General features: G+C 45.4%; 50 protein-coding genes and 1 pseudogene (1 of these 51 running past the window's edge). 8 read left to right on the forward strand and 43 right to left on the reverse strand.

Translation table 11 applies throughout. From position 1 onward, the window contains the following. Window positions 1-2,622 (forward strand): phosphodiester glycosidase family protein (locus tag BUA14_RS26160; RefSeq protein ID WP_143153518.1); only part of this gene is annotated, 2,622 nt, incomplete at its 5' end. A gap of 301 nt (window positions 2,623-2,923) precedes the next feature. Here the strand turns inward: BUA14_RS26160 and BUA14_RS26165 are convergent. The 7 genes from BUA14_RS26165 to BUA14_RS26195 form a co-directional block, all read right to left on the reverse strand. Then, complete coding sequence (locus tag BUA14_RS26165; protein WP_072775281.1) at window positions 2,924-3,205, reverse strand: ferredoxin family protein; 282 nt, start codon at window positions 3,203-3,205, stop codon at window positions 2,924-2,926. Next, entirely contained in the window at window positions 3,202-4,500 is a 1,299-nt protein-coding gene (locus tag BUA14_RS26170) for an FAD-dependent oxidoreductase (protein WP_072775282.1), read from the reverse strand. Before BUA14_RS26170 ends, BUA14_RS26165 begins: the two co-directional genes overlap by 4 nt. Window positions 4,501-4,564: 64 nt before the next feature. Next, a complete protein-coding gene (locus tag BUA14_RS26175) occupies window positions 4,565-5,500 on the reverse strand; it encodes an electron transfer flavoprotein subunit alpha/FixB family protein (protein ID WP_072775283.1) in 936 nt (311 codons plus the stop codon). 14 nt (window positions 5,501-5,514) lie between these two features. Then, entirely contained in the window at window positions 5,515-6,279 is a 765-nt protein-coding gene (locus tag BUA14_RS26180; protein ID WP_072775284.1) for an electron transfer flavoprotein, read from the reverse strand. Between the two features lie 99 nt (window positions 6,280-6,378). Beyond that, window positions 6,379-7,581 carry a CoA transferase gene (locus BUA14_RS26185; protein WP_072775285.1) on the reverse strand — a complete coding sequence of 401 codons (1,203 nt, stop codon included), beginning with the start codon at window positions 7,579-7,581 and terminating at the stop codon, window positions 6,379-6,381. A gap of 51 nt (window positions 7,582-7,632) precedes the next feature. Beyond that, window positions 7,633-8,772, reverse strand: a complete 1,140-nt coding sequence (locus tag BUA14_RS26190) for an acyl-CoA dehydrogenase (RefSeq protein ID WP_072775286.1) — start codon at window positions 8,770-8,772, stop codon at window positions 7,633-7,635. A gap of 691 nt (window positions 8,773-9,463) precedes the next feature. After that, a complete protein-coding gene (locus BUA14_RS26195; RefSeq protein WP_072775287.1) occupies window positions 9,464-11,089 on the reverse strand; it encodes an AMP-binding protein in 1,626 nt (541 codons plus the stop codon). 407 nt (window positions 11,090-11,496) lie between these two features. On the opposite strand from BUA14_RS26195, the gene BUA14_RS26200 reads away from it, so the two are divergent. Both BUA14_RS26200 and BUA14_RS26205 read left to right on the forward strand, forming a co-directional pair. Then, window positions 11,497-12,750, forward strand: a complete 1,254-nt coding sequence (locus BUA14_RS26200; RefSeq protein WP_072775288.1) for an MFS transporter — start codon at window positions 11,497-11,499, stop codon at window positions 12,748-12,750. Window positions 12,751-12,907: 157 nt separating this feature from the next. Then, window positions 12,908-14,908 carry a sigma-54 interaction domain-containing protein gene (locus BUA14_RS26205; protein ID WP_072775289.1) on the forward strand — a complete coding sequence of 667 codons (2,001 nt, stop codon included), beginning with the start codon at window positions 12,908-12,910 and terminating at the stop codon, window positions 14,906-14,908. 437 nt (window positions 14,909-15,345) lie between these two features. On the opposite strand, the pseudogene BUA14_RS28660 reads toward BUA14_RS26205, so the two are convergent. From BUA14_RS28660 to BUA14_RS26255, 10 genes and pseudogenes are all read right to left on the reverse strand, one after another. Further along, window positions 15,346-15,468 (reverse strand): annotated as a pseudogene (locus tag BUA14_RS28660) (methyltetrahydrofolate cobalamin methyltransferase); the annotation flags it as partial. Between the two features lie 445 nt (window positions 15,469-15,913). Then, complete coding sequence (locus tag BUA14_RS26215; protein WP_072775290.1) at window positions 15,914-16,882, reverse strand: MBL fold metallo-hydrolase; 969 nt, start codon at window positions 16,880-16,882, stop codon at window positions 15,914-15,916. Between the two features lie 106 nt (window positions 16,883-16,988). Continuing rightward, on the reverse strand, window positions 16,989-18,626 hold the full coding sequence (locus tag BUA14_RS26220) for a class I adenylate-forming enzyme family protein (protein ID WP_072775291.1): 1,638 nt from the start codon (window positions 18,624-18,626) through the stop codon (window positions 16,989-16,991). 253 nt (window positions 18,627-18,879) lie between these two features. Beyond that, window positions 18,880-19,371 (reverse strand): MFS transporter, encoded by a 492-nt coding sequence (locus BUA14_RS26225; protein ID WP_072775292.1) that lies wholly within the window; start codon window positions 19,369-19,371, stop codon window positions 18,880-18,882. A 140-nt stretch (window positions 19,372-19,511) separates the two neighbouring features. Further along, complete coding sequence (locus BUA14_RS26230; RefSeq protein WP_072775293.1) at window positions 19,512-19,793, reverse strand: ferredoxin family protein; 282 nt, start codon at window positions 19,791-19,793, stop codon at window positions 19,512-19,514. Further along, on the reverse strand, window positions 19,790-21,088 hold the full coding sequence (locus tag BUA14_RS26235; protein WP_072775294.1) for an FAD-dependent oxidoreductase: 1,299 nt from the start codon (window positions 21,086-21,088) through the stop codon (window positions 19,790-19,792). Before BUA14_RS26235 ends, BUA14_RS26230 begins: the two co-directional genes overlap by 4 nt. A 76-nt stretch (window positions 21,089-21,164) precedes the next feature. Continuing rightward, window positions 21,165-22,118 (reverse strand): electron transfer flavoprotein subunit alpha/FixB family protein, encoded by a 954-nt coding sequence (locus BUA14_RS26240; RefSeq protein ID WP_072775324.1) that lies wholly within the window; start codon window positions 22,116-22,118, stop codon window positions 21,165-21,167. Between the two features lie 16 nt (window positions 22,119-22,134). Then, window positions 22,135-22,905 (reverse strand): electron transfer flavoprotein, encoded by a 771-nt coding sequence (locus BUA14_RS26245; protein ID WP_072775295.1) that lies wholly within the window; start codon window positions 22,903-22,905, stop codon window positions 22,135-22,137. 172 nt (window positions 22,906-23,077) lie between these two features. Further along, window positions 23,078-24,283 carry a CoA transferase gene (locus BUA14_RS26250; protein WP_072775296.1) on the reverse strand — a complete coding sequence of 402 codons (1,206 nt, stop codon included), beginning with the start codon at window positions 24,281-24,283 and terminating at the stop codon, window positions 23,078-23,080. A 58-nt stretch (window positions 24,284-24,341) separates the two neighbouring features. Continuing rightward, entirely contained in the window at window positions 24,342-25,487 is a 1,146-nt protein-coding gene (locus BUA14_RS26255; protein ID WP_072775297.1) for an acyl-CoA dehydrogenase, read from the reverse strand. Between the two features lie 313 nt (window positions 25,488-25,800). Between BUA14_RS26255 and BUA14_RS26260 the strand changes: the two genes are divergently transcribed. Further along, window positions 25,801-27,747 (forward strand): sigma-54 interaction domain-containing protein, encoded by a 1,947-nt coding sequence (locus BUA14_RS26260; RefSeq protein WP_072775298.1) that lies wholly within the window; start codon window positions 25,801-25,803, stop codon window positions 27,745-27,747. Window positions 27,748-27,865: 118 nt separating this feature from the next. On the opposite strand, the gene BUA14_RS26265 is transcribed toward BUA14_RS26260, so the two are convergent. Together BUA14_RS26265 and nrdR are read right to left on the reverse strand one after the other, a co-directional pair. Next, a complete protein-coding gene (locus tag BUA14_RS26265; protein ID WP_072775299.1) occupies window positions 27,866-31,357 on the reverse strand; it encodes a TSCPD domain-containing protein in 3,492 nt (1,163 codons plus the stop codon). A gap of 304 nt (window positions 31,358-31,661) precedes the next feature. Then, on the reverse strand, window positions 31,662-32,126 hold the full coding sequence (gene nrdR, locus BUA14_RS26270) for a transcriptional regulator NrdR (RefSeq protein ID WP_018214483.1): 465 nt from the start codon (window positions 32,124-32,126) through the stop codon (window positions 31,662-31,664). A gap of 238 nt (window positions 32,127-32,364) precedes the next feature. Here nrdR and BUA14_RS28245 point away from each other — a divergent pair, with 238 nt between their 5' ends. Beyond that, window positions 32,365-32,508, forward strand: coding sequence for a hypothetical protein (locus BUA14_RS28245; RefSeq protein ID WP_018214484.1), 144 nt, complete (start codon window positions 32,365-32,367; stop codon window positions 32,506-32,508). A gap of 93 nt (window positions 32,509-32,601) precedes the next feature. Here BUA14_RS28245 and BUA14_RS26275 read toward each other — a convergent pair whose 3' ends face one another. The 17 genes from BUA14_RS26275 to BUA14_RS26355 form a co-directional block, all read right to left on the reverse strand. After that, entirely contained in the window at window positions 32,602-33,471 is an 870-nt protein-coding gene (locus tag BUA14_RS26275; protein ID WP_072775300.1) for a nitrilase family protein, read from the reverse strand. Between the two features lie 49 nt (window positions 33,472-33,520). Then, entirely contained in the window at window positions 33,521-34,486 is a 966-nt protein-coding gene (locus tag BUA14_RS26280) for a LysR family transcriptional regulator (protein WP_072775301.1), read from the reverse strand. A 202-nt stretch (window positions 34,487-34,688) separates the two neighbouring features. Then, window positions 34,689-36,158 carry a cobyrinic acid a,c-diamide synthase CobB gene (locus BUA14_RS26285; RefSeq protein ID WP_072775302.1) on the reverse strand — a complete coding sequence of 490 codons (1,470 nt, stop codon included), beginning with the start codon at window positions 36,156-36,158 and terminating at the stop codon, window positions 34,689-34,691. Between the two features lie 139 nt (window positions 36,159-36,297). Continuing rightward, a complete protein-coding gene (locus BUA14_RS26290) occupies window positions 36,298-36,615 on the reverse strand; it encodes a TusE/DsrC/DsvC family sulfur relay protein (protein WP_005810486.1) in 318 nt (105 codons plus the stop codon). 45 nt (window positions 36,616-36,660) lie between these two features. Continuing rightward, on the reverse strand, window positions 36,661-37,812 hold the full coding sequence (gene dsrP / locus BUA14_RS26295) for a sulfate reduction electron transfer complex DsrMKJOP subunit DsrP (RefSeq protein WP_026184229.1): 1,152 nt from the start codon (window positions 37,810-37,812) through the stop codon (window positions 36,661-36,663). Further along, entirely contained in the window at window positions 37,805-38,599 is a 795-nt protein-coding gene (dsrO, locus tag BUA14_RS26300) for a sulfate reduction electron transfer complex DsrMKJOP subunit DsrO (RefSeq protein WP_072775303.1), read from the reverse strand. The genes dsrP and dsrO overlap by 8 nt, the downstream gene beginning before the upstream one ends. Next, on the reverse strand, window positions 38,596-39,039 hold the full coding sequence (gene dsrJ / locus BUA14_RS26305) for a sulfate reduction electron transfer complex DsrMKJOP subunit DsrJ (RefSeq protein WP_005810493.1): 444 nt from the start codon (window positions 39,037-39,039) through the stop codon (window positions 38,596-38,598). Before dsrJ ends, dsrO begins: the two co-directional genes overlap by 4 nt. Next, window positions 39,032-40,660, reverse strand: a complete 1,629-nt coding sequence (dsrK, locus tag BUA14_RS26310) for a sulfate reduction electron transfer complex DsrMKJOP subunit DsrK (protein WP_072775304.1) — start codon at window positions 40,658-40,660, stop codon at window positions 39,032-39,034. The genes dsrJ and dsrK overlap by 8 nt, the downstream gene beginning before the upstream one ends. A 9-nt stretch (window positions 40,661-40,669) precedes the next feature. Continuing rightward, window positions 40,670-41,671, reverse strand: coding sequence for a sulfate reduction electron transfer complex DsrMKJOP subunit DsrM (gene dsrM, locus BUA14_RS26315; RefSeq protein WP_072775305.1), 1,002 nt, complete (start codon window positions 41,669-41,671; stop codon window positions 40,670-40,672). Then, window positions 41,668-42,258: an RsbRD N-terminal domain-containing protein gene (locus BUA14_RS26320; RefSeq protein ID WP_072775306.1), complete on the reverse strand. Its 591-nt coding sequence runs from the start codon at window positions 42,256-42,258 to the stop codon at window positions 41,668-41,670. Before BUA14_RS26320 ends, dsrM begins: the two co-directional genes overlap by 4 nt. Before the next feature lie 101 nt (window positions 42,259-42,359). Next, window positions 42,360-42,581: a hypothetical protein gene (locus BUA14_RS26325; RefSeq protein WP_072775307.1), complete on the reverse strand. Its 222-nt coding sequence runs from the start codon at window positions 42,579-42,581 to the stop codon at window positions 42,360-42,362. A 43-nt stretch (window positions 42,582-42,624) separates the two neighbouring features. Continuing rightward, the gene (gene dsrB, locus BUA14_RS26330; protein ID WP_072775308.1) at window positions 42,625-43,683 is read right to left on the reverse strand and encodes a dissimilatory-type sulfite reductase subunit beta; all 1,059 of its coding nucleotides are present in this window, start codon (window positions 43,681-43,683) and stop codon (window positions 42,625-42,627) included. Window positions 43,684-43,696: 13 nt separating this feature from the next. Continuing rightward, complete coding sequence (gene dsrA / locus BUA14_RS26335) at window positions 43,697-44,884, reverse strand: dissimilatory-type sulfite reductase subunit alpha (RefSeq protein ID WP_072775309.1); 1,188 nt, start codon at window positions 44,882-44,884, stop codon at window positions 43,697-43,699. A gap of 39 nt (window positions 44,885-44,923) precedes the next feature. Further along, a complete protein-coding gene (locus BUA14_RS26340) occupies window positions 44,924-45,112 on the reverse strand; it encodes a 4Fe-4S binding protein (protein ID WP_072775310.1) in 189 nt (62 codons plus the stop codon). Between the two features lie 137 nt (window positions 45,113-45,249). Beyond that, window positions 45,250-46,944 carry an FAD-dependent oxidoreductase gene (locus tag BUA14_RS26345; protein WP_072775311.1) on the reverse strand — a complete coding sequence of 565 codons (1,695 nt, stop codon included), beginning with the start codon at window positions 46,942-46,944 and terminating at the stop codon, window positions 45,250-45,252. Window positions 46,945-46,992: 48 nt separating this feature from the next. Beyond that, window positions 46,993-48,612, reverse strand: coding sequence for a (Fe-S)-binding protein (locus BUA14_RS26350; protein WP_072775312.1), 1,620 nt, complete (start codon window positions 48,610-48,612; stop codon window positions 46,993-46,995). Between the two features lie 33 nt (window positions 48,613-48,645). Continuing rightward, complete coding sequence (locus BUA14_RS26355; protein WP_072775313.1) at window positions 48,646-49,545, reverse strand: respiratory nitrate reductase subunit gamma; 900 nt, start codon at window positions 49,543-49,545, stop codon at window positions 48,646-48,648. Between the two features lie 826 nt (window positions 49,546-50,371). Between BUA14_RS26355 and BUA14_RS26360 the strand changes: the two genes are divergently transcribed. Together BUA14_RS26360 and BUA14_RS28250 are read left to right on the forward strand one after the other, a co-directional pair. Beyond that, window positions 50,372-51,841: a putative sulfate exporter family transporter gene (locus tag BUA14_RS26360; RefSeq protein WP_072775314.1), complete on the forward strand. Its 1,470-nt coding sequence runs from the start codon at window positions 50,372-50,374 to the stop codon at window positions 51,839-51,841. Between the two features lie 27 nt (window positions 51,842-51,868). Then, entirely contained in the window at window positions 51,869-52,024 is a 156-nt protein-coding gene (locus BUA14_RS28250) for a hypothetical protein (RefSeq protein WP_178371822.1), read from the forward strand. 115 nt (window positions 52,025-52,139) lie between these two features. On the opposite strand, the gene BUA14_RS26365 is transcribed toward BUA14_RS28250, so the two are convergent. From BUA14_RS26365 to BUA14_RS26375, 3 genes are all read right to left on the reverse strand, one after another. Then, a complete protein-coding gene (locus tag BUA14_RS26365) occupies window positions 52,140-52,589 on the reverse strand; it encodes a hypothetical protein (RefSeq protein ID WP_072775315.1) in 450 nt (149 codons plus the stop codon). A gap of 171 nt (window positions 52,590-52,760) precedes the next feature. Beyond that, entirely contained in the window at window positions 52,761-53,423 is a 663-nt protein-coding gene (locus tag BUA14_RS26370; RefSeq protein ID WP_072775316.1) for an HD-GYP domain-containing protein, read from the reverse strand. 207 nt (window positions 53,424-53,630) lie between these two features. Continuing rightward, entirely contained in the window at window positions 53,631-54,242 is a 612-nt protein-coding gene (locus BUA14_RS26375; protein ID WP_072775317.1) for a hypothetical protein, read from the reverse strand. Window positions 54,243-54,379: 137 nt separating this feature from the next. On the opposite strand from BUA14_RS26375, the gene BUA14_RS26380 reads away from it, so the two are divergent. Next, entirely contained in the window at window positions 54,380-54,832 is a 453-nt protein-coding gene (locus BUA14_RS26380; protein ID WP_072775318.1) for a helix-turn-helix transcriptional regulator, read from the forward strand. A gap of 95 nt (window positions 54,833-54,927) precedes the next feature. Here the strand turns inward: BUA14_RS26380 and BUA14_RS26385 are convergent, their stop codons facing one another. The 4 genes from BUA14_RS26385 to BUA14_RS26400 form a co-directional block, all read right to left on the reverse strand. Next, window positions 54,928-55,251, reverse strand: coding sequence for a thioredoxin family protein (locus tag BUA14_RS26385; protein WP_072775319.1), 324 nt, complete (start codon window positions 55,249-55,251; stop codon window positions 54,928-54,930). Between the two features lie 131 nt (window positions 55,252-55,382). Then, window positions 55,383-56,282: a GNAT family N-acetyltransferase gene (locus BUA14_RS26390; RefSeq protein WP_072775320.1), complete on the reverse strand. Its 900-nt coding sequence runs from the start codon at window positions 56,280-56,282 to the stop codon at window positions 55,383-55,385. Between the two features lie 32 nt (window positions 56,283-56,314). Beyond that, window positions 56,315-57,070 carry a peroxide stress protein YaaA gene (gene yaaA, locus BUA14_RS26395; RefSeq protein WP_072775321.1) on the reverse strand — a complete coding sequence of 252 codons (756 nt, stop codon included), beginning with the start codon at window positions 57,068-57,070 and terminating at the stop codon, window positions 56,315-56,317. A gap of 76 nt (window positions 57,071-57,146) precedes the next feature. Beyond that, window positions 57,147-57,671, reverse strand: the 3' portion of a protein-coding gene (locus BUA14_RS26400; RefSeq protein ID WP_072775322.1) for a sulfite exporter TauE/SafE family protein. It continues 252 nt past the right edge of the window; the window shows 525 of its 777 coding nt (coding positions 253-777); its start codon lies beyond the right edge, outside the window; the stop codon is at window positions 57,147-57,149.

Consider the following 57,671-nt stretch of genomic DNA (forward strand, 5'->3'; position numbering starts at 1 on the left):
GTTACGGACGGCGTAACCGTGGAGAACATATCCCGTTTTACCACAGGCGGCTGGTTGAATATTAATGTGCTGCGCGTGGATATGACTAACCCTTATGTGAAAATTGACACCCTAAGCAATGACTCGATCACCGACGACCTGGTCAGCATTTCCGCCCTGGCCGAAAAAGAGGGGGCCGTGGCTGCTGTCAACAGCAGTTTCTTTAATCCGCTCACCGCCGGCAAAGGCTATGCAGACGGTCCCACCGTCCGGGCCGGCGATCTTTTGTCCACCTCCGCCTGGTACAACCGGAGCAAAAATGAAATGGCTTCCCTTTCCGTTGATTATGCTAATCAGCTGCTTTTTCACTATTGGAAAAATGACCTTACCCTCATCGCCGGAAACGATACCGCCTTTGCCGTTACCCAGTACAACCAGCCGAGCAGGCAAGGCTACCAAGACCTTACGGTCCTGGATCGCAAGTGGGGACCTGTGGCCATCGGCGCCTCCGAAAACTGCCCCGATCTGGTTGAAATCGTCGTAAGCGGGAACAAAATCCTGGAGATCCGGGAAGGACAGCCTGCCGCCGAGATTCCCGAGGAAGGTTTCGTCGTCGTCTCCCGGGGCGAGCAGGCGGCTAAGCTTCTGGAACAGGCCGCCCCTGGAGAACAGCTCCAATTCCAAGTCACCTCCACGCCGGACTGGAACGACCTGAAGATGTCCACCACCGGAACCTCCCTTCTTATCCAGGACGGAGAAATCCCCGCCACTTTTTCTTACAGCACCCCCAGCTTTAATCAACGAAACCCCCGGACCATAGCCGGCAGTACCGAAGATGGGAGTGAACTCATCCTGGTTACAGTTGACGGAAGGCAGGATAACAGCATCGGCTTGACCCAGCAGGAATCCGCCGAGCTGATGCTGGAATTAGGGGCGTATCAAGCCATTATGTTTGACGGCGGCGCCTCCACCACCATGGCCGCCCGACAGCCCGGGGCCTTTTCCCCTGAGGTGGTCAACCTTCCTTCCGAAGGCATCCTGAGAAATGTGGCGTCAGGCATCGGGATTTTCTCCGCAGCCCCCGCCGGCCGGCTGGACCGCCTGATCATCGAGACCGAAGACACCAACATATTTGCCGATACTTCGAGAACTTTTTCCCTTAAGGGCATCGACCGCTATGCCAATCCAGTGAAGATCGACCCAAGGGAAGTTCAGTGGAATGTCAGCGGGATCGACGGCAGTTTTCAGGACAATATCCTCTATCCGGTTTCCCCGGGCACCGGAAAAGTAACCGCCACCCTCGGCGGTCTGAAGGAGGAGCTGGACATCCGGGTCTTAAACGCCCCAGTGCAGCTTACCCTCAATCCAGCCAGATTCGACCTTCCTTTGTACCAAAATAAAGCCATCCGGGTAAAAGGTCTCGACCCCCAAGGTTATGCCGCGGTCATCGAAGGCCGGGATGTTCAATGGAACGTTGACGGCGACATCGGTAGTTGCGAAGCCGGCGTGTTCACCCCCGTCACCACCGGTACCGGCACTATCCGGGCCGGCGTCGGCGACACCCATGCCTACAGTGCCGTTGCCGTTACTTTGGATGCCATAGAACTCCTGCATCCCTTCGAAAGCTCCGGCCGGTCGGAGGAGCCACGCTTCCAAACCGACCCGCAAACAAGCCAGGGTTATTTCGAGCTTAGCGCTGATCAATTCTACGCCGGGGAGTCTTCCGGACAGCTGGTGTATGATTTCTTATACGGTAACTCTGAGGACCAGATCTCTGTTCTCTTTGCCGAGCAGGGGCTCCCCCTTGATCCGGCCACTACCGGGTTATCCCTGTGGCTTTATAATATCAGCCCCAACTCGAACCGCATCAAGGGAGAAGTCATAGACTCCGCCGATGTGAAACACACCGTCGAATTTACTTCCGACCTCAATTGGACCGGCTGGAAAGAGAGCACAGCATCCTTATCCGGGATCGACTCTCCCGCTTATCTCACCAGGCTCTACATAGAAAACACCGATCCTGCCACCCCTTGGGGGAAGATCTATTTTGACGAATTGTCGGCACTGATCCAGAAGCGCCCGACCATCGATCCGAGCACCATCCCCGCAGATACCCTGCCCAAAGATGAAGCGAACCGGCAGGCTGCCTTCACCTCCGGTCCCGACAATTTCCTGTTTTCCTTGCTCACCGGGGGCAAAGCACCGGGTATTTACACCGCTCCCCTCACTCAAGCGGGAGCCGGGGATGCCCCAACACCTATACTGGCCGCCGGTTCAGGGTATCAATCCTCTAGTTATCAAAACAGCACTTTCCTCCAGCTGGATGTAAGCCAAGGCGGGCTGAGGAGAAGCGACCCGCAGCAATGGACCCGGCTGTTCACGACCCTGGATGACATCCAGAGCGCCAATGTCTTTCTCCTCATGTCCCTCAGCCCGGCCGATTTCATCAATGCCAAAGAAGCACAGCTGCTGAAAGATACGCTGGCCAATTACCGGGAAGCAACCGGCAAGAACATTTGGGTCCTTTTCCCTGGTCCTGTAGATCAAAGCGAGCTTGACCGCGGCGTACGCTATATCAGCACCGCCCAATCCCTGCAAACGACAGTGCTGGGAGAGGAGATTTCCTATGAATTCATGCCTTAGGTTTGGTCCGAAAATTTAACCTGGGGGGGTCAATAAGGCAGGACCATTGTTTTTACTGAAATAGAAGAGTAAAAGTCAAACGGCATGAATCCCAACTATTGGAGTTCATGCCGTTTGACCTACTATATTCATATACGTCCTTTTCCGGGCTTTTCTCTTCATGGGTATTGGTTATAAAGATTAAATATAATATTCTAGTGAGATAAATGGCCGGTATTTTAAGGATTAGACATTTAGTTTTAAACCGCAGCAGCCTCTTAAATCCGGCCATACATATTCAATAGATAACTGGTATTCCCGTTTATCCTTGCCTATAAATGATTCCGAACCCACCTCTGGGGTATTTCCAATCCAACGCGCCCTTTTTACACAAGGCCAAACAGGTACCACATTCCAAACAACCTGCCCACTCTACGATGATCGCTCCGTTTTGTTCGCTGTAAAGCCCCGCCGGACAAACCAGCAGGCAATATTTTTCATGGCAGTCTTTGCAAATGTCATAATTGATCAGGATATGCGGTTCCCCTTCATCAACCTGAAACTTGTTTAAAGCAAGTTTATCAACCAAACTCATCCTCGTCATAGTGCACGCACCCCTTTAATTCCGTCTTTGATCAATCCTATCATGGAGATACGCTCCTCCTTGATGGTATCCATAGCTGATTTCAATAGATGCTTTTTCGGGGTTAAGTCATGCGTATAAACTTTAGCCAAAAGAAGATTAGCCATTGAAGAATATTGTTTGAACAGACGCTCACTTTCCATAAACTCAGGCATCTTCGCATAAAGTTTTAAATCCTTCATAATAAAACTATCTTCTAATTTTTGCTGATAAACGCTTAAGGAGTTTGCGCTAAAATCATTCTTTTCTTTGGCCTCAAGCACAGCGTCTGCAGCCATCATCCCGGAACCGATCGCCAGATCCATTCCCCGAATAACTAAACCGCTGTTGATTGTAAATCCAGCAGCATCACCCACAATCAGCATTCCATCTGCATAGAGTTTGGACGGAACCATATGCAATCCGCCTTCACCCGTAAGATGAGCACCATACTCAACCATTTTCCCGCCTTTAACCAATGGAGCCACCAGCGGATGATCCAGGAGATCGTCCAAAGCATCAACCGGTTTGATTCCAGCTCTAGCCAGATCATCCAGACGCATGACAACGCCAAGGGAAAGGCTGTCCAGGTTAGTATAGAAAAAAGCACCGCCGGCGACTCCATAGGTGGCTTCCCCGAGTATGGCGAAGGCTGTTCCTTCATTGCTATTTAATCTGAATCGTTCCTCAATAACTTCCCGGGGCAATTCTATCAGCGCTTTAGCGCCGACCGCCAGGTGTTCCGGCCTGAGATCTCCGCGGAGCCCCGCCTCGCGGGAGATAAAAGAATTGATCCCGTCAGCGGCAATCACCACATCAGCCAGCATCTCTTCCTCCCCTGTGCTGATACCAATGATGCGGTTGCCTGCCTTCACGACTTTTTCCACTTTAATGCCTGTAACAATCATCGCTCCGGCTTCTTCCGCCTTCTCGGCCAGCCAGCGGTCAAATTTTGCCCGCAGGACCGCAAAGGCATTATAGGGAGGATTCCCCAGGGCTTTACCCTTATACTCCAGATTGAAATAATCGTCCTTGGTCATCATTGTCGTAATATAGTTGGTAATATAGCGCTCCACGGGGGCATCTTCCCAGAAGCCAGGAATGAGCTGATCAAGAATCCTGCTGTAAAGAACACCACCGCTTAAATTTTTACTGCCAGGATAATCGCCACGCTCAATTAAAACAACTTCCATCCCCGCTTCCGCCAGTTTGTATGCTGCTGCAAGTCCAGCAGGGCCGCCACCGATGATAATCACATCATACTTGTCTGCCGACATTTAAGACACCCCATTTTTGAATAGACTCCATTAATTGGCCATTATATTTATGGTAATTGGCATTTTACTTTTTCAATTTTTCAATCAGTGCTGGCACCACTTTATAAAGATCTGCTACGATACTGTAGTCGGATTGAGAGAAAACCGGAGCAGCTTTGTCTTTATTAATTGAGAATATTGTTTTCGATTGGTTGCAGCCAACCATATGCTGTATTTGACCGGATACCCCGATGGCAATATATAATTCCGGCTTAAACATGACACCTGACACCCCGATGTAGCGTTCTCTTGGAAGCCAATTCACACCTTCGGCGATGGGGCGTGTGCAGCCGACTTCGGCTCCAATCAGCCCTGCCAATTCCTCGATCATTTTAAGATCTTCCTGATTGGCTATGCCGCGCCCAACTGCAATAACACGTTTGGCAGCTGCCAAGTTGACAGATGTGCCACCTTTGGACCGTTTTTCCAGGCATTTTATTTTCGTTTTAGGCTCGATAAGGGATATTTGCTCAACTTTTCCCTGACGTGAACTGTTTTCCGGGACAGCATTAAACACACCCCCTCCGACAGTGACCAGAACTGTCGAAGAAACCGACTTTTCAGTGCGAACAGCGGCCCCGCCGTACACCAACCGTGTGCTTTGCACACCATCTTCTATCGCTAATTCCGTTGAATCAGTTAAAACCGCAGTACCTAAGCATGCTGCCAACCGACCGGCAATATGCTTGCATCTCTTTGATGTTCCAACCAAAATCAATTCAGGCTTTTTATCGGAAATAAGCTTGAAAATGGCTTCCGTATAATCTTCCATCATAACGGACTCGGTTTGATTCAACCAATATACCTGGTCTGCCCCCAGAGCAAGCGCATTCTCGGCAAAGGGCTTAGACCCAAAGACCAAAGCCGCTACTCTTTCCCCTAGCTGGTGTCCGCCAGCGCATAATTGCGCTATTGTTTCTTTTTTTTCTGCTAATACCCAGACATTTTTTACTACACTCATTTTTACCCCTCCAATTACAGTTCTTTGCGCAGATGTTCAAGGAAAATATTAATGTTATCCTCCGAATCACCTTCAACCATGATTTGTTTTCGATCTGCCTTCGGGGGAGCCAACGTACTGATGATCTGAGTCGGTTGTTCAGTACTTACGGCGATATCAGTCAAGGTCCATTGGGTTACAGGTTTTTTCCCGGCAGCCAGAATTTCCTTCATCGATGGAATACGGGGTTGATAGCTATCTGTCGTTACAGAAATAACCGCTGGAAGGGGAATCTCAAGAATCTCTACTTCTTCTTCCAGGGTACGTTCTACCGTAATTTTTCCGTCTCCCGGCGTAATTTTAGATATTCCGTTCATGGCGGGAACATTTAACAGCTCTCCAAGCTGTGAGCCGACCTGCTGTGCATAGAGGTCGGAGGAGCCTTCACCGCAAATGACCAAATCAAAGGCGCCTTTCTTGCTAATCGTCTTGGCCAGGGACTGCGCGGTTTGAAATGCATCGGCATCTGTTAATAAGTCATCGACAACTAGACAGGCCTCTTCTGGTCCGCGGGAAAGAATTGCTTTTTTAAATTTGGAATTGTCAAGCTGTTTGTTACCGACACTTACAGCTGTAACTTTCCCTCCTGCGGTTTCAACAAGCTGCACACCGGCTTCTACTGCCGGTAAATCATATTGTCCTAACTTCCACTCGACTTTATCAAATGAAAGCGTTCTGTCCGCTTTTATGGCAATATCCTGTTCTTCTGGTACAATTTTGTAACATACAATTACATCCAATTTTTTCACCTCATCAATTATTATTTTCAGAATGTGGGGAAACTGCAGCTTTTGCAGTTTCCCTCAATCCTAGGTCTTTTTTTGATTCACCCTTGCTTTTTAAGCTTTAGCAATGACTTTGTTTTCGTAAAGTACTTTTATCTGGTCAGGAGTTAATCCCGCTTCTTCCAGAATATCGTCATTATCCATACCAAATAGCGGAGCTGGTCTCCAGACCTTTCCCGGGTTGTTTTTCATCCTGGGGAAAATATTGGTGGACTTGAATGTATACCCGCCGAAGGTTTCCCATTCGATAAATTCTTCGCGGGCGATGTAATGGGGATGTGTTTTCATCATTTCAAAGGTCATGATCGGACTGGCTGCTATACCATTATGATTCAGCTCAAGATCGGCTTCATTCACTGTCCGTGCCGCACAAAACTTTTTCATGGCCTCTACGATTGCCTCAGATCCGGGTTCACCGACCAAGACATATAATTTCCCTTTGTACTCCGGGGCATCCGGGTCCAGACCTATCAATGGCAGCCCTTTCTTCATGGTGTTTGGGCCGATGAAGCAGGTAAAAATCTGACCATCCTTGCACTGATAACCTTGCCAGCCTGCGATAACGCTTTTGGGGCCGCTCCTTTTTCTTTCTATACCATGGGTGAGATAATCCTGCGTATAAGAATGAGAGGTTAAAGCCGCTTCAAATTGAGCGATGTCAATGCTTTCTCCCTGTCCGGTCTTCTGGGCGTGAATATAGGCGGCCAGACAAGACCAGCATGCGCTCATGGCAGTTAAATAATCGCAGGTATACGGTGCAGCCGGCGCCGGCGGCTCGGGTTCAGGATTACCGTTGAGATTCATATAACCGCCGAAGGCCTGACCGATCGAATCCCAGGAACCTCTGGCTACATATTCCGGGTCACCGGTTTGACCGAAACCTGACACGTGACCAATAACCAGCTTCGGATTGGCCTGCCAAAGAACTTCATCGGTTAGACCCCATTTGGCCCATTGACCTCCCTTGGATGTCTCAATTAAAATGTCAGCCTTCTTCAGGATCGCCAGCAAGGCCTCTTTCCCTTCTGGTGTAGGAATATTCAACACCAGGCTCCGGTGATTTTTGCGTTCCTTCTCAAAACTGGAACCGGGAGCCTGACGGCATACATCCGGCGCAGCCGGGTTTTCAATAAAGATCACGTCCGCGCCGAAATCTGCCATCAAACTGGGGGCATACGGCCCGGCCACCGACATCCCAACGGAAACTACTTTTACCCCTGCCAATGGACCGAACTTTGGAATTTCCGTACTTTTCATTATCTTTTTCCTCCTAACATCATTAAATGTGCAGCCGAAGGGGTAAACGATTTACTTGTATTTTTTCAAAATCCCTCGGCCGGCAATATGGACCATAATCTGATCGGTTCCTCCGGCCATCCGGTAAACCCTCGCATCACGCCACAGTCGGGAAACCCTGTGATCCATGGTATAGCCGATACCGCCAAGAATTTGCATGGCATCATCCAAAACTTCAAACGAAGATTGTACTACATATAACTTGGTCAAGGCTGAAGACACTTGAATCGATATTCCATTGTCTTTTTCCCAAGCGCATTTATAAACCATGTTTTTCATATTTTCTATTTTGATCGCCATATAGGTAAGCTTTTCCTGGATTAATTGGAAGTTGCCGATCTTCTGACCAAATTGAACGCGCTGATTGGCATATCTGGCAGCATCTTCAAATCCGGCTTGGGCCATGCCCATAACACGGGCAGCCATCATTAAGCGTTCTGTTTCAAAGTTTTTCATCAGCTGTATAAAGCCTTGTCCTTCGACCCCCATGATATCTTTTTCTTCTACTTCAACATCTTCCAAATAGACTTCACAATTGCTGATGTCATGCCAGCCAATCTTATGCAACGGCTCGATGGTGATCCCTTTGGCATCCCTCGGCACCCACCACATGGACATACTCGTCATCGGATTAGGATTCGACGGTTCTTTGGTCATGACCAGCATGTAGGGAGATTCTTTGGCGCCCGTGACAAATGTTTTATGACCGTTCAAATAAACTTTACCGTTCCTTCTGGTCGCGGTTGAACTCATTTGGCTGTTATCAGACCCGGCTCCCGGCTCCGTTATCAGCAGAGAAAATGGGTTTACCCCTTTTTGAGCATACTCTAATGTTATCTTTTTTTGCTCTTCACTGCCAAAAGTGAGAATATCATCAACTGCGATACAATAAGGCCATCCGGATGGCCCCCCGGATCTTCCGTATTCTTCACAAAGGAGCATTAATGTCAAATCATCCACCGGGGTTCCGCCATATTCTTCCGGAATTCCAAGACTGCTAAATCCGTTGTCAGCAAGTGCTTTTAATACTTTTACCCCCGGCTGATGTTTCTCATCGATTTCCCTGAGATATTCTTCCGTGCATTCTCTGCTCAACAGCTCACGAAAGCTCTCCAATAACAGTTGTTGTTCTTCGGTTAATTTGAAATCCATGTCAAATCCTCCTAATAAAATTTTGATGAGTAGATATTCTACCGGACCATATCAGCTGTCCGCCATATATATTTAGCAAATTCCATGCCAAGCTTAATCAGCTGTACATTTCCTTAATCTACAAGGAAATATAGCCTTAACAATAGACAACTGTTTATATAAATGCTTACAATTCCGTAAACTTTATGGATTACGTATATACAGAAAACTGCGCAGTTCATATGAACACCCCCCGCAAAAAACGGGGGATTAATATTGTGATGCTATCGCTTTTCACTAGACAGACGCTAGAATTATTTCCTCCTTAATTAGGGCCTGATGATTCAAATCAACAGACCCTTGCTCAACCAATTAACTTTCAGCATATCCTATTCCTGTACCTGAGTTCCCCCTGCAAGCCAATGATTCTGACAATCTTTCTCAATTCTTCGGCTAAACCGCTATGGTCCGGATACATATGGGTTGCTTTACTTAAATCAATGCCAAGTTTGTTAACACCCTCAAAAAAAACATCCCGGCATTCACTTGTATTAAAGCCGGTGTCAATAATCAGGCTATTGCCCCGTGAGGGAATAAGATAACTGTTTAATGCCTTTAGAGGGTTATTTTAAAGCGGTATTTCATTTAAATAAATACCCGCCTAAACTTCCTTGATCACAACGACGTACCTCCCTTAAAAATTCAAATGAACCTATATGATGGAATTCATACACTGCATGTTCTTAAGTCGTTTCCGATCCGGTTTACCTACCATAGTTTTTGGAATTATATCAATAAATTCCACCTCTTGAGGAATCTTATAGGAAACCAAGTTGTTACGGCAATAATCGATAATTTCACGCTCGTTTATGTTTTCTTTTTCTTTTAATACAATAAAAACCTTGATGGCCTCTCCTCTTTTATCGTCGGGGATCCCAATCGTACAAACCTCTTTAATCCTCTCGTGGTTATAAAGGACTTCTTCAATTTCTCTGCAATAAACGTTAAATCCGCTGGATATAACCATATCCTTTTTGCGATCAATGACTCGAATATATCCCTCCGTGTCCTGAGTCGCAATATCCCCCGTGTAAAGCCACCCTTCCCTTAAGACCAGCTTTGTCTCTTCAGGATTATTCCAATAACCGGACATGAGCTGAATCCCCTTGACAATCAGTTCTCCTTCTTCTCCCGGTTTTAGTTCTTTAGAGCCACTTTTTAAGTCTACGATTTTTACCTCTGTCCCGGGAAACGGTACCCCAACTGAGCCCTGCTTATATTTTCCCTTAAATGGTGTTCCCGAAACCGATGCTTCTGTCAGCCCGTATAATTCAAACACTTCACAGCCGGTAACCTTCTCGAAGGTTTGCTTTACCTTAAGTGGTAATGATGATCCCGCCGAGACCAACGCCTTTAAGCAAGTCATATCGGTTGTCTTAATATCAGGATGTTGAAGAAGATCAAAGAGCATCGCAGGAACAGCCTGAAAAAAATTAGGCTGAAAATGTTGAATGGCCTTGAGTATTATTGCTGATTTAGGTTTTTCAAGCAAAATAATTGTTCCACCCGCAATCAGGTTCAACAAAATATTGGTGTTGAATCCAAAGCTGTGATAGAGCGGAAGCGCACAAAGGGTAATAAAATATCCATTCGTTAGGGCAGGAGAAAACCAAGCGCAGGCGATGCGAGCCATAACCTCTATCGATAAATTGGTATGCATACAGCCTTTTGGCAATCCGGTCGTTCCACCTGTATATTGAAGCAACGCCAGGTCTTCCGGGGCAATCGACAGATCCGGTTCTATATCATCTCCCATATTAACTGCATCATCGAAGTTAAGGATATTGTCATTTTGGTAGTTTATCTGTGTTAAATCCTCATTATTAATAACAATCACATTCCGAATGGATGTCATCCCCGATTCCATTAACGCCTTTACACTATCCAAGGCTTTATCGATGACAAAAACGGTATCAGCGCCACTGTCAGAAAAAATATACCCCAACTCACGTTGGGTATATCGGGGATTGACCGGTACGATAACAGCCCCTAATTTAAAACAGGCTTGAACGGCTACGACAAATTGAGGATTATTGGATGACACAACGGCAATTCGGTTCCCTTTTTGATAACCTAATTTTATTAATGCTCCCGCTAATTTTCTTGCCATCCAATTTACCTTTCCATAGGTTAGCGATAAATTTTCCTGAACCAGATAAACCCGATCGGGAGATCTGTTTACACATTGATTGAATAACGCTTTGCTGGATAAATTCGAACAATCAATTTGGCACGGGACGCCCTTTGGATAAAATTGATGCCATGTTTTTGACTCCATAAAAACACCTTCTTTTTTAAGAATAGCTTTTAAAAATAAGCTGCAATTGATAAAACTAATCCTTATGCAAGAGCTGTGCCAATATTATTCTTTTAAAAAAACTATTCTCAAAAAAACGTCCCGTAAACAAAATACAGAATTTCAGTAATAGTCTTTTATGTCCCTAATTTTAAGATTCTCACCCAACTGCTAAATGTGTAAATCATTTTCTATACAGTGTACATTTATGAAAGCTATAACATGTACAATTATGAACAGCCTTATAGTAAAGATTCGGGCTAAGACAGGCTAACATTCAATGCTGAAACTTGGCATTGAAATTGCTTATCTATTTATATATCAGCTGTCCGATTTATCATTATAAGGGTCCTATTGTCAAAATAAATAGTTTAGGAGGTATTGCTTAAATGGCTCAATCAAAGATGCATTATGCTTGGTGGATTATGATTAGCTCCGCAGTAATCGCATTGACCGTCCTCGGATTTATGAGTAACGGTGTTGGCATTTTTTTCGCCCCAGTTTGTGAAGATCTGGGCTTTTCCCGTTCAGCACTTTCTCTTTATGCGACCATACTGCAGCTTACAATGGTCGTCTCACTGCCGATTGCCGGCAAACTGTTTCCCAAAATTAATATCAGGATGCTTCTTTCCGTATCCACAATCGTATTTGCTTCTGGATTTTTCATCATGTCTCAAGGCCATTCGTTAACTTATTGGTATATAGCCGGTTTTCTACAAGGAGTTGCCGGTGGATTTCTTATTTATCTTCCTATTCCTATTCTGATTAATAACTGGTTTAAGTCAAAAACAGGTTTTGCCTTAGGCTTAGCTCTAGCCTTTTCAGGAGTTGGCGGTGCCATTATTAACCCTATAAATCAATATTTTATTTCAAATTTTGGTTGGAGAACCGGTTATATTGCTCTTGCCCTGATATCCTTGGCTGTTTCTCTCCCTTTTTTCTTGTTCGTGGTACGCTTTAAGCCCTCGGATATGGGTCTTCAACCTTACGGTGCGGAAGAAGTTAAACCGGGCAGTGTTGCTCCTGAACTTACAGGGGTGAGTGCCAGCGCGGCCTTAAAAACTCCTTCATTTTATTTAATGTTTTTCACTGGTGCCCTTTTGGCTCTTACTTGTAATTTCAACGCACATATCCCCGGTTATCTGACCTCAATTGGTTACCCGGCTATGGTTGCGGCAACGGTGGCTTCAACTGTTATGATTGGAGTAATTGTAGGTAAAGTTTCACTCGGGGTTTTGAACGACAAGTTCGGACTGAAATTTGCGTCGACATTCGGGCTGCTAGGCGGTATTTTAGCCATGGTTCTGATGCTGTTAGGTCAGGCCAACGTCTATCTGATTTATGTCGGTGCCTTTTGTTATGGGCTGGGATATTCTATGCTTACTGTTGAACCTCCCCTTATTCTGAAAGCAATTTTCGGGCAAAAAGAATTTAGTTCTATTTATTCCTACATTACTACTACTCAAGCCATTGTAGGAGCTGCCAGCGTATTTATCTTCGGTTTAATATTCGACTTGACCCAGAGCTTCGCTGCTGATTTGATTATCGTGGGAGCAGCCTACCTTATCAGTCTAATCTTTATATTTGCAGCCTTGAACTTTGGTAAAAACCTGCAAAGCAAAAAAAATACCGTGGAAATGTAAGTGGCTTAACCGGTTATTGAGAGGGTAAAAAAATCCTATCCTCTCAATACACCCAAAAAGTGTATTTTTTTTACTATGTGGGCATTACTTTATATATCTTTTCTTCTAAGCTATAATATTTTTGGAAGAATATTTTTTGGAAAGAAGGCTTGATGCAATGAATAGTGAAACAATGCGCAACCTTGGATCTGCTCTTCTCACGGATAAACCTATTTCAGAAAGCGTCAGGTCGGATATTTTAGAATCCTGGGCCCGCTCCCACAATGCCAAGGTCAATCCGCAAGCAACCATTTTACCGGCATATATGCCTACGGAGGCCGCTTCAAAGCTAAATGATGAAGGATGGCAGTTTAGAAAGGAACAAACACGGATATTTGTTGATAGATTTTATGATTTACTAATTAAATTGGAAGCTGCTATTTTTTATACAACTTCAGATCTCACCATTATTATCCAAAGGGGGAATGAAGCGTTTCTGAAAAAGCTGAACTCTTTTAACCTTGGTATAGGTACGAATCTTCAGGAGAAGTATGTTGGCACAAATGCGGCGGCCCTTGCCTATTTATCTCATCAAGAATCCTATGTTTTAGGCTCTGAACATTATATCAACGTTTTGAAAGATTATGCGACTTGTGCTGTTGAAGCGATAAATTTTGATGATAAGACGGTTTACGGTTATTTTGTTTTTATATCTTCCCGTGACCGTTACACCGAATATCATCCTCTCATATTAGATCTTATAACACAAGTAACGAAGTATTATCTTAATCATATGTGGGATAATTCAGAACACATTATGATGAATGATCTTCTATACCAAAATGCTGAAGATTCTAATCGAGGGTTAATATTTGTTGATCAAAATGGTTTTATCATTCGAACCAATCCTTGGCTGGATTCTCATATAAGATCAGGGTTTCGAAGTCAAAAGTTTCTCGATATTTTTCCAGAATTGGCAGAAACCATGGACTGCCTCCAAACAGGTCAGAACCTTCCTTTAAAAGAAGTTTATATTCGTGACTCTTCCGGAAAAAAAGTTAATATCTTTATGGAATGCAGACCATCCAAAAAAAATGGCCAGGTGATCGGTATGATCGTTTCCCTAATAGATAAAAAAGTATTATATAAACATACTGCTCAATTAAGCAATTATAATGCCTATTTTACCTTCGCTGATTTAATTGGTTCAAATCAGCGCTTTGATTCGATAAAAACAACTGCAATAAAAGCAGCTAAAAATCCTTGTAGTATTCTTATTACAGGAGAAAGCGGCACTGGAAAAGAGTTATTTGCCCAGGCCATTCATAATGGCGGCAACCATAAGAACGGTCCCTTCATTTCTATTAATTGTGCAGCCATACCCAAAGAATTAATCGGAAGCGAATTATTCGGCTATATCGAGGGGGCCTTTACAGGCGCCCGTAAAGGCGGGAGTCCCGGCAAATTTGAATTAGCTCATAAAGGTACGATTTTTTTGGATGAAATCGGCGAGATGCCTTACGATATGCAATCGGTTTTATTAAGGGTATTGGAAGAAAGGAGAGTTACAAGATTAGGCGGCAATCATCCTACCCCCATTGATGTCAAAATAATTTCGGCTACCAATAAGGATTTATGGGAAAGGGTAGCATCAAAGAAATTCAGATTAGATCTGTTCTATAGATTAAATACGATTAAGATTGAAATCCCCCCTCTTCGAGAGCGGCTGGATGATATCGACATGCTTGTTAATTATTTTTTAAAACAATTCAATCTTTCTCTCAATAAGCATGTTACCAGTGTGTCTCCGGAAGTATATAAAATCTTCGAAGAGTACTATTGGCCTGGGAATGTAAGGGAACTTCGAAATGTCATTGAAAGGGGAGTAGCTTTATGTAGCTCTGATACAATCGATGTTGATGATTTACCACTTGAAATGCAAGGATCCTATCTATCCTATATTCCGGATGATGAAATAACGATTCATGGCCAAACCAGACAAACCATCTATTATGACAAAGTGCGCTCAAGTGAAAGATTACTGGAAAAATATAATCAACAAATTAATGAAAAGAAACGTATTCTGGAGCTACTCGAGAAATATAACGGCAATAAAACCAGGGTTGCCAAAGAATTAGGGATAACCCGTACTACTCTTTATAAAAAGTTGCAATATTAGTTTTTTTCGTCCTGATACCATAATCTTTCCAGTTATCTATGTCTTTTAAGCTTCATTCAATCTTTTCTTAGCCTTCATCATGCACATCTTTATCCAGCTTAGCCAGTCAATCTCATAGATCAATCCCTTAAAGGATCATATAGGCTTTGTCTGACCATGATAACAACGGCTTTAACTGTCCGATAATCCGCCGCACGGCGGATTATCGGACGGGCAGGGCGGTTATTGTGATAAACACTTCATAATTGCCTGTTCAATGCCTCCATCGACCAAAGGATTCTTTTGCGTTGCCTCGGTTACAATGGTGCATGAATCGGCAGATACGAAAAAAATGAAAACAGCAAAGAGCAAAACGACTGAGAAAATAAGCTATAGCAAATTATAGCAATCTCGTGATACTAAGACCTTGCCCCCCTAACCAACCTCTGTCCTTCAAATTAACCTTCGTATAAGCCTTTGCGATGAGCCATCAGGTAATTCATACAATAGGAGTCCTGACCCAATAAGGCCAGTGAAGCATACACAACCCCCATCATCCTTTTGTCGCTAGGGCCATAAATATTTTCTGTAGCAATCGATTTTCTTCAGAGCGAATATTTCATACCGAAGCTCCCAATAAAACACGGCAAGGTGAAGCCATTGTCATATGTGAGGAGCTCGTATTCTGCATGCTTGCCAACAATTCAGGAGGCATTCCTATTTTGCTACTTCAACCTGAAGATTAATCAGCATCGCATTAGATGCTACATTGCTTCCGGTGAGAAAACCGCCCCCCCCAATAGGCGTAGAAAACAATACAAAAGCTGATCCAAACGACAATAATAGCAGCATTGGCTCTCAATTTGCCAGTGTTAACTTTCAAACACTATTACGAACATAGGGAGCAGTGTCGAGTGTCAGCAGAAAAGGTAATCCTTATGATAACGTAATGATTTTCTATAGAAGGGATAAAAAGAGAAAGAGAGCTTATTTAGGATGCTATTTCCAAGCTAAGGGGTTGGGGGTCTACTCTTTCATATAAAAAACCACGCCATTTAACAGCTCCTTTTTTAACTTTTTGATAAATACCAAGTGGGATAAATGAGCCAAAGCTTCCCCTGTACAAAGTATTTTTCGAAAAGATGAAAATTGCTCCCAGGATTTCTTCCCCACATTCCAAGTCATTCTGCCAGCCACTTCCGCCCCGTTCATTTTTTCTCCGCCAATAATACCCATAATCTGCTCTAATCTCTGTGCATGATGTATTTTTAATTCATCAATCCTTTGGCGGCAGTCGTTTATTATTCCGCGGTGTCCAGGAAAAACCCTATTAATTTCTAACTCTGCAATTTTATCCAGGTTGGTAAGGTAAGTCCCCAATGTATCGGTGGTCACACTCCAGGGAAGCTCCCAGATAGTATTATTGGGCGTTATGCTCTCTAAAATATGATCCCCTGAAAATAGTATTTTACGTTCTAAATCATATAAGCACATGTGATCAGGAGCATGACCGGTTGTGTCTATGCACCGTAAAGTAAATTCCCCAACTTTAATACTATCGCCATCGGAAACAGGATTAGCATTGGCAACTCTTGCACTATTTAATGCCATATCATAATGCAGCCGGGAATTGACCACCAGACCGCTTTGCAGCATATAATCTTTACCATACTTTGCAAGATCCGCTTGACCCGTCAAAAGTTCAGCACAGTACTTTCCGCAATAGACTTTTGTTTCAGGCTGAGCCAAAGACCCTGCGAGTCCGGAATGATCGCTATGAATATGGGTGATAAACAGATCTGTATTGTGCATTGAGAACCCAAGTCGTTTGAGAGCATCATCCATTGCCGCCTTACAGACAGGGTGATTAAACCCGGTATCAACAATGAGATTCCTGCTATCTCCCTTGATAAAGTATGAATTTGTTGCCCTTAAGGGACTATTGGGCAAAGGTATCTCAATCTTATAGATATCCTTAAATACCTGTTCAATCATTAGACTAATTCCTTTCAGTAGCTTATTGGTTTCTCTCTCAAGTCTCAAAAACTTATGATAAAGCCCACCTTCACATAAACAGGGTTTTTTCCTCGTCGTGTTCAAACTAGATCATACAAGCTCGCCGTTTGAGTTTGCCTTGCTCAATCCATTCTTTGAGCAGGAATCTCTGAATTTTACCGGTCTCAGTAGTAGGAAATTCATCTACGGAGTACCAGTACTTAGGGACTTTAAAATGGGCCAGGCTGCTATCACAACATTGATATAAGGTGTAAGGATCCGGTGGATTTTCCTGGTCTTTAGGCAAAATCACGGCATGAACTTGTTCTCCCCAATATTCATCACTTACCCCGACAATGGCAGCCCTCTCGACCAGGGGATGTGCATTCAGCACCAGCTCAATTTCAGCCGGGTAGATATTTTCACCGCCTCGAACGATCATTTCCTTTAAACGCCCGCAAAATTTTAGGAACCCCCGTTCATCCATCAAACCCAGATCACCCGTATGAAGCCATCCATCGCTTTTCAGCACTCCTGCTGTTTCCTCAGGCATATTGTCATACTCAATCATCGTCTGATAGCCCCTGCAGCATATCTCTCCCCGTTCCCCAATTGGCAAGGGATCTCCTTCAGGGGATGCAATCTTAACCTCACACTGCGGCATCGGCTGACCAATCGTCTCAGACTGATCCACAAACGAATCATCCATATGTGTCTGAGATATGCTCATACACTCAGTTTGCCCATAGCCGATCGTCACACCGACGCCCAATTGAGAGCGCACACGCTGCACGAGTGAAGCGTCAACTTTTGATGCTCCGGATAGAATGCTTTTCAACGATGAAATATCATATCTCGTAAGATTAGGATGGTTTAAAACCGCTTCGATCATCGTCGGAACTAAAATGGTGAATGTTCCTTTTTCCTCTTCAATCAGTTCAAGCAATAATTCCGCATAAAATTCAGTCATGATTACTTGAGTTCCTAACTGCAGGATTGTTCCCGGAGTTGCAACCCCGCAACCTCCCACATGACACATCGGCATTGGATTAACCAATACGCCCCCTTCCTCAAGTCCCGACCTCTTTATCGTAAATAAGGAAGCGTTTAATACGCCCCCGTGACAAAGAACAGCACCTTTGGGAAAGCCTGTGGTTCCGGAAGTGAACTTGAGAATACAGGGATCATTAGGATTAATATCCGGAAAATCCTTATTATCAGCTGCCGCGAACATATAGCTATTTATATCCGCAAAACCTATAACCGCTTTTAGTGCAGGAAGGTTTTTGCTAACCTTACTCGCAATATCAATTAAACTGCGGCTGCGGTATTCCTCTTTGACAAATATACCTGCTGCCTTGGATTGTCTTAGTATATATTCAAGTTCTTTTTCCTGGTGCGAAGGGTTAACGGTTACCAACGTCATGCCGGCTATCGCGCAACCAAATTGGATCAGCACCCATTCAATACAATTCGGTCCCCAAACCGCTATGCGGTCACCTGGCTTAAAGTGTTCAAGCAAGGCCGAAGCAAGCCTTTCAGAGTCAGCAAGCAATTGTAAATAAGTTATCTTTTTACGACTTTTCTTTTCAGGCGAGCCTTCAGCCAGAGCAATTCTGTCGGGAACTTTCGCCGCCGCATCTCTTAGCGCCCGGACAAAGTCCAGATTGAGCAGAGGCGTTGACGTATCTGCCGGCCAGTAAGACAAAGATAAATTCGCTTTTCTGTATAAGTCGTGTTTCATACATATCACCGCCTGTATTTATAAATGGAGATATTTTTTAAATAGGACGAAGGAACCTGAGCCGAAAGGTTATGTTCCCTTTACAGCCCAGGTCATTTTGTTTACACAGATCACATTAAATCTATCCATACACTGTAATAACGGGACCAATTTTAAGCCAGCAGCTTTTTGCCGGTCATCTTTGTAATTAGATATGCAAAATAAGCAACAACAATAAACACTAATCCGAGTATCAAAGAAAAGGCATTCATGATCAGCAAGCCGGTGAAAATAAAGGCAGTCCCGTTCTCCATCCATAGGTCTGGATAATCCAAGCTCCGAGGGGATTGAAGATTGCTCCGCCTACCCCCGACATCGCCAGCGCAAAGCCAAGCGCAAAGCCGACTCTTTTCTTAAACCAGTTGTTAATCAGGCTCGGTATGGGAAGATAGATGACAATCGCACCGGAAATACCAAGTAAGACCCCGGCGAAGTACCAGTGATAAATGCTTGTAAATTGTGACATGGCCGCAAAAGTCAGGGTATATACTGCCATACCGGCGATAAGCATTGGTTTAAAATGTTTGGGCACCAACTTTCCGGCGATTGGCAAGCAGACTACCATTGTTAAATACTGAATTGTCAGGTACATGGAGATAGTCGCTCTTGAAACACCTAATGCATCACATACCGGCTTGAAAAATATCCCCGCACAGGATGCAACAATCCCTAATACACAAAAAGCAAACACAGCACAACTAACCATAATGAACCAAGCATAATGGATTCCTTTTTTTCTCCCATAAAATTCAGCCTCCCTTCAAAATATAAAATTATAATCTAAATTCGCTCCTAATCGGACCCATTTAAATACGGCACCACCTTCAGCCCATAAAACGCAAGGTTTTAGCCCTGCCGGTAGATGATGCCGAACCCTCCCCTTGGGTATTGCCAATCCAAAGCTTTTTTGCCGCATACGGCCTTACACGTCCCGCACTCCAGGCAGCCAGCCCATTCGACGGTAATTTCTCCGTTTTGTTCACTGTATAGTCCGGCTGGACAAACATGAAGACAGCTTTTGGAATGGCAAGTCACGCATTTCGCATTATCTATAATGATATGGGGCTCTCCCTCATCTACTTCAAATTTGTCCAACGCCAATTTATCCGTCAATGTCATTCGGTTCATAGCGCCCTCACCCCCTTGATGCCATCTTTGGCCAAATCCAGCAGTGAGATGTTGCTTTCTTTTAATGTCTTCATGGCCGTTTTTATAAGATGCTCCTTTGGGGTTAAATCGTGATTGTACACCTTCCCTAACAAATTGTTGGCCACAAGTGAATACTGTTTATACAAACGGTCAATTTCCATGAAATCCGGTGCTTTAGAATATAGCTTCAGATCTTTCATGATAAAGCTATTATCCAAATTGTGCTGATAAGCGCATAAAGTTCCGGCGCTGAAGTCGCCTTTGCGTTTGGCTTCAATAATCCCATCAGCGGCAGCTATGCCGGAGCCGATCGCCAAGTCCATTCCCCGGATAACCAATCCGCTGTTGATAGTAAAGCCGGCCGCATCGCCAACCATCAGAAAACCATCGGCATAAAGCCTGGATGGAACCATATGCAGCCCGCCTTCTCCGGTAAGATGGGCGCCGTACTCCGTCATTTTCCCGTCTTTAATCAGGGGGGCTACCATAGGATGCTCCAGAAGATCATCCAAAGCCTCAGATGGCTTGACTTTCTCTTTGACCAGGTCATCCAAACGCATGACCACCCCGATAGACAGACTTTCCAAGTTGGTATAGAAGAAGGCCCCGCCGGCAACACCATAGGTTGCTTCTCCTAATATGGCATAAGCTGCTCCCTCATTACCGTTAAGTCTGAAACGTTCTTCAATCACTTCTCTTGGCAGTTCGATCAGGGCTTTCGCCCCAACCGCCAGGTGTTCCGGCTTGATTTCCTCGCGGAGTCCCGCTTCCCGGGCGATAAATGAATTGATACCGTCCGCTGCAATGACAACGTCGGCGAGCATTTCTTCATCTCCGGTACTGATCCCCACAATTCGGGTTCCTTCTTTTAATATTTTTTCTACCTTTACGCCTGTAACGATCATGGCTCCGGCTTCCTCAGCCTTTTCAGCAAGCCAGCGGTCAAACTTTGCCCTGAGCACTGAAAATGCGTTGTAAGGTGTATTTCCCAACGCTTTACCTTTGTACTCGATGTTGAAATAGTCATCTTTTGTCATTAATGTGGTAAGGTAATTGGTTATATAACGCTCGATAGGCGCCTCTTCCCAGAATCCCGGGATCAGTTGCTCCATAACCCGGCTATAGAAGATCCCCCCGCTTAGATTCTTGCTGCCGGGATAGTCGCCGCGCTCTACGACGACGACTTCTATTCCCGCTTGGGCAAGTTTATACGCTGCAGCTAATCCCGCCAGTCCTGCACCAATAATGATCACTTCATATTTATCTGCACTCATGTTTTCACCTATTCCGTTCAATATTAGAAATCATCTGATTAAGGAAGCATCACCCGCAGGAATACTATTAATCGCTTTACTGCTTAACTGCCTTGATTTTTTCGATTAATGCCGGTACTACTTTGTAAAGATCCCCGACAACCCCATAGTCTGATTGTTGAAAAATAGGAGCCGTTTTATCCTTGTTGATGGAGATAACGACCCGCGCTTGATTGACGCCGACCATATGCTGCACCTGTCCGGAAATACCAATGGCCAAATAGACATCCGATTTCAGCACCACTCCCGATACACCGATATATCTCTCCCTGGGCAGCCAGTCCACCCCTTCGGCCAGAGGACGGGAGCATCCGAGTTCCGCATCAAGTAAACAAGCCAGCTCTTCCGCCATCTTGATATCTTCCTTATTGCTAAATCCACGGCCAATACCTATTACTTTTTTGGCCGCCGCCAAATTAACGCTGGTCCCAGCTTTAATCTTTTTCTCCAGTACCTTTACTTTGGTTGCGGGTTCTACAAAGTCAGCTTCAATAACAACACCTTGGCGGGACCCGTCTTCCGCTAAAGCCGTAAAGGTTCCGCTGCCAACGGTTACTATGGCCGTTTCGCTAAGAGCCTTTTCCGTTCTAAAGGCTGCGCCGCCATAAACCATGTGTGCGGCTTGTACTTTCCCGTCGTCCGCGATTTCAATTCCTGCGGCATCGACGATAACACTTGTCCCTAAGCCTGCCGCTAGACGCCCGGCAAGGAGTTTTCCTCTTCTACTGGGCTGTACCAGGAGAAGGTTTGGCTCTTCTTGCTTAAGAAGCGCCAAAATTGTCTTGGTATAGTCCTCTAACATCTGGTCGGCTTTGAGTGCTCCCAGCCAGTATACTTTGTCGGCACCCATGGCAATGGCCTTGTCGGCTTCTACTTTGCTTCCAATCACAACAGCTGAAACTTCTTGCCCCAGCTCACGCCCACCGGCGCATAATTCTGCCAAGGCTCCTTGCTTTTCTGCCAAGACCCATATTTTATTCAATGTTGTCATCATTAATACACCACCTTTAGAGAAGTTCTTTGCGAATGCTGTCAAACAATTTTTCAACGATTTCTTCCGAGTCACCCTCAAGTATGCTCTTTTTACGGTCAACCTGTTCCGGAGCAAGGGTACTGACAATTTCTGTCCTCCTGGCGGCTCCCGTCATACCGATATCGGCCAGACTCCACTCGGTGACAGGCTTTTTACTCGCAGCCAAAATACTTTTCATCTGTGGGATTCGGGGGAGGTTGATGTCTGTCGTAACGGAAATTACTGCAGGTAAACTGACTTCCAATACTTCAATTTCACTTTCCAGGGTGCGTTCCACAATAATTTTATCGCCGGAAAGGGTGATTTTGCTGACTGCTGTGATCACCGCTACGTCTAATAATTCTCCGAGCTGGGCGCCTACCTGCTGGGCATAGAGATCTGATGAACCCTCGCCACAGAGAACCAGATCAAACTGGCCCTTTTTCCCAATGGCGGCGGCCAATGCCCTGGCGGTAAGATTGCTGTCGGCATTTCCCAGTTGATCGTCAATGACCTGATAAAGTTCCTCCGGTCCTCTGGACAGGATGCCTTTCCTCAGCTTAGAGTCTTTAAGCTGAGAGTCGCCAATGCTTAAGGCCGTCAGCTGTCCGCCCACAGATTCCACAATTTGCATTCCTGCTTCAACCGCATTCAGGTCATATTGCCCTATCTTCCATTCCGCCCTGGCAAAAGATAAACTGCGATCTTTTTCGATGACGATATCCTGCTCTTCCGGAACAATTTTGTAACAGACAATAATATTCATTCTTTCACTCCTCTGACTAAATTAATGGGACAAATACTTTATACTATTGATGCTTAAGTTGGATGCCTTGATTTCTGGTCGGATTATATCCATCAAGGCATCCGTTTCCTGTTTTACGTTGATGATCTTTTTTCCTAAGCCGGTTCCGCCACTAAGAAGACAGCGGACAATACTATTCTTTAGCCAGCACCTTTTTTTCATATAGTTCTTTAATCCGCTCAGGAGTATAGCCTAATTCTTCAAGAATATCGTCATTATCCATGCCATACTCCGGAGCACCTCTCCAAATTTGGCCCGGCTCGTTTTTCATCTTAGGCAAAATATTGACACCTGTGACCTTTTCCCCGTTCACTCTTTCCCATTCCGTAAACACTTCACGGGCTTGATAGTGCGGATTACGGTAGGCGGCTTCATACGTCATAATCGGGCTTACCGGAACGCCTAAGGCGCTTAATTCATGATCAATCTCATCCGCTGTTCTATCTGCGCAGTATTCTTCAATTTTCGCTTCCAGCAATCGGCAACCTTCTGAACCCTTCTGAACCCAAGGTATCGTTTTCGGGAACAAATCGGAACCAAACTCGAAGCCAAAGAAAGGCAGCCCTACTTTCATGATTCCCGGACCACCGAAAGCAATATACACAAACCCATCTTTGCATTTGAATGGTCTATAGGCGCCTGCAAAAGAATGATCCTGTCCGGTTCGCTTCGGTTGTATACCTGTTTTAATTGCTTTCAGGGGTTCGCCGGATTGACCGCGGAGCATAACCTCGAACTGAGCAATATCCAGGCTCTCACCTTTACCTGTCTGCCTGGCCCGGAATAAGGCGGCCAAGGCCCCCCAAGAAGCATATAAAGCCGTTGTCATGTCACACATAAACGGATTGGTAGGCATTGGGCTTTCTTCCGTTCCATTAAAGGCCACAACCGTACCAAAAGCCTGTCCAATGGGATCCCAGGACGGTCTCTTAATATATTCAGGCACACCGGTTTGTCCAAATCCGGATACGTGGACAATAACCAGGGCCGGATTGGTTTCCCAGAGGACTTCATCCGTCAATCCCCAGCCGGCATATTGGCCGCCTTTAGAGTTCTCAATAAAAATATCCGCATCTTTAAGCAGTTTCAGGAATACTTCTTTACCTTCTGGGGAAGGAGTATTTAAAGCAATGGTTCTCATATTGCGGCGATCTTGTTCCCAGCAAGCTCCTGCTGCCGCCCGGGATGAATCTTTGGCCAAAGTGCTTTCCACAAAAATTACATTTCCTCCGAAATCAGCCATCAGGCTCGCTGCAAATGGCCCGGCCGTCGCCATTCCTGCGCAAACCACATTAACCCCCGCCAATGGTCCAAATTTCGGGATTTCCGAACTTTTCATTTTAATAATCACTCCTGTACTTTAATTTTAAGAAAGCTATACCCCCATACCTTAACCCTTATTTGTATTGTTTTAAGATCGCTCTGCCAAGAATATGGATCATGATCTCGTCGGTGCCTCCGCCGATTCTCTTAACCCTAGCGTCACGCCACAGCCTGGACACCCGATGGTCGCTTGTATAGCCTATCCCGCCGAAAATCTGCACCGCGTCATCGATAACTTCATTGCAGGCTTTGGCGCAATAATATTTAGCCATGGCGGAAGATATCTGAACCGAAATCTTGTTGTCCTTTTCCCAGCAAGACTTGTAGATCATGTTCCGCATATTCTCAATTTTGACATACATATTGGTGATCTTTTCCTGGGTCAGCTGGTAAGTGCCAATTGGCTTCCCGAATTGCACCCGCTGATTAGCATAACGGGCAGCGTCTTCAAAAGCGCATTCCGCCCAGCCTAAGCAACCGGCCATCAGGGCAAGGCGCTCAATCTCGAAGTTTTTCATCAGATTCATGAATCCTTCGCCTTCTTTTCCGACCAGGTCCTTCTCTTCCACCTCGACATCATTAAAATAGACATCGCAGGCAGAGTTCACCCATGTGCCAACCTTGTGAATCGGTTCAATTGTTATACCGGGGGCATCCATGGGAACCCACCATGAGGAGACCGCTTTATGGGGATTAGGTGCATTGACGTCCCTCGTAAAGAAGAGGATATACGGGGCCCTATCCGCCCCGGAAATAAAGGTCTTATGCCCGTTTAAATAGACCTTGCCGTTTTTGCGTGTCGCAGATGCAAGCATCGCGTTGTCGTCCGATCCGGCTTGGGGTTCGGTGATTCCCAGGCAGAAGGCGGCATCCCCCGTCTTTATGGCATGCTCCATGGTCAGTCTGATTTGCTCTTCATTGCCGAAGGTCAGCATGTCATCAATTTGCATGGCCGTTGTAAAAAGATAGAACGGCCCGCCGGCTTTGGCGATTTCTTCAATGACTAAAATCTGAGTCAGAATGTCGGCGGGTGTGCCGCCGTACTCCTCGGGAATCCCCAACAGGGAAAAGCCATTGTCGACCAAAGCCTTAGCCAGCTTAGTCGGGTACTGGTGCTGTTCATCACATTCTTTGAGATAGCTTTCCGGCATTTCCCTAGTCAGAAGTTCTCTAAGGCTTTCCAGAAGCAGTTCCTGTTCTTCGGTTTTTTTGAAATCCATGATTTGCCCTCCTTTAATAATTAGGCATTGTATGCACCATTTAGGACATTGTATGCACCATTTAAATAAAGCAAATTCCGTGCCAACTAAGAAAACACAGAAACTACTGGTATTCCTGTGTTTTCTTAAGCCCACAGTTTTGGATATGTATTAATACTATACAGTTTAGTTGTACATCTACAAAATTCTCGCCTAACAAGGCTCTTTTTACTGTCTTGTTTTTATACACTTTTATTTTGATTTATTGAGCTTATGCGGGATACATGCTAAACTATAGACAGATTTGCAAAATTTATTTTAAGGGGAATTGCGCGTGTTGTATGAAGCTTATGATCCAACTCAATATGATCACGAATCTTTAACTCATTTAAGAGCGCTTTTTCTTTCAGGTGAGTCAATTAATGAAAGCCGCCTTCGCACCGAAATCTTGGCGTCCTGGATCAATTCAAGAATGGCTGGGATTAATCCAGGTTCTAAATTGTTGCCGGCTCCTCTACCCAAAGAGGTTGTCGGTAGAATAGTCCATAGTGAAGCCTGGATTTACTCTAAAAAGATAAACTTTGATTATATTGAAAAATATTACGAAGTTTTTGATAAGAAGAAATCGGTCGTACTGGGACTTGACCTGGATCTCACTGTAGGCGTTTTGGGCGGAAACAAATCCCTTATAGAGAAATTAGCCTCAATGAATCTGACGCTTGGCTCCAATTTTAATGAAAATGTTATCGGGACCAATGCTGCAGCTTTGGCCAAGAAAACAAAACAGGGCATCTGGGTAATTGGCGCCGAGCATTTTATCGAGGCTTTGAAGGACTATGCCTGTTATGCGGTCCCATTGACATCAGGCATAAATCACAATATAACTTCGTTTACAATGTATATCGCTCCTATTCAAAGCTTCGATCCGATTATCCAAAATCTTGTCGATTTTTTTGTCTATACTTTTAATTCCGCGCTGCTGATTAACCAGCAACAAACAGAATTGTCTCTTACTGACCGAATGGTTGAGTATGGCCTTGAATACAAAGACCGTGGGATAATTCTAATTGACCATAGAGGCATAATTCTCAAGGTCAATGCTTGGATCTTAAAATCATGTGGCATAAAATCAGCTAGTGTCGTTGGGAAGCATTTAACTGAAATCTTTCCTGATCTTAAAGAAGCCATTAATTTTTTAAAAGCAGGGAAGGATGTTCAATTTTATGAATTATGTACAATGAGGAAATTAAAAAAAAGAAATTACTTTATGGACTGCCAAATCGTTAAAACAGACAATGAAAAAATCGGCATGATCATTACGATTTCCGAAGGCAGCCATATCCATGATCTTATTAACCGGGTTGCTAAAAACAGCGCCTATTTTACCTTTGAGCATCTTCTGGGTGTCAGTAAAAATTTCATGGAAGTCAAAGCACTCGCTGAAGACGCGGCGGAAAGCAACAGCAACGTCTTAATAACCGGGGAAAGCGGAACCGGAAAAGAGCTTTTCGCACAGGCCATTCATAACGCCGGCAGGCGGAGCAGCAAGCCTTTCATTTCTATTAATTGTGCCGCTATTCCAAAAGAACTAATAGGAAGCGAACTATTTGGTTATGTTACAGGCGCTTTTACCGGTGCCCGCAAAGAGGGATCGCCGGGGAAATTTGAACTGGCCGATCACGGGACTATTTTTTTAGATGAGATTGGCGAAATGCCTTTGGATATGCAGTCTGTTCTTTTAAGAGTCTTAGAAGAAAGAAAGGTTACCCGGATCGGAGGGAGCTCCCCTATTGCCGTTGACGTTAGAGTCATCGCCGCCACCAATCAAAACCTTTGGCAGCTGGTTGCTTCCGGGAAGTTCAGGCACGACCTATATTTTCGCATCAATGTTTTAAGGCTGGAACTTCCCCCTTTAAGAGATCGTAAAGAGGATATACCTTTACTCGCCGGGCATTTCTTAGAGAAATTCAATGAATCACTTGGTAAAAACGTTGAGGAGATTACGCCGGAAGTTATCAATTTGTTCCTTAACTATAACTGGCCAGGAAATACCAGAGAACTCAGAAACATTATTGAAAGGGGGGTCAACCTATCTAAAACGACTAAACTTACATTAAAAGACATCCCCAAGGAAATTAACGTCACCCAAGAACAAACTATAAGCCTGAATGATTTTGAGAAACAAATAATCCACGATCTTCTTACAAAATATAAAGGAAACAAATCTCGTGTCGCTAAAGAGTTAGGAATATCGAGGGCAACATTGTATAAGAAATTATAGACACCGGCACCCGGTTCTTTATTAACTTCTGCAATAAAATAAAAAATGCGCTTCCATGCCCTGGAAACGCATTTTTTATTTTATTCTTTGTCTATACGGGCATAAGGAGCGACGATGATCAACCGCACTTCGAATATCCGCAGTGGGTGCAGACGACACAGCCGCTTTCGTGATTGATGCCCATACCGCATTCGGGGCAGGCATTGCCTTCAGCGATTGTGGCACGGGTCTTTTGGGGGTTGGTAATGGAAGCGCTCTTGGTTTGGACCGGCTTTTCTTCCACTGCCGGCTGGGAATTCACTTTCACGGGATTAATCTTGCCTTTACCCAGTTCTACATATTCCTTAATCACACGGGCGATGGCATCGGGACAGGAGGTGACGTTAACTCCTTCCCGGCGAATGCAGGCGGGGCAGCGAATGCCTTTGACCTGCTCGATGATCGCATCCACAGAAATTCCGGAGCGAAGAGCGATAGAGATTAAGCGGGCTGTGGCCTCAGATTGAGAGGAGCAGCCTCCGGCCCGTCCGGTGTTGGTGAAGATCTCGCAGATTCCCTTCTCATCAGCCATGACACTGACATAGAGATTACCGCAGCCGATGCGGATCTTCTCGGTAACTCCTGTCGTAGTGGCGGGGCGGGGGCGGGGTAATACGGTATTCACTTCGGGGATGAAAGGCACCTTGGGAATAATAACCTCATCAGAATTCCGCTCCGTACCGGAAACTTGCCCCTTAGCTCCCTCTGCCTTTTCTTCGGCCTTCTTGGCGATTCCTGTGGAGAGAACTTGTTCTTCCCGGCTGCCGTCCCGATAAACGGTCAGACCCTTGCAGTTGAGTTCATGGGCCAGTTCATAGGCTTTTGCGATATCCTCATGGGTAGCTTCATTAGCAAAGTTAATGGTTTTAGAAACGGCGTTATCTGTATATTTTTGAAAGGCAGCCTGAATGCGGATATGCCATTCGGGCTCGATCTCCTGAGCAGTGACAAAAACCTCCTGTACCCAGTTAGGCACTTCCGGGAAGCCCAGGACGGTCCCTTTCTCCGCAATCTTGCGCATAAGCTCCGGGGAGTTGAAGCCATACTCTTCAGCAAGGCTTTGGAAGATGGGGTTGACTTCGATTAAAGTCGTCCCATCCATGACCGTCTTGGTATAGGCCACGGCAAAGAGGGGTTCCACTCCGCTGGAAGCACCGCAGATCATGGAGATGGTTCCTGTAGGTGCGATAGTGGTCAGGGTGGCATTGCGCAGAGGACGCACGCCCTCATAGACAGAGCCTTGATAGTTGGGGAAAGTGCCCCTCTCTTCAGCCAGGCTTTGGGATTCCAAGCGGGCCTCAGTCTGAATGAAGTTCATGACCTTCTCAGCATACTCTACAGCATCTTCTGAGGCATAAGAGGTCTGCAGAAGAATCAGCATATCCGCAAAACCCATAACTCCCAGGCCGATCTTGCGATTGCCTTTCACCATCTCTTCGATGGCCGGGAGGGGGTAAGTGTTGGCTTCAATGACATTATCCAGGAAGCGGGTAGCCAGACGGGTAATCCGGCCTAAGCGCTCCCAGTCCACCACGACTTTGCCGTTTTTCTCAGTAACCATGAGTTTAAGATTAATCGAGCCCAGATTGCAGGCTTCGTTGGGAAGCAAGGGCTGCTCGCCGCAATTATGCACATAGATGCCATTAGCATCAAAAGCGTTGATCCCCGGAACTTGGGCATCAAAGACCTCTTCTTCATGGCCAGGGACACAGGTCACGATGTTGTCAACAAAACGTTCTCTGTTTAAGGAACGTTGATAGATATCGAGCCTCTCGGTAAGAAGCCGGGCCTTCTTCGAGTTGCTGAATCCAACCTTTTCGGCAAAGATTTCTATGTTATCTTGGGAGATAACTAATTCATGACCCGCTTGTACTGGATACTCTTTAGAGCCTCCATGACCATCGGGCATAAGCTTTTGTCCGGCTGGTTTACGCCCCTCATAAAGTGTGGAAATGATACCCAGGCGTTGAAGCATCCGTTGTACGACCTTAAGCCCTGCCAGGTCGGTTTGCCAGAGCCGGACCGATACGCCTTTTTCCTGAATTCCTGTTACCGTGCCATCTGTATCGTAGAGCCCTCGCAACAGTCCCTGATAAAAATCCTGCCCTGTCTTTTCTAATTCCTGAGTAATGGATTTACTTCCGGGAAGAATCCCATACTGCTGGGCAAGATCCCTTAAGGCCGCAGACCTCATCCGATGTTCATGTCTCTCGCTGATTTCCTTTTGGAAGCCTTGGAAGTCTTGGCGATGAGTTAAACTAAAGGCCGCTTTTTCTGCAGCTTCCATCATGGACTTTGCCTCTTCACCCTCACCCCAGATCGAAATAACCGCTCCCTCTTCCTTAAGGGTTCCATCTCCGAGAAGAAGACCAAGCAGATATCCCTCTTCCTTTGTTCCTTTCCCTTGCCATTGAATACCACGGTTATTGGAAAGGACGATGGTGTCGCCAGGCTTGAGCTCTCCTGCCGGCTTCCATTCCTGGGATACTTTATAACGAGTCATATCTGAAGCAACACGGATCAGATGATCCGCTGTCACCTTTAATTCATATCCTTGTTGGGTCTTAAGGGTCAGAACCTGTTTGACCCCTGTTGCGAAAAATCCTTCCTCTGATGTCTCATGATATTCGCCGTTAAGGGCTAATTTAACCTGACTACCCAGGAGATCTCTAACTTGAGCAGCTCCTTCCTCTGTAAGAACCCAAGTATCGCCGGTTACACAAGGATTGGTAGCTTCGATCTCACCTAACTGAGGGGTAGGGTTGTCCCGGTTCAGACGATCCAGGAAAATGATTCCCGGTTCGCCATTTCTCCAGGCATGATCTACGATCAATTGAAAGACTTCCGGTGCATAAAGCTGTCCATCGGCTTCCTTGGTATGAGGGTCGATCAGGTTATAATGGCGTTTTTCCTGGACTGCCTTCATAAACTCTTCCGTAATCCCTACGGAAATATTGAAATTGGTAATCTCTTTATTGTTTTCCTTGCAGGTGATGAATTCCCGAATATCCGGATGATCCACCCGCAGGATTCCCATATTAGCTCCACGGCGGGTCCCGCCCTGCTTCACAGCTTCAGTGGCCGCATTGAAAACCTTCATAAAAGACACAGGGCCGGAGGCCACTCCGCCGGTGGAACGGACAGTGCTGTTTTTGGGACGGAGGCGGGAGAAGCTAAAGCCTGTTCCTCCGCCGGATTTATGAATAATCGCTGCGCTTTTTATGGCATCGAAAATTTCCTCCATACTATCTTCCACAGGCAAAACAAAGCAGGCGCTGAGTTGACCCAGGTCACGTCCTGCATTCATTAAGGTTGGGGAATTAGGCATAAACTCCAGTTTAGCCATCATCTCATAGAAGGATTTGGCCAGTTCTTTGACTTCTTTTTTGGTTTTGCCAAAGGTTTCCTCCACTTGGGCTATGATGCTGGCGACCCGATAAAGCATATCTTCCGGGCTTTCCGCAACCTTGCCATTCTCTTGCTTGAGATAGCGTTTTTCCAGAATGACCCGGGCATTGGGTGTTAAATTGGCTTTCAGCCAGGCTTTCGGTGCTGATTCTTGGAAACTCAAAATTAATCCCCAACTTTCTCTAAAACTTTATCTTTTATGTATTTTCTCTTCTATTTTGGAGGATATTCTCGCAATTTAGAATAGGTCCCCAGCCCTATTTTCCTCAGTCCTAGTGCCCTGTCAACCTTAAAATCACACTATAATGGCGAGCCAATTTATAGCAAAACAAGCGGAGGATTGAGGCATACCGAGCGTATGGCGATTGACGACAACGCAGTATTGCTGTAAATTGGCCGCCAGGATAGGTGAGATTTAGGGTTGACAGGGCACGAGGGGGCATAGAAGAGCTCAACTTCCTGTTCAATTATTTGCTGCTCTTTTTTTCCACTAATTCATGCAGCTCTTCTAAAAAACGCTGAACATCCTTAAACTCCCGATAAACGGAAGCGAATCGTATATAAGCCACTTCATCCAGATGGACCAAAGCATTCATGACCGCTTCACCAATGGCCTTACTCTGCACCTCACGTTCGCTGCCGTTGCGCAGACCTTTTTCGATCTCATAGACCAGCGTTTCGATCTGCTCTATAGAAACGGGCCGCTTTTCACAGGCTCGTAAGATACCGGCTTTCAGCTTCCCCCGGGAAAATTCCTCCCTGCGCCCATCCTTTTTGACCACAATCAACGGTGTATCTTCAAATTTTTCGAAAGTGGTGAACCGCCGGGCACACCGTTCACATTCCCGCCGCCGACGTACAGCGGTCCCTTCCTCTACTTGCCGGGATTCCAGGACTTTCGTCTCATCATTCCCACAAAATGGACAATGCAATTCAATCCCCCCATATATAGCGTTCAATTTATCTTATCAACACCATATGTAGTATGTCAAAACTCTGAATTCTCCTTTTTAACTTATTGCTCCCTTTTTATGTCCCTCGTCCCTCTTCACTCTCTCGCGTATGGACTTGTCCAAAATAATTATTCCCTGCCAACATAGATTTCGAGACCCAGAGCAAACTATAAAGGATACTTGATATCTTTCGGAGAATGAAAGGAGATATGGCCTTATGGTGGAAAAGAAGTTTCCGAATAAGCTGGCTAACCCGGATACGAAACCTTCTCAGAACCATAAACCGGATAAGGCACCCAGCATGGATTCCCGGGATGGGCACGGTTTGTCCAAGGACCAGGCATTGCAAGGTAAAGGTTAAACACCCCTCTCCGGTCCAAAAGACAAAGGAGCTGCGGAAAGGCGAACTTAAGGTTCTCTCTCCACAGCTCCTTGATTACATCAGCCAGCTTTTTCAGTCATGAGGCATCTGAGGCATCTTTTCTATTTCAAGCTCTAACAGCTCTTTGTAAAGCTCTTTCCGGCGGTCCGCTAAGAAAAAAGTATCCCGCATAGACTGCCGTTTCGGACTTCTTAAGGTATTAATCGGCTTTGCCGGAAGGTCAACTACAAATAATTGTTCCTGAGTATCTTGATTTTCAGCTAATACTTCTCCTTTAGGGCCGAAAACCAAAATCCCTCCGCTGAACTCTTTATCTCTGTTGTTGGTGCCCACAAGATTACAGGCGCAAAGATAGACTGAATTGTCATAAGCCCGGGCTCCCAGATACCTCTTCCAAATCTCTTTCCGATCCCCGGAGACTACAGGGGAGGCATGGGGGGCAAATTGAATTTCTGCTCCTTTTAAAGAACAGATGGCTGAAAGCTCCGGAAAATGCCAATCCCAGCATATACCTACAGAAAACCTGACTCCAACCGCTGCAAAGATGGGGAAAGAGTCCCCCGCCGTAAAATAATGTTGCTCAATGCGGCCAAGATGGACTTTACGATAGACCTCCGGCTCACGATCCGGAAACACAATCAATTGAGAAATATAGGGCTTCTTCCCCTCCGGAGATTTTTCAACCATCCCCACAAGCAAGAGGAGGCCAAGATCCCGGGCACACTCCCTAAGGCGGGCTACGGCCGTGCTATCCAATGGGTCCGCAATTTCCGAGGCATCTTTAGGAGAGTAACCGTGAAGTGCACACTCAGGATAACATAATAGGCTGACTCCTTGGGAGGAAGCAGCTTCCGCGATCCGGATAATCTCCTGCAAATTTCTCTCGGTATCTCCCACTTTAGCTTCGAATTGAGTGAGTCCAATCCGAATATCCTGTAACATGTCCTAATTCCTTTCCAACCATGTCTATCCCCAGCGGATAACCTCCCCTCTATGCTTCCAGACAGTCGCAGGGATAGAGCTCTTTGTCATCTTCACAGTTGCCATTGATGATATCTTCGATGAGCTCCCGATCATGCAGCATACTGATAAGAAAGCGCTCATCCTTAGTTTGTGTAGTATGAGCAAGTGTTAACATATTCAAGGGTCTATACACAGGTGAGTCCTGGACCTTCAAAACTTTAAATAAGCCATTTTCACATTCCCGGCTCACGGTCAGGGATGAAATGATGGTAATGCCGATACCGGCAGCCACCACTTTCTTGATAGCCTGAGTGCTTCCCAGTTCCATAGTCACGTTGATCTGAGAGAGGTCAAGGCCCATTTCCTTGAGGGCCAGTTCGGTAACCTTGCGTGTGCCCGAGCCTTCTTCTCTCATGATGAGCCGCTCCTTGGCCAGTTCAGCCAAGGTAATACTGTGGCGGGCGGCCCAGGGGTGGAAGGACGGAACAACCACTACCAGTTCATCCTGCCAAAACTTCTCGACAATGATTTCTTTATTACGAGGGGTCGGCCCTTCGATAAGTCCGATATGAATGCGTTTTTCGATCACTTCCTGGGATATGGTCTCGGTATTGGCGATTTTCACCTTAAAGTCCACGTCGGGGCGAATCTTATACAAATAAGCTAAGATATTCGGCAGAATATATTCACCAATGGTCAAGGTAGCCCCGATATAAATGAGTGCTCTCTGATCTTCAGTTAATACACTAATTTGTTGTTGGGCAACGGTGAGAATATTTAGTATATTATTCACATGATCATAAAAAACTTCTCCTGCTTTGGTTAAGGTAACCCCTTTATTGGTTCTATTAAAGAAACGGGCGCCATAGAGGTTCTCCATATTCTGAATCTGCAGGCTGATGCTGGGTTGACTCATATGCAGGCGCTTCGCAGCCAGGGTAATGTTCTTCGTATCCGCGACTTCTTTAAAGACGACAAACTGCTGTTCAAACAAAAGTCTTCGCTCCTTTCCCCCACAAAAGACCTTGTCATTGAGAATTTTTATGACAAGTTCATTATAACACAATTACCTTGTCATAACCGATTTTTTTCACATATCACACGATTTACCAAAAAGGGCCATCTCTTCCATAACAAAGAGATGGCTCTTCATTTCTAGATTATTGGAACATCTTATCAGCAATAAGAGAGAGGAATCAGCTGCTTTTAAATAGTTCGAAAACCATCTTCGATCGTCGTTCTTTATATTGCGTGGCCAGCTTCACCATACATTCCGCCCAATCGGGAGAACCCAGGGCATGAATATGATTATAAGCAGCCAATACGCCCTTATAGCATATCCCCTCATACTTGCCGTCGATACCGTGCCCCCGCTCCACTTCAAAACCAAACCGGATCTTCGCTCGATCCAGGTTAAGCACACTGGAATTATGGAACTCATGTCCACGGATCTTTGATTGACGGAACCAAGGATTGTTTTCCAGAACTTTCATCACGGTATAGCCATGCCCTTGGGGTTTCTTCTCCATCTTAGTATCCAAAGGCAGCAATCCCACCATGTCGTAGGAACCATCACCGGTTATAATGGATCTCCCTAAAAACATAAGTCCGCCGCACTCAGCATAGATCGGTAAGCCGTCCTCTCCCGCTAAGCGTATCTCTTGGCGAAGAATCCCGTTGTTGGCTAATTGCTCAGCAAACACTTCAGGAAAGCCTCCCCCGATATACAGAGCGTCAAGATCCTTAGGTAAATGCTGATGAGCGAGGGCACTGATCGTTACTAATTCTGCTCCTTTAGACTCAAGGACAGCCAAGTTTTCCGGATAATAAAAGGAAAAGGCCGCATCGCGGATCACTCCGATGCGCGGTGCCGGAGGTTTTGCCTTAAGAGGATATCCCTGAGATATAGAAAACTTAGTCAGAGTAGAGTAAGAAAGAGGTGCTGCAGTCCGTGCCAGCTCCATAACTTTAGCTATGTCTACATTTTCACTAACTACATCGGCAAGCTGATCCAGGAAAGTATCGGTTTCGGACCATTCACCGTTGGTGACCAGCCCCAGATGACGATCCGGAATCAAAATTCTTGAATCCTTAGGGATCGCCCCCACCACCGGAATCCCACAGTATTGTTCGATAGTTTCTCTGGCCAATTTCTCATGTCGGGCACGGGCTATTTTATTCAACACCACGCCTACAATATTAATATTGGGATCAAAGTGTTGGCATCCCATGACAATAGCCCCTAAACTGCGGGTAATTCGGGTTGCATCGAGAACAAGCAAGACTGGCGATGATGTTATTTTAGCTATCTCAGCCGTTGAGGCACTGCCATTGATATCTAAGCCGTCAAAAAGTCCCATAGCACCCTCAATGAGACTGAATTGACAGTCTTGAGAGTGCTGTGCAAGGGAGCGGCAAATATCTTCCTGACTCATCATGAAGGAATCCAGGTTACGGGATACTCTGCCGGCGGCCGCAGTGTGCCAACTGGTATCGATGTAGTCCGGACCTTTTTTATAAGGTTGAACCGGAAAGCCTTGTCGGCTCAGAGCACGCAGCAGACCAAGGGTAAAGGTTGTTTTGCCGCTTCGCCCTTGAGGGGCTCCGATAACCAAACGAGGGGTGCTGAGAGTATTCATTTGCTGATGTTCATGATGGGTGGTCATTGCTCTCATCCTTTCCTTATTACCGGAGCCTAAGGTGTCCAGGGCAAAGTCGACTTTAGATTGAAGGCGACTGGGCTTAACCGCCCTGTGGCACCCGCCCCCTATAGAGGCAGGTGGCCTGGGGTGGGTTGGTTCAGTGTTATACGCAGCCGGTAGGTTTGGGAAGTCCGGCAATTTTACAGGCGCCTTTTCCAGGGCCGGTTGGGAACAGATTGTAGATGGTTTTTTGATCGTAGCCGGTATCTTTGAGCAGCTTACGAACCATAGGAGCTACCCCATATTGATCATAATAGTCGCGGAGGTAATTAATCACCCTCCAGTGCTCTTCGGTAAGTTCTTCTACATCTTCGTTAGGAGCTAAAGCCTTGGCTACGTCCTCATTCCATTCAGCAGCATCTTCTAAGAAGCCGTCTTCATCGAGTTCGTAGGACACTCCATTTACTACTAATTCAGCCATTTTAAAATTCCTCCTTGTTCTTTATTTGAGTTTTTTGAGAAAACACTATATCTCTTCTCTGACACCAATGACGACTTTGTAAAGGATCGTGATCAGCAAGGCACCGATGGCGTATACCATAAGAGTAACCGCCAATTCTGTGGCCGTCGGGGTGTATTCCACCACATGTTCTAATGGGGTAGGAACAAATCCGCCTAAAACCAGGCCTAACCCTTTATCGATCCAAGCCGCTATGAAGACAGAGAGCAGAGCAAAGGGTAAGATTTTTTCGTTGCGCCGGAATTTGGGGACGACCAGTAAGAAGATCCCCACAAAAGCCAGAACAACGGCAACCCACATAAAGGGTACCAATTGACCATGTCCATGCAGTCCTGCGAAAAGGTATTGCAGGGGATGCATGTGTCCGGGAATATTGCTGTAAAATGCGGTGAAGAACTCCAGGATGTAGAAAAATACATTGGCAATCATCGCATAGGTGACAATTTTAGCTAAGGATTGAATAGCTTCCTTTCCTGGGTCGAAGGTGCTCACTTTGCGGACAATCATGCAGAGAAGAATCAGCAAAGCCGGTCCCGCCGCAAAAGCTGAGGCTAAGAAGCGGGCTGCCATGATGGCTGTAAGCCAGAGATGTCTTCCCGGCATCCCGGAGTAGAGGAAAGCTGTTACGGTATGAATACTGACCGCCCAGGGGATGGAGAGATAAATCAGGGGCTTGACCCAAGCCGGGGGCGGAAATCCTTTGCGTTCCGATCCTAAAGCCGTCCAGCCAATGACCAGGTTGAGGAGCAGATAACCGCATAATACACACATATCCCAGAACATGACGGAATGGGGTGTGGGATGAAGCAAGACATTGAGAATTCTGTCCGGGCGCCCTACGTCCACGAAGATGAACAGGATACACATAATTACGGAAGGTACGGCTAAGAATTCTCCAAGAATGACGATTTTGCCAAACTTCTTGTAGTTATGCAGGTAATAAGGAATGGCCACCATAACTGCAGAAGCCGCGACTCCTACCAAAAAGGTAAATTGGGAAATGTAGAGGCCCCAGCTGACATCTCTGCTCATGCCGGTGACTCCCAAGCCCTCGTTATACTGCCTCAGGTAAGCCAGAAACCCACCCAAGATAACTGCCAGTAAGAAACCAACCCATAGCCAATATCTTTTACTGCCGGATAAGGATTTCTCAAGCACGCTCCTCACCCCCGATCAGATAATAGACACTGGGCTGTGAGCCCAATTCAGGCTTGCGGCGAATGGAATAATGGGTGCTTAATACTTTTCTCACTGCGGAATTGGGATCCTCCAGGTCGCCATAGACTATCGCTCCTTTGGACTTCTCCACACAGAGAGGCGGGAGACCCTGATCCAGACGCTCCATACATAAGGTGCATTTTTCGACGACGCCTTTGGAGCGGTGAGGATATTCCGGATTGATCTTAGCGATATGGGGCTTAGGATCCCAGTAGTTAAAGCTGCGTGCGCCATAAGGGCAGGCGGCCATGCAGAAGCGGCAGCCGATGCAGCGGTGCATATCCATCCCCACTACTCCGTCCTCTCTCCTGAAAGTAGCCTGAGTAGGACAGACCCGGACACAGGGCGGATGGTCACAGTGATTGCATAGAGTCAGGAAAGGCATGGTCTTGGTTTTCTCATCCAGGTAATGGTTTTCATCTCCAGGGAAGACATGTTCATAGGTATCTGTCCAGATCCACTTGATTTCATCTTTGTCACTCCCCATATCAGGGACGTTATGAAGCTCGTGGCAGCCTTTAATAATTTCATCGATATCCGCCTGGCTGAGCTTGCTCATATCGATGACCATGGCCCAGCGCTGAGCGGCTAATTTGTTTTCGCTGGTAAAGTCCGCTGCTTTAAGGGGTTCCAAAAGTTCAAAGGCATCGAGGGTAACTGCTCCCCCCAACCCTAAGGCAGCAATGACTCCAGCTTTTTTCAGAAACTCTCTGCGATTGATGCTCATTTCTCTGCCTCCCTTGGCCCGGCATGGCAAGCCCAGCAATCAGGCTCTACTGCTGCATAATTATGGCAGGAGTAGCAGAACTGGTTATCACCCTGATTAGCTGTCTCGGCTGTGTAGTAAACTGTTTCGGGCGTATCGTTATGACAGTTTAAGCAGGTATTTTGGAGACTCATTTCAAATTGTTCTCCCTGGCTGTTGGTATAGGTTGTTTTGCCTTCACGAACGACAGCGTCCCGCCATTCCAGCAAGAGGTGCATATGGTTTTCTCTCATATATTCGGTGCCTTCAATGCACTGAGTTGCCCCTAATTCCCGGATCACCGGGGTATCTGTATTGATCTCCGGCTTGGCATCCGCCTTGCCCATATTATAAAGGAAGGGCATGATGGCGATCACCACAAAGATCAAAAGGCCACCGATTGTTTTTCCTCCCTTACTCATCTGCTGTTACCCCCTTTTCGGGTAAATCCTCGCCGCGCAGGTCTGTGGTCCTTTCCTTTTCACCCGTCATGACCAAGGCATTGGCCACCAATTCATGAACCCCAATCACACCTACCCCAGGATTCCAGTAGTCCATGAGGGCTGGGAAGGCAGCTCTGTCCACGGCACAGATATTGGCTAACATATTGACTCCGTGCTTGTCTTGAACATATTTTACAGCATTCGCTCTGGCGAAGCCGCCTCGCATACGTTCTTCCATATTCTCGGAAGCGTTCAGCCCGGAACCGCTGCCACAGCAGAAGGTTTTTTCCCGGATGGTGCTCTCCGGCATTTCGTAGAAGTTGTTGCAGACATTGTTGATAATATAGCGGGGTTCCTCCAAGAGTCCCATACCCCGGGAAGGATTGCAGGAATCATGATAGGTGACCCTAAGATGGTCATTACGGCTGGGGTCAAGTTTTAATTTGCCATGCTTGATCAAATCTGCCGTAAATTCTGCAATATGAATCATCTTGGTGGAGGAAGCGTTATCGAAACGGGTGCCTGTAATAGGGGATACCGGAACTTCCAGGAAATCAGCCGGTTCGTTCCAAGTACCCATATACTGATGAACAACCCTCCACATATGGCCGCACTCGCCGCCGATGATATACTTGACTCCAAGTCGTTTGGCTTCGGCATAGATCTTGGAATTTAGTCGTTTAGCCATTTCGTTGGAGGTAAAGAAACCGAAGTTTCCTCCTTCTGAAGCATAGGTGCTCCAAGTATAGTCCAGACCCAATTCATGGAAGAGCATCAGATAGCCCATACAGGTGTAGATTCCCGGTTCTCCCATCAAATCCCCGGAGGGAGTGACAAAAAGAATTTCTGCTCCTTTACGATTGAAGGTCGGCTCTACGCGAACCCCTGTGATATCTTCGATGTCATCACACATCATTTCGATATTACCTGTGATAGCATGGGGCTCCAGACCCAAGTGGTTACCCTTCATGAAACAATTAGCCACAGGGTTAGAAATCCAATGAATATTTAACCCTAAAAGGTTCAGTAATTCACGGCCAATAATGGTAATCTCCGCTTGGTCAATTCCATAAGGGCAAAAGACTGAGCAACGGCGACATTCAGTACATTGATAGAAGTAATACCACCACTCCTTAATAACGTCTTCAGTAAGATCTCTAGCACCGGCCAAACGACCGAGAAATTTACCGGAAGGAGTAAAATACCTTCTATAGACGGATCTTAAGAGTTCTGCCCTGAGCACGGGCATGTTCTTAGGATCCCCTGAGCCAATGTAGAAATGACATTTATCTGAACAGGCTCCGCAGCGAACACAGATATCCATCATGATTTTGAAAGAACGATACTTGTTTAATCTTTCACCGATTCCTTCGATAATCGTTGACTGCCAATTTTCCGGAAGCTGCCAATCTTCATCAGCCGGAGACCAGTCGCGAGCGTTGGGAAAGCCTACGATCTCTAAGTCTCTTCCCTTGGCGCCCCAGCAGAAGGTACCCGGTTCAAACGGGGTAGTGACAGGCGTATCCATCCATTCTGTGGAGCCGGGTTTATAATCTATCTTCGACAGTTCTTCCGACTTAGGGAGTTTATATTTTGCCATTTTTTAATTTCACTCCTTCTCCACCGGGATACCCGCCTTAATCATTTTGGTTCTGAAATCGTCCTCATACTCTTCATAAGTATGGACCTCAACGGGATAGTTCCAAGGGTTGATATGTCTTACCATACGGTTGTTGCTCTTCATATTCCGGGTCGGGTTCATAAAGATTCCACCCATATGCATCAGCTTGCTTAAGGGAAAATAGGCAAACAAGCAGCTGACAAAGAACAGGTGAATATAAAAGATGGTGCCGATTCCATCGGGGATATGAGGGGTGAAAGTGAGTAACCCAACGGCAAATTCCTTGATGCTGGCGATATCTACTCTGAATATATAGCGCATGAGTATTCCTGTGGCAGCGATTCCCATGAGAAGGAAGAGGGGGAAGTAGTCAGCGGCCAAACTGATGTATTTCACTTGAGGGGCCACAACTCTCCGCAGGAAGAGAAAAGTCAATGCGGCGACAATAAGCATGTCGGTAATATAGAGAGCAGGTAAACCAATCTGGAAGAAACTGTCCAGACTATCCAAGGAACTGATAACCGCCGGAACCGGCTCCAAAAACAATCTTAAATGACGAATGAGAATGATCAATAAGGACCAGTGAAACATCAGGCCAAAAAGCCACAGCCATTTGTTGGAGCCATGTGCCAATTGGGGGCCATTTTCTCCATTCCTCAGCTCGGTCTTGGAATTCCGGAATAAGGACCGGAAAAGTAAAACTTCCATCGCCATTCTGATAATGACTCCAAGGTTGGAGGTGGGGTTCTCAATCTTATTCTGCTTAACCCAGTCAAAGGATTTGCCTTGCCCGACCGTGGTTGGGATTCTAAAGGGCACAGGAGTACGGGCCCAGCCGATGATCCGGTAGATGAATCCTCCCAGGAATACGATGAGGGCTGCATAAGGAAGAACAATGCCAAATAGACCCTGTAAGTTGGCCATCCCAACTCCTACTAGAGGAATAAGCATCAATATTAATACAGCGATTAAAGAAAATAAGGCTTTCACGTTACAACCTCTTTTCTCTTGGTATTGACCAGAAAGGGTTCTGGTTCAGAATGTGGTTCCTCAGGTTCTGTATGGTCACGGGGTGTTACTAAATTCGCTTGCTGCAATAGCCGGTAGGTCTGATTTCTTATTTCCATCGTCTTGAGATCCGCTAGCTTATCGCGACATTCTGAATATATATCAAAAGAAGCAAGTGCTAACTGGTCAATTTGAGTTTCAAAGTCCAGAAGAGCTTTGGCTATACGCTCTTCTTCAGCCACCTTGCCCAGTTCTTCTCGAATTATCCTTTTTAAGAGGAACACAAAACTCACAGCCTGGGAAGCAGTAAAGCTCTGCACCGCTCTCACCTTAATCATATCCTTTAAAAATAAATGCACTTCATTCTCTTCACTTTCTTGGATTAAGGCTGTAAAGGTTTGCTCAATACCCTGGCTGATGGTGTTCCCGATAGGATTTGCAAACTCATCACGTTTTTCTTTTAAGAATCTTGCAGTCTCTTTGGGGTAAGTATTGATGATTTCACGACACCATTTTTCAATAATGGCGGATTGTTTTTCCGTGAGGAGACTTCTTAAGGTCTTATCCATATAAGCCAACTCCTTGGTGTTTTATTGAAAAAGGAGTTCTCTCGTTGCAGGAGGAGAACCTCCTGCAACGAGTTTCATTGAATAGTGTTGTTTCGGAAGGCTTAGTTTGGTTCTTTGACTTTACCTTTGAGGGCGATGAAGGTCGTGGTGATATAGAGATATTCCACCTTGTCCTCCATAGCAAGTTCTTTGACTGCTAAATCCACATCGCCTTTTTTCTCGCCGATTTGGGCAGCAATCTCCTTGCTTTTTGCTTTCTCAACGGTGTCCAGAAAAGCTAAGACCTTTTCCTTAATAACGGGGTCGGCAGCTCCTTTTTGCATATCCATTTCCCCCCTAAATATATTGAAAGTTTAATGGGAACGCTTAATATTTGAACGCGGCAGATGTACGGAAGGTTTCTCTGGAGAAGATGAAGTCGTCGATGAGTTTTGCGTTGAATTCGATACCGGTTAAGGTAAAGAATCTTTCCCAACCGATTCTCTCGATCCACTCGCCCATTTTCTCCCCTTTATGAGCATTGGCAGCATAGGTCTCGACGATATTGCGAACAGCATCGGTAACTTCCGGCCAACGGGGGGGGTTATTCGGCAGGAAGGGGATAACCATCCGTGAGAACATCGGATTGGTCCGCGCATTGGCGACCTTTCCACCAACCAAGATGGCAATTCCGTCGTTATCAGGGTCAATGATTTCCATACCGGGTGACATGGTGTAGCAGTTGCCGCAATACATGCACTTGGCATCGTTGACTACGACACTCTTTTCTTTAGGATTAGGACGGATAGCGCCTGTGGGGCAGCTGGCCACCAAGCTGGGAATTTCTGTTCCCTTGCGGATCTTCTCATGGTCAATACGTGGAGGTGTTCTATGAACACCAACAATAGCTATATCACTGCAGTGAGCAGCACCACACATGTTCAGACAGCAAGCCAAGCTGATTTTCAATTGAGCAGGTAATTTTGAGGAGACAAAATACTCATAGAGGTCATCCATAACGGCTTTAACCACGCCGGAGGCGTCGGTAGCCGGAGTATGGCAGTGAACCCAACCTTGAGTATGAACGATATTGCTGATGGAAGCGCCTGTACCGCCTACGGGAAGGCCTCTTTCGCCAAGAGCAGCAATCAAAGGTTCAACTTTAGCGGCATCGGATACTAAGAACTCAACATTATGACGAGCTGTGAAACGAAGGAAGCCGTCGCAATACTCATCAGCCAGATTACAAATTTCACGGATGAAATCTAAGGAGACAAGACGGGGGGAGCCAACGCGAACGCTGTATAATTCTGCTCCGCTTTCAGAAACGTGTTTCAGCACACCTGGTTTCGGATTTTCATGGTAGCGCCATTTTCCATAATTCTCATGAATGATGGGCGGCAGCTGCTCCTTATAATTTAGAGGCCCCTGATCTAAAATTGCCATTATTAACCACCTCTTACTTCTTTATTTCATCTTCTGGCCAGAAGACATAGGGGTTAGCACGTGGACGGTAAACCATTTGTGGTACAGCCGGTAAACCAATTGCCGTAAGGAAATTAGTCATACCCAGGCGATAGATAGTTTCCCCGATTCTCTCGCGGGTCTTACCGTTTTCATCCCACCATTCCCAGATACGGCCCATGAGATCTTTGAACTCTTCGAAGTCTCCTTCCATCTTCATGAAAGGCACGATGACCCAACCCATGAAGGCAGACTGAACGATTGTAGACTTACCACCGATAAGGATGGTTGCTCCTCTTTCTTTTCCAGGTGTGATGGCTTTGGGCATTCTGTTGATGCAATGCATACAACGTGTGCACTCTTCCGCTATAACGCTTAATTCTTGAGTTTCTGCATTGAATTTCAAGGCGTTTGTTGGGCAACGGTCACAAACGACGGCTTGGATATTCAGCCCTTCAGCAACATAAACTTTTACCGCTTCTTGGTCGATGATGAGACTATCTCTCCAGGTACCGATGATGGCGCAGTCAGAACGAGCGATCGATGCGGTACAGTCATTGGCGCAACCGGAGAATTTAAATTTAAATTTATAGGGCCACATGGGGCGGTGTAACTCATCTTGGTATTCGTTGGTGATGTTATAGCAAGCTTCTAAGGTGTCGTAGCAGGCATGCTCACAACGTCCTGGTCCAACGCAGCAGCTGGGAGATCTTAAGTCGGAACCGGATCCACCCAGATCAAAACCTTCTTCACTCAATTCATCAAAGATGGGTTGAAGTTGGTCAGTGGTTGTCCCAAGCAAAATTGCATCTCCAGTAGCTCCGTGGAAGTTCATAAGTCCACTTCCCCGTTTTTCCCAGATATCGCAGATAGTACGCAGGGATTGGGTGTTGTAGAACCAACCGCTTGGGGAATTGACACGTACTGTGTGGAAGGCAGCCAGGTTAGGATACTCTTCTGGTAAATCAGAGTAACGACCGATTACTCCACCGCCGTAACCTTTAACTCCAACGATACCACCGTGCTTCCAATGCCCTCTCTTTTCCTCATAGGATCTTTCCAAGAGATGAAGGAGTTCCTTCGAGGCTTTGTTTTTCACGGCAGCCTTTTTGATTTCCGTCACAAAGCTGGGCCATTGTCCTTTTTCTAACTCATCCAGTTGTGGCGTTCTGTTTTCAGCCATGACCTTACCTCCAATTCAAGAATTTCTTTTTATATATTTCTACATCTCTGTAATGGATGCAGCACCCGTTGGGCAAACAGATACACAACTTTCACAACCCATACATTCGGTTTCATCACCGACGACTTCGGTGATTTCCCCGTTGAATTTCAACAGATGTGCCGGGCAGGCATCTGCACAGGCATCGCAACCGGAACATGAATCGGGATCAATGGTTATGATGAACATCTTCCTTCACCACCTATCTATCTAATCCTTGTGTGAACTTACACTTTCCAAGTCCATTTAACTACGATTCAAGCTTGGTGTAAAATAGAGAATTCCAATCGTGCAATACAAAATACTCATTGTGTATTATTTAGCAATTACATATTCAGGGCAGGCTGCAAGGCTCCCCAGGTGGACATCCCTCCTTCCAGAAAACTGACATCCTGGAACCCCACTCCTTTAAGGAAGCAGGCTGCATCGTATCCGCGAATACCCAGCTCACAGAATGTGACCACTGGGCTGCCCTGAGGTATTTCAGCATATCGTTTCCTTAGTTCCCCTAAAGGTATCACTATGATATGGGAACCTTCCACAGGGTTGGCCTTGGTCTCATCTCCCTCGCGCACATCCACAAAGATGATGGATTTATCTTTTTCCAAGCGTTCAAGCAGTTCAAAGGGATTCACGGTATCCACAACCCCAAGTTGCTTGTTCTCCAAGGTATTGGCCGCATGAATCAAGACATCCATGGCCGTAGCGAAAGGCGGGGCATAGCTCAAATCCAAATTGCTGATATCCTTAACCGTTCCCTTGAATCTTAAGATGGTTATAAGGACATCCAATCGTTTAATAGCTTCTCCCGTACCGCAGACCTGAGCGCCCAGCAGCCGTCCGCTGGCTCTTTCAGCAATAAGCTTGATGGTCACTGCGCCATGAACGGGATAGTAATGAACTGCGTCAAGGCCGGTGCTTAGGCTTGTTATCACGTCATAGCCCAGCTCCCTGGCCTCTGACTCCCCCAGTCCCGTCCTTCCTACATTGAGCTCGAAGGCTTGAAAGACTGAAGTAGCGCAAATGGCTGGGAACTCTGAAGCCCTTCCGGCGATATTGTCGGCGATAACCCGTCCCTGCTTGTTGGCAGTCGATGCTAAGGGGACAAAAACCCGGCGGCCGGATAGCATATTGACCTGTTCGGCACAGTCGCCGCCGGCATAGATGCAGGGATCGTCGGTCTGCATATATTGGTTGACTTGAATGGCACCCGTTATGCCAATGGTCAGACCGGCTTGCCGGGCCAGCGTAACCTCCGGCCGTACTCCTACAGCGATAATAACTAACCCGGTGGCAATGGTCTCGTTCTCCAGGGCTACTCCATTGGCTTTCCCATCCTCATCTCCGGTCAACCCTTGGACAGGACAATTCAGTCTTAGATCAATCCCTCGGCTACGCATCTTGTGTTCGACGAGAAGGGCCATATCCGGGTCAAGCAGCTTGGGAACGACACTTCCTTGACTTTCGCACAGAGTGACTTTTAAGCGCGGTCCGGCGATGGCGTCGGCCACTTCAATGCCAATTAAACCTGCACCGATAATGGTGGCATGTTGGATCTTCTTTTCTTTGATCAGGGTTTTGATATTCACCGCATCATCCAAATGATGTACGGCATAAACGTTCTGGTACTGAATTCCGGAAATGGGCGGCGCCATTTCTTTAGCGCCTGTGGCCAGAACCAAAGCATCATAGTCCAGGTCACGTTCCTCACCTGTGGCAAGGTTCCGGATTTTGACTTTTTTCTGCTGACGGTCGATAGCCAGGGCCTCGGTCTGGGTTAATACATTGATACCCTTGGTATCCTCAAAGTATTGGGGGTCGCGAATCAACCCCGCCGAGGTCTTCATAAGATCTTCTATCTTGGGGACCAGGTTGCCCAAAAATAAGGGCAACCCGCAAGATCCATAGGAAACGATCTTCCCTCTTTCAATAACGGTTATTTCGGCGTCTATAGAAAGGCGTCGTAAGCGGGCTGCTACCTTAGGTCCTGTAGCGACTCCGCCAATAATCACAACTTTCACTTTACCACCTCATATTCTCTCGCCCCGCTGCGGGCAACAGGGTATGGCCTACTCTTCTCCCAGGAACTCAAAGAAAGGTGCCTTCAGATCAACCATAGCGTTGACGACCAATTCGATTAAGCCGCCATATTGGACATTGAACTTATCGGTTGCTTCGTAGTACTCCAGGAGCTCCCGCATGGTTCCTTTACAGTTGGAGCAAGGAGCACAGATGTATTTAACGATCTGAGGATCTTCAATAGTATCCTGAAAAGCATTGAGGATCTGAGCAAATTTCTTGCGGGCACTGATCTTTCTCGTGAAATCCGCGAAGTTCTGGCCATGCATGATGGCGAAACCGCTCCCGCCGCCGCAACAATAATTATCCACTCCATGAGGTGTCATTTCACGGAATTGGGGGGCAAGCTGATGCAGGACTTCACGCTGGGGCATCACAACCCCCATCTGTCTGACCACGTTACATGGGTCATGCAGAGTCACCGGGAAATTGTTCTTGCTTGGATCGAATTTGATGGCTCCTGATTTGACGATATCCCGCAATAAGGGGAAAAAGCTTTCCACAGGCACTTTATCCGAGCCGGGAATCATTCTGTCGGCCGATATGGCCGCCGCTTTATGGGCATGTCCGCATTCGCCTTCCACAACGCGTCTTACTCCCAGCTCCCTTGCTGCTTTCATTTGGGATACAGCAATCTTTTTGGCCTGGACATCATCATACCAAATCCCATAATTGACGCTGTCATAACCAATAATATCACTACTGAGGGTCCAGTTGAGTCCGGCCGCTTCAAAGAGAATAGCAAAAGCCATCGGGTTTTCCGGCCAAGCCACATATTCGCCGGCATTGTGGATCAAAAGAATATCCGCGCCTTTTTTATCAATGGGAATTTTTATTTTCAAGCCAAACTTATCTTCAATTTCTTCTTCCAAAAACTCTATATTGTCCAAAAAGGCCGCCTTAGTCATTCCGGTGGAGGAACCTGTCTTCAGCTGATTCTCCGTTCCTTTTTTGTGAATCGGGCTGGGGGCAATCCCCATCTCCATGCTGAAAATCTTGCGGATTTCTTTGGCCATGATGCCATTATCCAACCCCAGAGGACAGGTTTGGGCACAACGACGGCAAAGGTTGCATCGATAGGCGGATTCGCCAAGACGAGCGATACTTTCCCAGGTTGCCTCAAGGTCGGCGCCTACTAAACCGCCAAGCAATTTGCCGCTGGTAGTGAAGTACTTTTTATAGATTTTGCGCAGAGCCTCTACCCGGAAAATAGGCCGATAAAGTTCATTATTGCCGGACCCTTCATAGATGTGGCAGGCATTGGAACAGGTGTCGCATTTAGCACAGTACTCAAAGGAAAGCATTAAGGGCTGTCTCATGCCGTTGTTGGCGTCGGTGAAAAGCTTCTCCAAACCGCTCAAGAACTTACGGACAAACTCCTCTTCTTCCTCTTTGGATTTGGGGCGGGTCAAAGTATCAATGCCCACGAAGCCATCCAGGGAAGTACAGTATTTTTCACGCCATGCCGGTTTGACTTCCATGAAATCGGGTTCCATGCCGGGCTTATCATAAGGACGCGGCAAAGGCATAAGTTCTTCCATCGGGATCTGGACCAACTGCTCATCAGGTCTGTTTAAATCACTGGGTTTTAGGTCTTTATGATCTATCATTATGTCAATCTCCTCTCCTCGATTTCATTACCCCTACTTGGGGGCCTTTTCCGTAGGTGCAGGTGCACCGGCAATATGGGGAGCCGACCATTTGTTCTGCGGCTTATATTGAGCAGCCTGTTTGATTTTTTCCTCAACCTTGCTGCCCGCGAGATTCGGATCATTATCCCAGATAACCATATGGAAGCTGAAAAACTTGCCTACATAATGGCTCATCTTGCTTATAGGGATGTATATCAGCATAATTCCGGCCAGAATAATGTGAATCGTCAATAGGGGATCGTCATTCAAAGGTTGGAAAGACAGAACATTAGCCATAGCATCCCGGGCATTGCTCATGGTGATATCTGCACTCCACACCAAAATACCGGTTAAAGTCACGACGAATAAGAGCAATAGATTGAAATATTCCTGTGGCGTAGTGTATTTCTTGAGGATGGGGTCTGCGACCCGGCGCACCAATAAGCTGATGGCACCAAAGGAAGCTAAAAAGAAACCTATCCAGCCAACCAAAGGTGTCGCATAGTAAAGGAGCGCGCCCCAAAGGCCGCCGTCGGCAGCAACGGTTCCGCCCGCTAATTGGGTGGCAGCTGCCGCCGCAAGAATTACAGTCCAAGCGAAAATAAAATAAATGCCCAAATGAAGTGAATAGGATAACCACCAAAGAGATTTTTGGTTCTGAAAGAGCTTTTTAATGAACAGAATCTCCTTCAACATGTCAACGATCTCGGATGCTGTTGATGTTTCATGAGGCTTAGCCCACCATTCGGCTTGCTCATAATAGGATCCTCCATGCTCATGTCCCTTTTCTTTGGGAACAGGATAGAGATCCAGGCGCCCATGCATTGGCATTTTAGTGTACTCATACGCTTTATACGCAGAGATTGCTAAAAATAAAAACATGGCCAGAATCGCATAAAAGACTAGAAACAATGTCTTCTACCCCCTTGATTATAGTAATGATTGTTAATACTATCACTTTTAGTCTAGGTCAGTTTAAAGTCTTTGTAAAATTTGCTTTTGCAATTGTGAACATTAGGATTACCGATACCTAATAGGAAATTAATTTCATACTCTTTCCCGGTACCGCTCCGCTTGATACGGTATCCCTTTTATCCATCCTGAGGCCCAAATATTGGTTTAGGTATAACCATCACCGGAAAGCTCAGCCCGGCCTGCCTGGCAGCCTCAAAGCCTGCTTCAATAGACAGAGTGAATTAGTCTCAATAAACTTTGTGAAATTTCCTCCATAAATTATCCCTATATCGTTCATTTTAAATTCATATTTCACATATTTAGTTATAGGACCTATAATAAAAACAAATAGAACATCTTTTCACTTTCACAGAACTCATGTGAATGTGGTCGTTTTCCCTATGATTTTTTTACCTTAATAGTTATATTATAACAGCGGACAATTATCCTTTAATTATTCATAATATTCAGTTTACTAATCTTATAGACTTTGTTATCTTTCATCCAGCGTGGATGAAGAAATAGCTTAAACTCTAGAAGGGGGTGATTTATGACAGTTTTCGATTACTTTCACATTCACAAACTTTTTGTAAAGGAGGAGGAACTAAAACTTAAGTAGATTCGCTAATACGATATTACTAAGCATCGTTTCGAACCCTAATTATACCATATTACTTTCTAAATCTACCCATGAAAGTGAATAATACTACGAATGTCGTCTTAACAACACATTATTCAAAAGTAAAATGAAATAGTGCTCACAATTCTCAGGGAGGTGGAGAACTTGTCCACGAATACTTACGCAAGAAAAAAAGCTCTTCAAAATGAAGACTGGTGGGCGGCCTGGCTAGGGCTATTTATCTTCGCATTAGGTTTAGGACCTTACTTTGGGGCAGACCTGTTAGGCTGGGTAACAAAAGCAAATGTATGGATCGAGCCTGCCAAAGCTTTTGGTCCCGTATCTAAAGGTACAGGTCTCGGTGGTTTCACATCCTTATTAGTGACTTTCTTATTCGTTTTAGCTATCACCACTGTTGCCGCTAAATTTGTCGGCTCTAATCTAAAAAAATACGCCATTGGTTTTTCAATTATATTCTGGGTAACCATGGGTTGCCTCATGTTAGGCAACATTGCTTATATCGGCGCTACACCTGATAAGACTGCTAGTTATGGCATTGGCTGGTCTCTTGGTCTAGGCGAAATGGGTTATATCATCGCCATGGTAGTCGGTCTTATTATTGGGAACTTCTTTATCAAACAAGCCGACTTTTTAAAAGAAGCCGCAAAACCTGAATTATTTATTAAAATCGGTATCGTCGTTCTTGGTGCCTCCATTGCTATTAAAACTCTCGATGCCTTTGGTCTGGCTACAACAATCATCATCCGGGGACTTTGTGCTGTTGTTGAAGCTTACTTGATCTACTGGCCGGTAGTTTACCTTATCGCTCGTAAATTCTTCAAATTTACACCAGAATGGGCAGCACCTTTGGCATCCGGTATCTCCATCTGCGGTGTTTCTGCTGCTATCGCTACTGGTAGTGCTATCCGGGCCCGTCCCGTTATTCCTGTAATTCTCTCCGCTGTTATCATCGTTTTCGTTGCCCTCGAACTCTTGTTATTGCCTTGGTTAGCACAAGCTTTCTTGTTCAAGGATCCTATGGTTGCCGGTGCTTGGATGGGTCTGGCTGTTAAATCCGACGGTGGCGCTATCGCCAGTGGTGCTATCACCGACTCCTTGATCAGAGGCCGTGCTTTAAGAGAACTGGGCATCAACTGGGAAGAAGGCTGGATCTTGATGGTGGCTACCACCACGAAAGTCTTCATCGACATCTTTATCGGTGTATGGGCCTTCATTCTGGCTATTATCTGGTCCGTATTCCCCATCGATAAAAATGCCAGTGCAAATCCTGGTGAAAGAAATAAAGTCAGTGCCGTAGATATCTGGGATCGCTTCCCCAAATTCATCATCGGTTTCGTACTGACTTTCCTCATCCTGTTCTTAGTTGGTGTGAATAATCCTGATGGCGTGAAGTCATTAAGCACAGGTGTTAATGAAGGAAATGCTTTCAGAACTATCTTCTTTGGCTTATGTTTCTTCTCCATCGGCTTAGTCACTAACGTTCGCAAGCTCTGGGCAGAAGGAATGGGACGTATCGTTGCCATTTATGGTATTGCTCTCTTCGGCTTCATTCTCTGGTTCGGACTGTTCATCTCCTGGCTCTTCTACCATGGAATTACGCCTCCGACTGTTTAATCACTTATAATGTAAGGGGGAATTAAAATGGCAATTAAAACTGGGCAACAAGCGCCTGCCGCTAAGAAAGCTTACGAAGATGAATGGTATGATCTTCTACCTATCGAAAAGAAACTTATTGGCGGTTCGTTAGGATTAGGACTTACACTTCTGGTTATCTTCGTGATTATCTTCAAATTCTAGTCTTCATCTAAAACCTGCAAAGTAATAAGGGAGTATCGCCGCACAACTTGAACAAAGTAGTGCGGCGGTACTCCCTTTACCTATTCATCCCGAAGAGCTATCGCACAAAACTTTTTCAGTGCGAAATTGCTTGCTTAAGTTCTTGTAAAGTGAAGCTGGTTCCATCAGCCAGGTTGAACCTCTCACTCCCAAAACATAGAATGAGTTGGTCCAGCAGCTCTTCTCTTCTCGCTGAAAGTAAATCGTCTATAGAATGATCATCCTCGATATGTCTTATCGCCAGGATCGCAAGCCCTACTTTGGGAATATCCCTTTCTAAGGTTTTCTCCAAATTGCCCCCATCTACCCTGCCGAACATGATCACATCATTATCCATTGAAGATTTTCTAACCATGACGTAATATTTGTCCGAATCTCCCATCACGTGAAACTTTTCATTCTCAACAGTTATCGCTATATCTCTAAGGGTATATAAGGTGTCCACGTCGATGAATTCCCAGGCTGATTTTTGAACTGCTTGCCGGTGATGGCGTATGACCTCTTTAATTGCATAATTAATATCCATTCTTTACTCCTTCCAAAAGTTTACTTTGATATTGATCCCCCAATCACAATCCAGGATAGCCTTACCATGGATTAATGGACGACCATCCCTCTCTTTAATTATAAGGATTTCCCTTAAATTTGACAGATCTAAATAAGATTATCCTGTTAATTTTTGAGGATTCTCCTGGGGTTAAGTCGCGCTCTGGATTCCTTGGCCAAGGCTGTGCTCTCTTTCTCTTTCTTTGCAATACTCCATTTGCCATTTGCTCCATAATGAATCCGTAATGGCTTCCACCACTTCGGGATCGAATTGCGAGCCTTTGTTGGCTATTATCTCCGCTTTGCACTCCGCCCAGGTAAAGGCTTTACGGTAAGCCCGATCAGAGGTCATAGCATCAATACTGTCACACACGCCAATAATTCTTGCTCCTAAAGGGATTTCTTCCCCTTTTAGACCATGTGGGTAACCCTTGCCATCCCATCGTTCATGATGGCTAAGGACAATTTGTCCGATATCTTTAAGCTTTCTTGATTTACTTAAAATAGTGTAGCCGATTTCCGGATGGCCTTGGATTTGTGCCCATTCCGCTGAGGATAGTCTTCCGGGTTTATTAAGAATATGGTCGGGGATGCCAATCTTGCCGATATCATGGAGGTGGGCAGCAATATGGATGCGATCCCGCTCCACAATAGATAGTTTGAGGCTTTTGCAAATATCAAAAGCCATATCACCTACTCGATTGGAATGACCGCTTGTATAATTGTCCTTTGCTTCCAGTGACGCTGTTAAGCAATCAATGACATCATGCAATATATTATAGTCACTGAACCGTTTCATCAATCTATATAGCATAGTTTGATCTCCTTATATTCTACTAAAGCCTTTTTCTATCTAGAGAAAGACTTCCTTTACAGCTTATTATTGATCATTATACAGCATATCCCCTCTACCGAGAACAACTTTCAATTAAGTTTCCAATTTGGTGATATGTATAAGCACAAAAGGAAGGCTTCCTTAACCTTCCTTTACTTCAATTATACAATAGTCGTTAGAACTGGTCTATTTTATCTTTCTTATTTTCTCCCTTAGCTGATCTTCAGTTAAATCATAATCCGCGGTGGACCCATACCATTCATAAACATGACCGTCTTTTTCTTGAGTCAGAATAACTGTGTCGGCCTGAATACCCTTTTCTCTCAGTAAGTTCAGGGCCGCCTGAGTTATGTATATCAGCTCAGCTTCTTCAGTTAAGTAGAGGTTTATTTGATCATAATGCCCGTCATTCTGATAGTGCTCCTTGTCCCTACCTCCTCCTGTTACACTTGTAATATGGCTTTTGATACCGCTCTCATTAAAGACTTCCTTGATATATGCGTTGTACTGATTATGGCTCTTGGTTTGGAGATAGCTTTCGTTGATGTTTTTTGTACGGAAGCTCTTACCGATAGGAAAAGACACATTATCATCTAAGCAACTGACTGTTGTAAAATAACTTCCATAGATAGGATCAATCTTAACGAATCCGACCTGAAACGTTTGCCCCGGGTATTTTTCACTGAGATAGTCCTTAAATTCTCCCCGTATTTGCATCAAATAGGCGAACCCAGCCATGAGCAGCCCTAATCCAATTGCCACAGGGATAATAATTTTTTTCTTTTTACTCATATCCATGACTAAATCTTCCCTCCCCTTTCCTGTTCATGCTATAATAGAAAAAGAAATATTTTCCCTTACAGTGTAATTATACACTGTAAGGGAAAATTCAATCAATACTTATTTCGTTTGTAGAGAATCCGGGAGGAACCAGGATGGACAAAGAAAGAGCGATCAAACTTGTTTCGAGCAAGATAAAGCTGATTCGGGTTGAAAACGGCTATTCCCAAGATAGAATGGCCGATATCATTGGCATATCTAAGAAAACCCTTGTCCAAGTTGAAAAGGGCAGAGATTGCGCCAGCTGGGGGGTTGTCGTTGCCACCTGTGCTATGTTTAGAGAAAGTGAGATTATGCAATCTATTTTCGGAGACGACCCCTTAGAAGTATTAAGAACAATCGCCCACGAGCGCATTGATAGCCCAAAGGAGAAAACTATGGGGGGCAAAATCTGGTGGGCGGATGTTCATCAGGAAGGTCTTTTCCGATTGCAGCAAAACCTTATTAGTAAGCACTATCGTATATTGGATGACGATGGCTATCGTTGGTTCAGTTCTTTCGACAAGGAAGAAGCATTAACACGTTTACTTGAGTTAAGCAGCTCCTAAGCGCCCTGCTATTGCTCCACTCGTTGCGATCAGCTGCCTCACGATCAAAAAACACCTTGGAGCTAGCTTCCAGGGTGTTTCTTTTTTCAAATCATTTATGCTTGAATTTCTGCTATTTTTTCTTCCAGGACTTCTTCCTCAACATTGCCTGAAAGTTTCCCTTGGTATTCTCCGTCTTTAAAAAACAAAATCTGGGGAACCCCTTTTAAAGAAAATCTTTGAAATAAAGTCATATTTTCTTCGACATCCACATAGTAGAATCCAAATTTTTCACTGTATTTTGGTGCCAGCTCTTCTACCATAGGACCTACCTCTTTACAGACATGGCAGCTCTTTCTTGAAAAGAGAACCAGGCAGGCTTCGCCATTATCATAGATAATCTCTTCAAAGCTATTGGAATCAAGTTGTTTTAAGGCCATCGGAATCTTTACTCCCCTCTCTATCAAGCTCACCTGTTTTTATTAACTATAATACATTGTTATTATAATTACAAGCCAATCGGGCATAACATGGCTGTTCGTTAAGGCGATTATTAAGGCAGAGTTCGGATTCACTTTTTTAATTCAAAATAATCCATGGTTGACGTGACCTCAAAACCACAGGAGCGATAAAGATCAAGCGCCTTTTCATTTTTGACATTAACCTGAAGCATAATCTCTTTAAAATTGTTGCTTTTTAACTCTTCGATCCCTAAGGCCAGAATATCTCTGCCATATCCCTTTCTGCGATACTCCGGAAGTACTCCTAAACCGTAAATACCCCCAACATTAGAGCTGACATCCAAATGGACTTTTCCTATTACACAATTATTGACTTCAGCCATATAGATGATCATGCCCGCTCTCGCTTCTTCCTCAGGTATAAGCATATTCTCATCCTGGCTCTCTTGCTCAAAATAGATAGAGTTTTGTCTGGAAATTTCCTGGGTATCGTTGCCGGTCGCTTTTCTTAATACTACCTTACCGGAATTTAATTCTTGCTTCGTATCACTCTGCAAAAACATCTCGTACTCCGTATGTTCATGCTTCACTCCGGAAACGCTTTTAATAAATGCCTGTCCCGCAAGTGAATTACGATCACTTAATAAAAGCATCCTGGACGCTCTCCTCTTGCTCCATTCATTCTTGACATAGGAGAACAAGGTTTTAAAAATCCCTTTCTTTCGATAATCAGGGTGGACCATACCATTAACTTCAATTTCCTCTCCACCAAAATCACAAATACCCATATAGCCAATGAGAAGTTCTCTATCATAACACATAAACTCATTAATTGTCTTCAGACTTCCTGGTTTGCCCTCGGATCGACTCAGCTTATAGTCAAGTTCCAATTTCAGAGTTGTTCTGTCATGTTCCAAGCACAGTCCCTGCAAGTTATTAATATGAGTATAGCTCTTGAGATCTAAGTTTTCCCTTAAGTTTATGGAAGGGTCGGCCAAGCTATCAATCATAATTTCTCCTCTCACCCATGGCTTTGTTCTTTTTATTTTTCTTCCATGGCCTTCACAAATACAAAGGTGTTATTATCCGACAATTGCTCCCTGTACTCAAATCCAAGCCTATTAAATTCTTTGATTTGCTCCAGATCTTTAATGGCCTTTTCAGCCATAAAACGGACCATTTCACCCCGGGCCATTTTTACATAAACACCTTTTTCGATTACTCTGCCGTCGATCAGCTCACCGAATACGCAGTTAACATAGTTGATGCCGGCAGCCAGGTATTTCTCAATCGTTTTGCTGTATTCAGCCGAAGCAAGATTCAGAATCGTGGTATCTTCTTGGGTCAATTCCCGGTAAATATCATCTTGCCAATAGTCATACAGATTTCGGCAGAAGTCCGTTTTCAACTTCGCCTGCATTTCCAAGCGATAGGGTACAACTCCGTCGAGGGGTTTCAATATACCATAAAATCCGGATAAAATTCGCAGATGCTTTTCTATATAATCGAAATAATCATCCTCAAATACCTGGGGTGCCATATACTTGTACTGAATGCCATCGTAAGCTAAAATCGCCGGGCTTGTATATCCGGATAAGTCCATTGTTTGATAGCGTTCATAGTTCAAACCGGCAATCTCATCGTTACAGCAGAGCAGTTTTCTGAGTTCCTCATAAGGCAGGCTTTGCAGGTAATCTCGCAGTTTTTTGGCCTTTTCAAGATATACAGGTGTATTACGGGGCGGAAGAAAATCCCCATCCATATTCATTTTCTTTGCCGGGGAGATAATGATTTTCATGTCCTAGCCACCTCGCCCACCATATAAAAGCTCATACTATGCTCCTTGATTCACTAACCATGTACTTAGTACTAGCTTAATTAGACGGTTCCACAACGGTTTCGGGTTTTTTAGCTCTTATATTCTTTATTGCTGTATAAACTACCACAATTGCGAAAATAATTCGCAAGGCAACCTCTGGTAAAATGTGAGCTAAGGAGCCGCCCAAAAATGTACCCGGTAGAATACCCACTACTAAACCCGGTAAGATTTTTGTATGAACATTCCCGTTGCGATTGTGTGTGAAAGCGCCGATTGCCGATGCCGGAATCATAGCAAGCAACGAAATTCCCTGGGCTACCTGTTGACCCATACCTGCAAGAATTACCATAGCAGGTACCATGATTGACCCACCGCCGACTCCCATCATTCCAGAAAGAAATCCCGCAAAAGCGCCAATGCATAGCAATATAATTGTTTTTATCCATATAGTTGAGGATAGGGAAAACTCTCCGAGATATGGTTTTAGCAAGAAAACTATGGTTACAAAAATAAGAAAATACCCAAAGGATCTTTTCAGTTTCCACTCCGGAAGGGATGTAGCATAACTGGCTCCTAGTCT

Origin of the sequence: Desulfitobacterium chlororespirans DSM 11544, from assembly GCF_900143285.1 — a bacterium.
GTDB lineage: Bacteria > Bacillota > Desulfitobacteriia > Desulfitobacteriales > Desulfitobacteriaceae > Desulfitobacterium > Desulfitobacterium chlororespirans.

Bases quoted from the DNA above. Each gene is read 5' to 3' on its own strand.
- BUA14_RS26165 (WP_072775281.1), bottom strand. From the start codon at position 3,205: ATGACGAGGATGAGTTTGGTTGATAAACTTGCTTTAAACAAGTTTCAG.
- BUA14_RS26170 (WP_072775282.1), bottom strand. From the start codon at position 4,500: ATGTCGGCAGACAAGTATGATGTGATTATCATCGGTGGCGGCCCTGCT.
- BUA14_RS26175 (WP_072775283.1), bottom strand. From the start codon at position 5,500: ATGAGTGTAGTAAAAAATGTCTGGGTATTAGCAGAAAAAAAAGAAACA.
- BUA14_RS26185 (WP_072775285.1), bottom strand. From the start codon at position 7,581: ATGAAAAGTACGGAAATTCCAAAGTTCGGTCCATTGGCAGGGGTAAAA.
- BUA14_RS26190 (WP_072775286.1), bottom strand. From the start codon at position 8,772: ATGGATTTCAAATTAACCGAAGAACAACAACTGTTATTGGAGAGCTTT.
- BUA14_RS26195 (WP_072775287.1), bottom strand. From the start codon at position 11,089: ATGGAGTCAAAAACATGGCATCAATTTTATCCAAAGGGCGTCCCGTGC.
- BUA14_RS26200 (WP_072775288.1), top strand. From the start codon at position 11,497: ATGGCTCAATCAAAGATGCATTATGCTTGGTGGATTATGATTAGCTCC.
- BUA14_RS26205 (WP_072775289.1), top strand. From the start codon at position 12,908: ATGAATAGTGAAACAATGCGCAACCTTGGATCTGCTCTTCTCACGGAT.
- BUA14_RS26215 (WP_072775290.1), bottom strand. From the start codon at position 16,882: ATGATTGAACAGGTATTTAAGGATATCTATAAGATTGAGATACCTTTG.
- BUA14_RS26220 (WP_072775291.1), bottom strand. From the start codon at position 18,626: ATGAAACACGACTTATACAGAAAAGCGAATTTATCTTTGTCTTACTGG.
- BUA14_RS26225 (WP_072775292.1), bottom strand. From the start codon at position 19,371: ATGGTTAGTTGTGCTGTGTTTGCTTTTTGTGTATTAGGGATTGTTGCA.
- BUA14_RS26230 (WP_072775293.1), bottom strand. From the start codon at position 19,793: ATGAACCGAATGACATTGACGGATAAATTGGCGTTGGACAAATTTGAA.
- BUA14_RS26235 (WP_072775294.1), bottom strand. From the start codon at position 21,088: ATGAGTGCAGATAAATATGAAGTGATCATTATTGGTGCAGGACTGGCG.
- BUA14_RS26240 (WP_072775324.1), bottom strand. From the start codon at position 22,118: ATGACAACATTGAATAAAATATGGGTCTTGGCAGAAAAGCAAGGAGCC.
- BUA14_RS26245 (WP_072775295.1), bottom strand. From the start codon at position 22,905: ATGAATATTATTGTCTGTTACAAAATTGTTCCGGAAGAGCAGGATATC.
- BUA14_RS26250 (WP_072775296.1), bottom strand. From the start codon at position 24,283: ATGAAAAGTTCGGAAATCCCGAAATTTGGACCATTGGCGGGGGTTAAT.
- BUA14_RS26255 (WP_072775297.1), bottom strand. From the start codon at position 25,487: ATGGATTTCAAAAAAACCGAAGAACAGGAACTGCTTCTGGAAAGCCTT.
- BUA14_RS28245 (WP_018214484.1), top strand. From the start codon at position 32,365: ATGGTGGAAAAGAAGTTTCCGAATAAGCTGGCTAACCCGGATACGAAA.
- BUA14_RS26275 (WP_072775300.1), bottom strand. From the start codon at position 33,471: ATGTTACAGGATATTCGGATTGGACTCACTCAATTCGAAGCTAAAGTG.
- BUA14_RS26285 (WP_072775302.1), bottom strand. From the start codon at position 36,158: ATGACCACCCATCATGAACATCAGCAAATGAATACTCTCAGCACCCCT.
- BUA14_RS26290 (WP_005810486.1), bottom strand. From the start codon at position 36,615: ATGGCTGAATTAGTAGTAAATGGAGTGTCCTACGAACTCGATGAAGAC.
- dsrO (WP_072775303.1), bottom strand. From the start codon at position 38,599: ATGAGCATCAATCGCAGAGAGTTTCTGAAAAAAGCTGGAGTCATTGCT.
- dsrJ (WP_005810493.1), bottom strand. From the start codon at position 39,039: ATGAGTAAGGGAGGAAAAACAATCGGTGGCCTTTTGATCTTTGTGGTG.
- dsrK (WP_072775304.1), bottom strand. From the start codon at position 40,660: ATGGCAAAATATAAACTCCCTAAGTCGGAAGAACTGTCGAAGATAGAT.
- BUA14_RS26320 (WP_072775306.1), bottom strand. From the start codon at position 42,258: ATGGATAAGACCTTAAGAAGTCTCCTCACGGAAAAACAATCCGCCATT.
- BUA14_RS26325 (WP_072775307.1), bottom strand. From the start codon at position 42,581: ATGCAAAAAGGAGCTGCCGACCCCGTTATTAAGGAAAAGGTCTTAGCT.
- dsrB (WP_072775308.1), bottom strand. From the start codon at position 43,683: ATGGCAATTTTAGATCAGGGGCCTCTAAATTATAAGGAGCAGCTGCCG.
- dsrA (WP_072775309.1), bottom strand. From the start codon at position 44,884: ATGGCTGAAAACAGAACGCCACAACTGGATGAGTTAGAAAAAGGACAA.
- BUA14_RS26340 (WP_072775310.1), bottom strand. From the start codon at position 45,112: ATGTTCATCATAACCATTGATCCCGATTCATGTTCCGGTTGCGATGCC.
- BUA14_RS26350 (WP_072775312.1), bottom strand. From the start codon at position 48,612: ATGATAGATCATAAAGACCTAAAACCCAGTGATTTAAACAGACCTGAT.
- BUA14_RS28250 (WP_178371822.1), top strand. From the start codon at position 51,869: ATGGCAATTAAAACTGGGCAACAAGCGCCTGCCGCTAAGAAAGCTTAC.
- BUA14_RS26365 (WP_072775315.1), bottom strand. From the start codon at position 52,589: ATGGATATTAATTATGCAATTAAAGAGGTCATACGCCATCACCGGCAA.
- BUA14_RS26370 (WP_072775316.1), bottom strand. From the start codon at position 53,423: ATGCTATATAGATTGATGAAACGGTTCAGTGACTATAATATATTGCAT.
- BUA14_RS26375 (WP_072775317.1), bottom strand. From the start codon at position 54,242: ATGGATATGAGTAAAAAGAAAAAAATTATTATCCCTGTGGCAATTGGA.
- BUA14_RS26380 (WP_072775318.1), top strand. From the start codon at position 54,380: ATGGACAAAGAAAGAGCGATCAAACTTGTTTCGAGCAAGATAAAGCTG.
- BUA14_RS26385 (WP_072775319.1), bottom strand. From the start codon at position 55,251: ATGGCCTTAAAACAACTTGATTCCAATAGCTTTGAAGAGATTATCTAT.
- BUA14_RS26390 (WP_072775320.1), bottom strand. From the start codon at position 56,282: ATGATTGATAGCTTGGCCGACCCTTCCATAAACTTAAGGGAAAACTTA.
- yaaA (WP_072775321.1), bottom strand. From the start codon at position 57,070: ATGAAAATCATTATCTCCCCGGCAAAGAAAATGAATATGGATGGGGAT.